Genomic DNA, 56,002 nt, shown 5'->3' with positions numbered 1-56,002 from the left:
CAGCAACAACCCTATTCTTTTATGATCGACTCGCGCGAACCGCACGATCCGTTGAATTCGACTGTGGCATCCTTGCACCAATTTGGGCCGAATGACGTCTTTGCGTTTATGCCAAGCTTGCGCAACGGGGGCAAAAAAAGCGAAACGGTGTCCGTGCTGAGACGCGTGCTTTGCATGTGTCGAGTAGAAAATCTTTGAAACCGAGGGAAACAAGATGAAAAAAGTTCTCTTCGCAACGACCGCACTGATTGCAACCGCAAGTGTTGCAGCGGCCGAAGTAAAGTTCAGCGGTTACGGCCGCTTTGGTCTGGGATACCTGGAAGACCGTACAGGTACCGTTGACGCAATTGGTGGTGGTGAAGCGACCGGCGTAGAAACCGACGAAACCATCCTGGTCTCGCGCTTCCGTCTGAACATCGACGGAATCGTTGAAACTGACGGTGGCGTTCGCTTTGAAGGCCGTGTTCGTCTGCAGGCAGACGAAGATGCCGGCAACGGCGAAGCAAACTCCGCTGGCCTGAACGGCGCACGCTTCTCGGTCATCTTCGGTGGTCTGCGTGTTGACGCCGGCAACGTAGCCGGTTCGTTCGACAACTTGGCAAACTACTACGGTAACGAGCCTGGCCTGGAAAGCTTCATTGGTCAGTACTCGGGCGTCGACTATGACTTCCTGGCGTACTCGTCGACCGGTTCGGGCGCAAACGCTGTGTTCTTCCAGTACGCAGTTGGCGACTTCGCCTTTGGCGCGTCGTATGACCAGCGCACATTTGCTGACGAAGCTGTTGCGGGTGCGGACACTGATGATGCAGACCGCTGGGACATCAGCGCGACCTACACCTTCGGTAACGTGACTGCCGCTCTGGCCTACGGTCAGACCAGCGGTCTGGGCGACGCCGACAAGCAGAGCCTGACCGTTCTGACCCTGGGTGCAGAATTCGGTGACTTCTCCGGTACTCTGTTCGTCGCAGACGATGACGTCGCAAACGATGACCGCAACGGCACCGCATACGGTCTGTCGGCAGCCTACAACTTGGGCGCGGCAACCACTCTGACCTTCGCTTACGGTGACGGTTCGGCAGACGACGATCTGCAGCAGTACGGCATCGGTGCCATCTACGACCTGGGTGGCGGTGCATCGCTGCGCGGTGGTATCGGCAACCAGAAGCGTGGCGACGGCGACAGCCAGCTGCGTGCCGACTTTGGTGCTCAGTTCAACTTCTAAGTTGATCTGAACCACAAGGTTCAAGGGCAGGTCTTCGGACCTGCCCTTTTCTTTTGCCGCCACATGGTGTTTTGCTGCTGCAAACGCAGAATGAGGGACCCATGTCGCTGCAAGAAATCACCGATCGAATAGCCAAAGCTGAATCTGCGGCAGGACGCGCCGAAGGCTCGGTGCAATTAATTGCGGTTTCCAAGGTGCAACCTAACGACCGGGTCGAAGCCGTGTTGAAGCAGGGCCACCGGTGTTTCGGAGAAAACCGCGTGCAGGAAGCCGCTGGCAAATGGCCTGCATTTCGCGAGAGTTTTCCGGACATCGATCTGCATCTGATCGGTCCATTGCAAACAAACAAGGCACGGCAGGCGATTGATCTTTGCAATGCCATCCATTCAGTTGATCGACCAAAGCTCGCCAAAACATTGGCGCGATTGGCACAAGAAATGGGTAAGTGCCCCGATCTATTTATACAGATCAACACAGGCGAAGAGGATCAGAAGGCCGGTACTCTTCCACAAGATGCTGATGCGTTCATTGCAGAATGCCGCGGCATGGACCTGCCCGTCCGAGGTTTGATGTGCATTCCACCGGTTGAAGAGGAGCCCGCGCTGCACTTCGCGCTATTAGCAAAAATCGCAGAGCGGAATGGGCTGGAGGGTTTGTCGATGGGAATGAGCAGTGATTTTGAATCGGCAATCGCCTTGGGTGCCACACACGTCCGTATTGGGTCTGCCATATTCGGGGCGCGGGTTAAGCCTCAGGGATGATCAGCCGTGTGCCCGGCGTGATTTTTTGGGCAATCCAACGTAGGTGGTCGCGCCTGAATGCGATGCAGCCTTCGGTCGGAAACCGTGGGCGTCGCCATTGATGCAGGAAGATGGCCGATCCCCGGCTGGGTTCTGAATTGGGATAGTTCCAATCGGTTATCAAGATCAGGTCATAAAGCGGATCTGGGCGACGCAGTTTCTCGTGACTGAAATCATGAGGCGCCCGCACCAAATGGTTATACGCATCGTCCTCTACGTCGTCTGACCATAAATCGCGCGGTCCGATCGGTCGTGCCCAATGCGCCGGCCGTGGCATTCGGTCTGCGCGATAGAGCATACCCACAATGTGATGCACACCTGATGGTGTTGTTCCGTCACCTTCCTGCTTGGTTGGGCTCAAGCCACCTTTGCCTATAGCGCAGGGGAACAGCTGCCCGATAAACCGAATGCCACGTGGTGTAAGAACCAGATCGCTTGGTGTCACAGCAGGTGGCCTGACTTTGCCGCTTTGGTCGCCAGATACGCGCGGTTGAAATCTGTTTCACCTACTTTCAACGGAACCCGTTCGGTGACGGCGATACCTGTGCGTTCCATCATCGCGATTTTTGCAGGGTTGTTGGTCAGTAGACGGACCGAATTGAAGCCCAGCGATTTCAGGATATCCGAGCCGAGCCTGAAATCCCGTTCATCGTCTTCGAATCCAAGCCGGTGATTGGCCTCGACTGTGTCAAATCCCTGATCCTGAAGAAAATAGGCGCGCATTTTGTTGGCGAGCCCGATCCCACGCCCTTCCTGATTCAGATAAAGCAGGACACCCGCACCCTCGTCCCCCATCTGGGCCAAGGCCCCGCGCAGTTGCGGGCCACAGTCACATTTCAGGCTGCCCATGAGATCGCCTGTGAAACAGGCCGAATGCAGCCGCGCGAGGACGGGCTTGTCGCGGTCAGGGCGACCGATTTCAACCGCATAGTGTTCCTCTCCGCCATCTTCGGGGCGGAATACATGCAGGCGCCCAGCCTCGGACACTTCCATCGGCAGGCGTGCGGCGACGACAGGGTGCAGAGCGCTGCGATCTGTCAAATGTGGCGCGGCGCGGGCATGGTCAATGCAGGTTAGGCCATGGTCTGCCGCAAATTCGCGCCCGTCTTGAATTGGTGTCACGACGGCGGCCGGAAGCAATTGCGCCGACTTGGCCAACGCAATAGCGATCCGGTGCAGATTTGCGCTGCCTTGCCGTTCGGTCATCAGCGGGCCCTTCATCGGGGCGTTCAGATCATCGGACGGGTCGGCCACCGCCTGCACCCAGCTCAGCCCAGCATCCGCCGGGATCATGACGCGAGCAAGATCGCCGTCATATGCACGCGCTTTAAGTGTTTCAGCGCGCCGAACCGTGATGGCGACAACGGGATCCCCGCCCAAGCCGCGCAAATCGGCCAACCTTTGCGGGCTCAGGGTCTCGGTGGCGAATGCGAGTACTCCAAATCCCAGTTCGTCGGTCAGAACAACGGGAACACCCATACGCAGGTCAGCCCGCGCCCGTGCCAGCAATTCGGTGATGTCGGGAGTGAGACTCATGCAGTTCACCTTGAAACGATCAGACCCTGTCCTACCCCGATCACTGGAAAATGTGAAACATTTCCTCGGCGTCAGACACGAGGGCGTGAGACGACTGCAGTAAATCTTGCTGATTGCATTCTTCATACGCAAGTGATGGAAAAGGCTTAGGAGGACCGTACATGGCTCAGCTCAAGAAAATCCTGCTGGTGGATGACGACGAAGACCTGCGCGAAGCGCTCAGCGAGCAACTTGTCATGACCGAAGACTTTGACGTGTTCGAGGCGTCCGATGGCGCGTCGGCAATGGAGCGCGCGCGCGAAGCAATATACGATCTGGTGATTCTGGATGTCGGCCTGCCGGATACCGATGGCCGTGAGCTGTGTCGCCTGATGCGCAAGCAGGGCGTCAAAAGCCCGGTGCTGATGCTGACCGGGCACGACAGCGATGCTGACACGATCCTGGGTCTTGATGCTGGCGCAAATGATTATGTCAGCAAGCCTTTTAAATTTCCGGTTCTTCTGGCCCGGATTCGGGCCCAACTGCGCCAGCATGAACAATCCGAGGATGCGGTCTTTGTTCTGGGGCCCTACACCTTCAAACCGGCCATGAAGATGCTGATGACCGAAGATGATCGCAAGATCCGCCTGACCGAGAAAGAGACTAACATTCTCAAGTTCCTCTATCGATCAACTGACGGCGTTGTTGCACGTGATGTTCTTTTGCATGAGGTCTGGGGTTACAACGCAGGCGTTACAACGCACACGCTTGAAACCCATATCTATCGTCTGCGTCAGAAGATTGAACCCGACCCGTCGAATGCGCGCCTTTTGGTCACAGAATCGGGCGGATATCGCCTTGTTGCTTGACTAATGGTGGATTGACTTGGATCAAAGTGATACTCTGTAGGTATCTTTAGATTACTCCCAACCCGCGCATGTCCGGGTTATGACATGCACCTCCCTGTTGGACTGCCGGGCCTGATGGCCCGGCTTTTTTTGTAGGGTGCAACTGTATCGTGCAGGGCGATATCGGCACCGGGCATCCGATTTCATTCAATGAAATCGGACCGGAAACTTTGCAAGTTTCCGTCACCGCCGGGTCAGGCAACATTGCTTTGTTTTTCGATGGCACCACGCTTGGCGCCGCGCTAACCTGCGGCAACTTCGACAAAGGAACCCCCGGATATGCCCTTTACCCTTGCCACATGGAACATCAATTCGGTCCGCCTGCGCGAGCCTATCGTTCTGAAATTGCTGCAGGAAGAGGCACCGGATGTGCTGTGTCTACAGGAATGCAAATCGCCGGTCGACAAAATCCCGACCGAAGGGTTCGCCGAGCTGGGCTATACGCATATGATTGCGCGGGGCCAGAAGGGGTATAACGGCGTCGCCATACTGTCGCGCCTTCCGCTTGAGGAAGTAGGGGATAAGGATTTCGCGGGTCTGGGTCATGCGCGACACATTGCGGGGCGGTTGGAGAATGGCGTGACCATTCATAATTTCTATGTCCCCGCTGGGGGCGACGTACCGGATCGCGAAGTGAACGAGAAGTTTGGCCAAAAGCTGGATTACCTCGCTGACATGCGCGATTGGTTCCGTGCGGAAAAGCCGAAAAAGTCCATTCTGGTGGGCGATCTGAATATTGCGCCCCGCGAAGATGATGTCTGGTCGCACAAGCAGTTGCTGAAGGTGGTTTCACATACGCCGATCGAGGTTGAAACGCTGGCCGAAACGCAGGATGCAGGTGGCTGGGTCGATATCACCCGGCAGGATATTCCCGAGGGCCAGCTATACAGCTGGTGGTCTTATCGGGCACGAGATTGGGATGCCGCCGACAAGGGACGCAGGCTGGATCATGTCTGGGCTACGCCCGATATCTCGAACGCGGGTCATTCCAGCCGCATTCTGCGCGACGCGCGCGGATGGGAAAAACCCAGTGATCATGCCCCGGTATTTGCCACGTTTGACGTCTGACCGAAGCAAATTCGCCGAACTCCCCCCTTGGTTTCTGCCGCATTGGACTGCATATAGGGCGCAAGTTCGAACCAGAGAGTATAAGCCATGGACCTTCTGAACGGCGCAGGCAGCCCCCAAGCCACTGATCTGATTAAAGACGGGACCGAGGCCACCTTCATGGCCGATGTGGTCGAAGCCTCACAAGAGACGCCGATCATCGTTGACTTCTGGGCGCCTTGGTGCGGCCCCTGCAAAACGCTGGGCCCGGCGTTGGAAGAGGCCGTGACCGCTGCCAAGGGTGCGGTCAAGATGGTCAAGATCAACGTGGACGAAGCGCAGATGATTGCAGGACAACTGCGCATCCAGTCGATTCCGATGGTCTATGCATTTCATAAAGGCCAACCGATCGACGGGTTTCAGGGCGCTTTGCCAGGGTCCGAGATCAAGGCCTTCATAGATCGTGTGATCGAAGCCGCGGGCGGTGAAAGCCCGGGTGGTCAACTAGATGATGCTGTGCAAGCTGCCGAAGAAATGTTGACCGAGGGGGCCGCTGTAGACGCGGCACAGACTTTTGCCGCCATACTGGGTGAAGACCCCAATCACGCTGCCGCTTATGGCGGGTTGGTGCGCGCGCATATTGCATCGGGGGATCTGGATCAGGCTGAGGCGATCCTCAATGGCGCTCCTGCCGAGATTTCCACTTCACCCGAGGTTGAAGCGGCCCATGCGCAACTGGAATTGGCCAAGCAGGCTGCAGATGCTGGTCCGGTAGGTGAGTTGACTGCAACAGTTGAGGCCGAGCCAGACAACCATCAAGCCCGTTTCGATCTGGCGCAGGCCCTGCATGCCAATGGCGATGTCGAAGAGGCAGTGGCTCAACTGTTGGAATTGTTCCGCCGCGATCGCGAGTGGAATGATGGGGCAGCAAAGGCGCAGCTCTTCACAATTTTCGATGCGCTCAAGCCCAATGACCCGATTGTTCTGAACGGGCGGCGCAAGCTCAGCTCGATGATATTTGCCTAATCCCCGATCAGAACTAAACTCGGGTACATGATGCATCCTGCCGATTTGCCGGAAACGGTATCCGTTTTCCCTTTGCCCGGAGCGCTGCTGCTGCCACGGTCTCGCCTGCCGCTGCATATTTTTGAGCCGCGCTACCTACAGATGCTGGACGACGCGCTGAAAACGCAAGAACGCCTGATCGGGATGGTGCAACCGAATACCTGTCAGGGGGACGAAACTAAGTTGCACCAGATTGGATGCGCTGGACGGGTCACCCAGTTTTCCGAGACCGAAGACGGCAGGTATCTGATTACGCTGACGGGAATCTCTCGGTTCAGGGTCAAATCAGAGTTGGACAGTTTCACCCCGTATCGCCGGGTTTCGGTGTCTTGGGACGGGTTTGACCGTGATCTGGGCAAGGCCGAGGTAGATGACGGTTTTGATCGGAACAGGTTCCTGCGGCTGTTGGAACGATTTTTTTCGTCCCGTCAGTTTTCCACCGATTGGGACACAATGAAAGATGCCGATGATGAGCTTTTGGTCAATTCCCTGTCGATGATGCTAGAGTTTGACCCCGAGGAAAAGCAAGCCCTGCTTGAGGCCCCCTGCCTGCGCACCCGGCGCGAGACATTGGTGACATTAATTGAATTCGCCATGCGCGGCGGATCGAATGAGGAAAAACTGCAATGAGCGATACCGAACACGCCTTTGACCGCCATATGCTTGAGGCGTTGATTTGTCCGCAGACCCACACGACGCTGCACTATGATGCCGAACGGCAAGAGCTGGTGTCAAAAGCCGCCGCTCTGGCCTTTCCAATCCGCAACGGTATTCCAGTGATGCTAGTGGATGAGGCCCGAGAGCTGGACTAGATCGGGTGTCCCTGCAGCAGTTTCGGCAGGTCTCCGGTCAGACCTGCAGCCTCGCGCACGAAACCTCGGCGCAGCCCGGGCAGCGATCCGACGATACCCATTCCAATATCCCGACCTATGCGGAGTAGGGGATTATCGTTCGAAAACAGCTTGTTGAACATATCAGTCGCCATCGCAAGCGAGGCTGTGTCGAACCGGCGCCACTCTTGATAGCGCTCCAGCACAAGCGTTGATCCGATATCCTCGCCACGTCGTCCCGCAAGGGTCAGAACCTCGGCCAATGCACCGACATCACGCAGACCTGCGTTCAGGCCTTGCCCGGCGATGGGGTGCATGCCATGGGCGGCGTCTCCGACCAAAGCCAACCGGTCCGAGATGAAGGAATTGGCGATGGTCAGGTTCAACGGGTATGTGAACCGGTCACCCTGCAGGCGGATATCCCCCAGGAAATCGCCAAAGCGCGGGCGCAGAACTTGTAGGTAATCTGCCTCGGGCAGCGCATTGATCTGCGCGGAGGTCTCAGTGCGTTCGCTCCAGACGATGGAACTGCGGTTCCCGGTCAGCGGCAGAATCGCCAACGGGCCGGGGGGCATGAAGAACTGATGGGCGATACCGTGATGCGGTAGCTCGTGTTCAATGGCGCAGACCAGAGCGGTCTGTCCATAGTCCCAGCCGGTTCGCTTGATTCCGGCGCGCATAGCGGTCCCGCTGCGGCGGCCATCGCAACCCACCAGAAGGCTGCCGGACAAGGTGGACCCGTCATCCAGTGTAAGTGTTGCCCCGTTTGCCGAGATGTCCTGAGACACGACCGTTTTTCCGCTGAATTCGGTAACCCCGTCTTGTTCGGTCATGGTCTCCAGAAAAGCCCGCCGCAGGTGGCGATCTTCGACCATATAGCCCATCGGGCCTTCTTCGATCTCGGCATGATCAAAATGCATGAAGAACGGGGAAGGTCCGGCACCGGCATGGCCATCCGTTACCTTGATCTCCAGCATCGGCTGGGCGTGCTCTTCCACCTTTTCCCAAACGCCTATTGCGTCGAGCAGACGTTGCGACGCCAATGCCAGCGCATAAGCGCGCCCGTCGAAGGTCGCATTCTTGCGCACTTTCTCTGCCAGAGCGTCAACAACCACGACTGAATGCCCGGTCTGGGCCAGCGCCAGCGCAAGGGCAGGGCCGTTCAGGCCACCACCAACGATCAGGATATCGGATCTGTGTTCCATGTGCTGCAATATGCGCGCCCTTTCGGGATTGTCCATGTGCGGTCCTGTCGCTACCGTCCGATCACGGAATTACTCGGGAGGGGACCGGATGCAAGACTGGCTGACCATGACGGCATGTGATTTGGGCCGTGGTATCGGAATGGGGCAGATCGATCCGGTTGAACTGACAGAAACTTATCTCAGCGCGATTGACGCCCATCCACATCGCGATCGGATCTATGCCCGGGTGACCCACGATCGCGCCCGCGCCGAGGCCCTTGCGGCGCAAGAGCGGGCCAAGCTTGGCCTGCGTCGGTCTTTGTTGGATGGCGTCCCGATCAGCTGGAAAGACCTGTTTGACACGGCAGACGTAGGGACCGAGGCCGGTTCAGCCCTGTTGGAAGGCCGCGTGCCCGAATCCGATGCGCAGGTGGTGCGGAACGCGACCGCGATGGGTACGGTCTGTCTGGGTAAAACGCATATGAGCGAATTGGCGTTCTCGGGTTTGGGTCTAAACCCTGTGACGGCTACGCCTCCATGCGTGAATGACGAAGACGCAGTGCCGGGCGGCTCATCTTCAGGTGCAGGAGCTTCGGTGGCTTGGGGGCTTGCTGCAGGCGGCGTTGGCTCGGACACGGGTGGATCGGTGCGGATTCCCTCGGCCTGGAACGATCTGGTGGGGCTGAAAACCACGGCGGGGCGCATTAGCCTTGAGGGCGTCGTGCCGCTGTGTCTGAAATTCGATACCGTTGGGCCTCTGGCGCGATCAGTTGAGGACGCCGCACATATGCTTGCTGTGCTTGAGGGCACCGCCCCGGCTGATCTGCGCGGGGCGTCATTGATCGGTCGCCGCTTTGCTGATTTGCAGAACGTGGCCAAGGACGATCTGCGCGAAGCTCCAGCCAACGCCTATGAAGATGCGCTGGCGCGCCTGAAAGAGGCCGGGGCCGAGATCGTTCCGCTTGACGTGCCTGAGCTGAACGAAGCGATGAGCCTGTCGGGTGTGCTCTATACAACCGAAGCCTACGGCTTGTGGCGAGATGTGATAGAAGCGAACCCCGAGGCGATGTATCCCGAAATCCTTGAACGGTTCCGAATGGGCAAGGCCTATTCCGGCCCCGATTACGTGGCCGCTTGGTCGAAACTAACCGCTTGTCGACAGGCTTGGGATGCGGCCTCTGCGGGCTTTGACGCCGTGCTTGCGCCGACGGCCCCGATCCTACCGCCCAATCTCGACCGGTTGATGAATGATCATGACTACTATGTTACCGAAAATCTCTTGGCTCTCCGCAACACCCGGATCGGCAATCTGATGGGGCTTGCGGCACTGACTTTGCCCACGGGAACACCCGGTTGCGGGCTGATGATGTTGGGCTATCCGGGGTCGGAAGAGGCCTTGTTACGGCTCGGCTCAGCAGCCGAAAGGGCTTTGACCTGAATGCCACAATCCCCTGATTCGGCACCTCTTTGTCTGGACGAAGCCCGGGTCGATCTGTAATCTGCCATAAAACGGGGCGCAAAATGACCCCGAAATTGAGGCAGTATCATGAATTTCCCCGAGCGGTTTTCGAACCTACCGGAATACGCATTTCCGCGTCTACGCGCCCTGTTGGATCATCATCAGCCGGGTGGTGAAGTCGTTCACATGACCATTGGCGAGCCCAAGCATGATTTCCCTTCTTGGGTGACTGACGTGATCATGGAAAACGCCGCCGGGTTTCAGGGCTATCCCCCGAACGAAGGCTCACCTGAATTGCGCGCAGCGATCACGGGTTGGATCAACCGCCGCTATGGTGTGTCGATGGATGCAGATGCCAATGTGATGGCACTGAACGGTACGCGCGAGGGTCTTTATAACGCTGCAATGGCGCTCTGCCCTGAGCAGAAAAATGGGCAGCAACCGATCATTCTGTGCCCGAACCCCTTCTATCAGGTCTACATGGTTGCCTCGATTTCGGTCGGTGCGCAGCCATATTTCGTGCCGGCAACCGCTGCCACTGGCCATTTGCCAGACTATGCAGGCCTGCCCGAAGAGGTTCTGAACCGTACTGCTGTAGCCTATATCTGCTCGCCCGCGAACCCTCAGGGGGCGGTCGCCTCGCGCGATTACTGGGTTGAGCTGATTCAATTGGCTGAAAAGTACGATTTCCGCATCTTTGCCGATGAATGCTATTCCGAAATCTACCGCGACGCCGCGCCGGTTGGCGCGCTGACCGTTGCGCAGGAACTGGGTGCTGACCCCGAACGTGTCACGCTGTTCAACTCTCTGTCCAAGCGGTCGAACTTGGCCGGGTTGCGGTCGGGGCTGATCGCAGGTGGACCTGAAACAATCAGCCGTGTCAAACTGTTGCGCAGCTATGCGGGTGCCCCTTTGCCCGCCCCGCTGCAGGCCGCCGCCGCCAAGGTTTGGGCGGATGAAGCGCATGTGCAGGAAAACCGCGCGCTGTATCAGGAGAAATACGCCGTCGCGGATGAGGTTTTCGCAGGCGTACAAGGCTACATGCCGCCCGAGGCCGGGTTCTTCCTGTGGCTGCCGGTCGAAAACGGTGAAGAAACCGCATTGAAGCTTTGGCAGGAAACCGGTGTTCGGGTTCTGCCGGGCGCATATCTTTCTCAAGGTGATCCGGGGCAAAACCCGGGCGAGCAATTTATCCGGGTCGCGATGGTGGCCCCAAAAACAGAGATGAAGCGCGGGCTGATTACACTCCGCGACTGCATCTATTCGTGAGGTACGAGGGCAAAATGGCATCATATAACGCGCGAAACCGTGACCCGCTGCTGGACAGCAACACGCAAGCCGCCATTGAACGGCGTAGCAAAGAACTGATCGGGATCGCTTTGATCCTGTTGGGGTTGGCCGCTGCAGCGATGATCTGGTCCTATACGCCCGATGATCCAAACTGGATGGTTTCGACCGATGCGCCCGTGCAAAACTGGATGGGGCGCATTGGGGCCTCGATTGCCGCGCCGTTATTTATGATCGTGGGTTGGGGCAGCTTGGGTGTCGCCTTGGTGCTGATCACTTGGGGCGTTCGATTTGCAGGTCATTTAGGTGAAGACCGTGCCATTGCCCGCCTGATTTTTGCGCCGATCTGGATCGCCGTTCTGGCTGTCTATGCAGCGACTCTGGTACCGGGTGCCGAATGGCGGGCGACGCACAGCTATGGCTTGGGCGGTCTATTCGGCGATACAGTGATGGGCGCGATTTTGACGTTGTTGCCGATCTCATCGCATTTCCTGGTCAAGCTGATGTCGCTGGCGATGGCGGTCGGTATGCTGGCTCTGGGTGTATTTGTGTTGGGTTTCGGCAAAGCGGACGTTCGCAATGGCTTCCGGGCGTTTCTGTTGGGACTGGTCATGGCCTATGATCTGTTGATGAACGCGCTGGGACGCGGGGCATCGGCGACAGCGCGGGCAGCACGGGACCGGAAGGCCCAATGGGCCGAGCGCAAGGCCGAACGTGCAGTTCCGGTTCAGGCGGATTTTGACGACGACCTGGCCTACGCTGATCCGGTCTTTGAAGACCCTGAGATTGAAGCGCAGGAACCTGTCGCCAAGACAGGCCTTCTGGCTCGGATGCCTTCCCTGATCCGTCGTCCTGACCCAATGCCCGAGCCTGAGTTGGTCGAAAACGTTGCGGTCGAAGGGTATTACGACATGCCGGGTGAGGATCGCATCCGGTCCAAGATTTCCGCCGCTGTGCGCAATCGTAAAGTGGCCGCTGGTGTGCTAACGCCCGAACCCGATCCCAACTTGCCATTGACCAAAGGGCGGGGCAGGGGACCGGACCCGTTGATTTTGAACTCTGGCGCGGCAGACGAGTTGCCGCCCGAACCCCCGATGACCTCGGCAGGTTTGCCACCCGAACCACCGCTGACAGCAGGATCTGATGTTGAGACGCTGGCGGCTGACTCCGAGGCTGATAATTGGATGCAGCAGGACTATGTTTCCGAACCGGACTATGATGATGAGGCCGTGTTTGATGATGCCTCCGAACCCGCGCTCCAACCGCGACAGGCTGTCAAGATTCCCGTTGCTGAGCCGCGTAAACCTGTAGTAGCTCAACCGGTCCGACGCACTCCTCCGCCTTCGCGCAGGGCGCAAGCCGAAGCACAGCCGACACTTTCTTTCGAGGAACGGCATTCCGATTTCGAACTGCCACCGCTGGGCCTTCTGTCCAACCCTGCAAGCATCCAACGCCATCACCTAAGCGATGAGGCGCTCGAGGAAAATGCGCGGATGCTGGAAAACGTGCTGGATGACTACGGCGTCAAGGGTGAGATCGTCAGCGTCCGCCCCGGTCCGGTTGTGACCATGTACGAACTGGAGCCTGCACCGGGTTTAAAAGCCAGCCGTGTGATCGGTTTGGCCGACGATATCGCACGCTCAATGTCGGCTTTGTCCGCGCGGGTTTCAACTCTACCGGGGCGCTCGGTTATTGGCATTGAACTGCCCAATGAAAACCGTGAGATGGTGGTGCTGCGCGAAATCCTCGCCAGTCGCGATTTCGGCGATGGTAACCATGCGCTGCCCTTGGCGTTGGGCAAGGATATCGGCGGTGAGTCCGTGGTGGCGAACTTGGCAAAAATGCCTCACCTATTGATCGCAGGTACGACCGGTTCCGGTAAGTCGGTGGCAATCAATACGATGATCCTGTCGCTGCTTTATAAGCTAACGCCGGATGAGTGCCGCCTGATCATGATCGACCCCAAGATGCTGGAACTGTCGGTCTATGACGGTATCCCGCACCTGCTCTCGCCCGTTGTGACCGACCCGAAAAAGGCGGTTGTGGCCCTGAAATGGGTCGTGGGCGAGATGGAGGATCGCTATCGCAAAATGTCCAAAATGGGCGTGCGCAATATCGCGGGCTACAATGGCCGCGTGAAGGATGCGCTATCCAAGGGCGAGATGTTCAGCCGCACGGTCCAGACCGGCTTTGACGATGAAACCGGCGAGCCAATGTTCGAGACCGAAGAATTCGCGCCCGAAGCAATGCCTTATATCGTTGTGATCGTCGACGAAATGGCCGACCTGATGATGGTCGCGGGCAAGGAGATCGAGGCCTGCATCCAGCGTCTGGCGCAGATGGCGCGGGCTTCGGGCATTCACCTGATCATGGCCACTCAGCGCCCCTCTGTTGATGTGATCACCGGGACGATCAAGGCGAACTTCCCGACCCGGATTTCGTTCCAGGTGACTTCGAAAGTCGACAGTCGCACCATTTTGGGCGAGATGGGTGCCGAACAACTTCTGGGGCAGGGCGACATGCTGTATATGGCGGGCGGGGCGAAGATCACCCGTTGTCACGGTCCGTTTGTCTCGGATGAAGAGGTCGAAGAAATCGTCAACCACTTGAAACAGTTCGGTCCGCCGACCTACATGAGCGGCGTGGTCGATGGCCCGGCTGAGGAAAAGGCTGACAATATCGACGCTGTTCTGGGCCTGAACACGGGTGGCAACACGAACGGAGAAGACGCCCTTTACGACCAGGCAGTGGCGATTGTGATCAAAGATCGCAAATGCTCGACGTCCTACATTCAGCGAAAACTTGCCATTGGCTACAACAAAGCTGCGCGGCTTGTTGAGCAGATGGAGGACGAAGGCGTTGTTTCCGGGGCAAATCACGTTGGAAAACGCGAAATCCTCGTCCCCGAGCAGTAAGATATTTAATAACAAGGGCAGAACGCCTATCTGGGTCCTATGAAACAGATTGCTTTTGCCCTTGCTCTGACACTGGCTGCGCCCGCCGCGTGGGCGGCTGAAAAGCTGCCACTGTCGCAAATCTCTAACTACCTGAACCAGATGAAGACGGTTCAGACCACATTCACGCAGGTGAATGATGACGGATCGCTTAGCACCGGTAAGCTGTGGCTCGAGCGGCCCGGAAAAATGCGGTTCGAATATGATCCGCCCAACAGCGCGGTAGTTTTGGCGCGGTCAGGGACGGTGCAGATCTTTGACCCCAAATCCAATCAGCCGCCCGAACAGTACCCGCTGAAACGCACACCGCTGTCACTGGTGTTGGCGCGGAATGTCAATCTGGGGCAAGCCAATATGGTTGTTGGGCACGATTTTGACGGTACCGCCACGGTTGTGACGGCTCAGGACCCCAAGAATCCGGAAAGCGGGCGGATCGAGTTAATGTTCACATCCAATCCGGTTGAGCTGCGCAAATGGGTGATCCACGATAACGCTGGAAGTCAAACGACCGTACTGCTGGGGCCGTTGACTGAAGGCGGAAATCTCGATTCCAGCGTGTTTTCAAGCAAAACCCGTATCAGGTCAGACGATCGCTGACCTGACAGGGTTTGTTTAGTAACGGCAGTTCGCCAGCTGCGCCTGATACAGTTGCGCTCGGGCGTCTACATCATTCGCAACGTTCAACAGCCAAGATTTGCCGTTGTAGCTGCCGCGCGCGTAGCCGGTTTGCCCTTCGTGATAGGCCAGGTATTGGTTACGCGCGTCGGTGGGATGAATCCCGTTCCGCTCATAGCTTTTGTTCATGTACCAGCCAATGAAATCTGACGCATCACGGATGCGATCCCGCTTGGCGCGGCGTTTGCCGGTTTCGCGCTGATACTGCTCCCACGTGCCATCAAGTGCCTGACCATAGCCGTAAGCACTGCTTTGGCGACCCATCGGGATGACGCCCAGCACGTATTTGTGCGGTGTGCGCGCATCTGCGCGATAACGGCTTTCTTGGTAAATCGTGGCCATCTGAACGTGAACGGGGACACCCCATTTGCGCTCGGTGCTTTTGAAAGCCTTGATATAATCGGGTTTTTCGCGCGCAATGCTGCACGCGTCATTCAGTCTGCTCGGTGGCTGTTTGGACCCGCCACCACAGGATGCCAAAAGCAGCACCCCGAAGAGTACGAAAAGAATTCTGCTCATGTGCCTCGTGCCTTTTTTCTTTATTCTAGCGCAGATTGAGCTCTGAGGAAATCACAATCGTTACAGAATAATAGCGAGAATTATAGGCAGTGCGGCAACCGATAGCACGGTCGAGACCATGACCATGCCTGCAACCGCATCTGAATCCGCCTCAAACCGCTCTGCCAGCAGGTATGAGGTGACAGCGACTGGGGTACACATCTGCAAAACTAAAACTCCGAAAGCCACAGGGCCCAGTTCAAAACTGATGGCAAGAACCCAGCCCAACCCGAAGCACACCGCGAGTTTCAGCAAGGACAACCATATAGCCTGTTGCAGCTTCTGTGTTGTCAGGCGTGCAATCGCGACCCCAAGGGTGATCAGCATCATAGGCACCGCCATCTGGCCCAACAGTTCCAGTGTGTTGGTTAGAAACAGTGGCGTCTGCCATCCACGCCACAGAAACAATGCCCCCAGCAGCGTGGCCCAGACCATCGGCTCGCGCAGAACCTTGCCAAAGGCGCCGCGCCCCGCGACCAGATAGATACCGTAGGTAAAAGAAAACAGAGCGGTAACGGCCAAAAAGATCACCGCGAAACCCAATCCAGCCTGCCCAAAGGCAAAGATGCACAAAGGCAGGCCCAGATTCCCAGTGTTACCGAAGATAAGAGGTGACAGATAGGTCCGCTGCTCAAGCCCTGAGGCACGTACAAAGACCCAGAAAACCACCGCCAAAGCAACATGTGATGCAATCGCAGCGAGCGTGAAAACGGTCAATTCATCGCCAGGAATGTCGGTTTGCATCAAAGCTACGAAGATCAGGCTGGGCACTGCAAGCGTCACCGCAAACCGCGTGACAAATTGCAGCCGATACTCGAACCCGAGCTTGACCCACGCAAACCCGATCCCGGCCAGAAGGAACACTGGGGCAACGATTTCGAACACTGTTAGGAGTAGGTTCACAGACTGTTTCCCCGAATTTCAGCTCATTGGTTGGCTTTTCTGCCCGAAAAGATGTACTAAATGCTTTGGGGGCCGAAACAATGCTAAAGACACAAGCCAAGTACCGCCTGGGACAGGTGGTTCGACACCGTAGACACCCTTTTCGAGGGGTTATTTTTGATGTCGATCCGGAATTCTCGAACTCGGAGGAATGGTATCAGGCCATTCCCGAAGATAGTCGCCCGCTGAAGGACCAGCCGTTCTATCATTTGCTGGCTGAGAATGATCAATCCTTCTATGTCGCTTATGTTTCAGAACAAAATCTGGTTGAGGATCAATCGGGTGAGCCGGTAGACCATCCCGATATCCCCAACATGTTCGGCCCGTTTCAGGATGGATCTTATCCGCTGCACTTTCAGTTGAACTGAATATGTCCGTCATAATGGCGTGTGTCAGTAGCCTAATGCGCAACCATCTTTACGGGGATCGCTAGCACCTTCCAGAACTCCGTTTGAACAGATTCGAATGGCTTGCGCACCACCCAGAGACGTTTCCGGTATTTGGACAGTGTGCCCCATATCGGATAATTGTTGCAGAACGGCATCGGAATAGCCTCGCTCAATTTTCAGAACACCCCCATCTGCAAATGCCCGAGGCGCATCGATGGCTTCCTGCAGCTCTATGTCGAAATCCGTGAGATTTGACACTAGCCGAGCGTGTCCGGTTGGTTGATAGGCACCTCCCATGACACCAAAGGGCATCGCGATGCGGCCTTGGGCGCGCAACATTCCCGGTATGATTGTGTGCATTGGTCGCTTTCCACCGGCAAGCTCATTTGGATGACCGGGTTCGAGGTTGAAACCAGCACCCCGATTCTGCAGCAAAATGCCGAACTTTTCCGAAGCGATGCCCGACCCGAACCCGTGGTAGATCGAATAAATAAGTGAAACGGCCATGCGATCCCGGTCAACCACGGTGATATAGACGGTGTCTTTGTGAACAGATTCGGTCAAGGGAGCGGCGGCAGCCATGGCGCGTTTCGGATTGATCAGCGCGGCAAGTTGGGCGGCTGTCTCAGGTGCAAGAAAATGAGCCATCCGCGTGCTGTGGTCGGGATCGGCGATGAAACGATTGCGTGCGTCGTAGGCCAGTTTGCTAGCCTCGGCTTCGATATGTATGCGTTCAGCCCCCCAAGGGTCCATTGCGGCCAGATCGAAGTGCTTCAAGATATTCAGCAACAGGATTGCCGTCGCGCCCTGACCATTCGGTGGGTGCTCGACCAGTTCGACACCGCCATAATCTCCGCTGACGGGCACAGTTTCATCGCTTTGCACGGCCGCGAAATCCTGCGCAGTCTGTACTCCACCCAGATCGGACAGGGCCGCAAGCATGTCATCGGCAATCTCACCAGAATAAAATGCCTTTTGACCGTGTTGGGCCACGCGCCGAAGAACTTCTGCCTGACCGGGTGCGCGAAAAACCTGCCCGGTTTGCAGGGGTTTGCCGTCAATCAGGTAATGATCACGGGCCGCGCCTTGCAGGGTGGATGCGCTGTTCATCCAATCAAAGGCAACGCGAGGAGCCACCGGAACACCTGACTCGGCATAATGGATTGCGGGTTGCAGGATTGCTTCCAGGCCCAGCCGACCTTCGGTTTTTGCTAGACGGCAGAATGCCTCAACCGCTCCGGGAATTGTCACGGCATCCGGGCTGGTCTCGGGAACCGAATTTGAACCGCGATCCCGCAATGCCTGTGCATCCGCTGCTGCCGCGGCTCGACCCGAACCGTTTAGTGCGCGAACAGTCTGCTCGCCTGCGCGATTGTACAGAACAAAGCAATCTCCACCCAAGCCGGTCATTTGCGGCTCGCAAATTCCCAGAAGCACTGCGCCTGCAATGGCTGCGTCCATGGCATTGCCGCCCTGCTGCAGAATATCCAGCGCGATTTTGGCGGCCAACGGATGGGACGTTGCGCACATCCCTTCGGTTGCCAAAACTTCAGAACGGCCTGTCTTGTGAAAATCGCGCATGGGTCTTTCCTTCTGCAAACACGCAGACACTAAGCCGCAGCTGGGAATTGTCCAATGCTATCAGAGGAAGGAGGTCCTCGGCGCCGCTCACTGGGTGGGGGCTGTGACGCTAGGCGCCGAGGGAAGCTATCTGAGCTACCCCTTACTTATGACCTTTGTTTGCGGCGCGACAATGGTTCGATCTAGGCCTTATTGTGGCCATTTGATGCCTGCTAGGACATCTCGTCAAAGTCGAACCGCAAGCAGAGCAGGTTCCCGCCGCTTTTGCGTTCATATTGTATGTCGCTGGCAAGTTGATGAATCAGGTGCCAGCCAAAGCCGCCCTCGGGCAGGTCCTGCAAAGCAGTGTCGACAGATGGTGGAGTGCCGCTCGGTATCCGCAATTTAGGCATCGGGTCGCCGGTATCGGTGATCTGAATCACCAGCTTCTTTGCACATAATGAGCAATCGATTTGAACGTCAGCGGCGGCCACCCCGGCATAGGCATGTTCGACCACGTTGTTGATCGCTTCCGTCAGCGCGATTCTTACGTCATCTGCTTTGCTTTCCGGCAATCCCTGCGCCGCAAGCCGTGCGCTTAACGCCGCGATCCCTGCGCTGGCCTGCACTTGTGTCGCGGGAAAGCTCACCTCCAGGCAGTTTTGTTTGCAATTCGAGCACACGCTGTTCCACCTCTGCCGATCGTCAGTCTGTACCAGCGCCGATCGCCTCATCCAGCGATTTGAACAGTCTGAACACGGTGTCCATGCGGGTCAGGCGGAACACTTTTTCAACGATCGGGCGCAAGCCGGCCAGATCCAATCTGCGCCCTTTTTCCAATTGTTTCATCGAGGCGACAATGGCGCCCAGACCGCTGGAGTCGATGAATTCGACAGAAGACAAATCCAACACCACCCGTTTGGCATGGGTTTGGGTTTCCGCGCGCATATCTTCCTTGAATTGAATCGCCATCGCGGCATCAATTCGATCACAATGAACGGATATTATCTGTGTCTCGCCGGTGATCTCGCTGCTGAGCCCCATGTTCGTCCGCCTTTGGCAATGCAAAATGATGGTAGAAATACGCTAGACGGTAATTCTTACCATTCGGTATCCATAGGCTGGAAAGTTCAAGGAGATTTCGGATGAACGAGGTTGTGATAGCAGGTGCCGCGCGTACACCAATGGGCGGCTTTCAGGGCATGTTTGACGGCGTCGCCGCTGCTGATCTGGGCGGTGCTGCTATCCGCGCAGCGCTGGAGGGTGCTGGCATTCGGACCGTGGATGAGGTGCTGATGGGCTGCGTCCTGCCTGCCGGCCAGGGACAGGCCCCGGCGCGTCAGGCTGGGTTTGCCGCCGGTCTGGGAGAAGATGTACCTGCCACAACGCTCAACAAAATGTGCGGTTCAGGCATGAAGGCCGCAATGATCGCGTTTGATCAGATCGCTTTGGGCCATACTCAAACCATGGTCGCTGGCGGGATGGAGAGCATGACCAACGCGCCTTATCTGCTGCCCAAGATGCGCGGTGGCGCTCGGATCGGACATGGGCAGGTCGTCGATCACATGTTTCTGGACGGGCTCGAAGACGCCTATGACAAAGGTCGGCTTATGGGCACGTTTGCCGAGGACTGTGCCGAATCCTATCAGTTCACGCGCGAGGCGCAGGACGAATACGCCCTGCGATCGCTTTCGAACGCGCTGTCCGCGCAGGAAAATAATGCGTTCGACCAGGAAATTACACAGGTCAAGATTCAGACTCGTAAAGGCGAGGTTGTGCTGGACGCGGATGAGCAACCAAAATCGGCGCGGCCCGAGAAGATACCCACGCTGAAACCAGCCTTTCGCAAGGATGGAACGGTAACGGCGGCCAATTCTTCTTCGATCTCGGATGGCGCAGCCGCCCTTGTGCTTGCCTCGGCAGAGGCGGCAGAACAGCAGGGCCTGACCGTGCGCGCACGAATTCTTGGCCACGCCAGTCACGCGCAGGCACCGAGGCTGTTCACAACTGCTCCGGTTCCGGCAGCGCAGAAATTGTTGGACCGTATCGGTTGGAAAAAAGAGGATGTCGATTTGTGGGAGGTTAACGAAGCCTTCGCCGTGGTACCGATGGCCTTCATGCACGAAATGGGCTTGTCCCGTGAGATCGTGAATGTGAATGGCGGCGCATGTGCGCTTGGCCACCCGATAGGTGCCTCGGGGGCTCGGATTATGGTCACGCTGCTCAATGCGCTGGAAAAGCGAAATCTCAAGCGCGGTGTCGCTGCAATCTGCATTGGCGGCGGAGAAGGGACGGCCATCGCAATAGAACGCGTTTGACGCTTTGTCTTTTTGCAAATACTCGGGGAATTGGCGGCAGCGCCCGCAGTTCCCCGGATGCAAGGTCTACCAACATGAAAGCCGACTACGACACACTCGCCAAAACCATAGCCGCCTTGACCGACGGTGAAACCGACGAGGTTGCATTGATGGCTACGGTGGCATGCGAAGTGCATCACTCGGACGACCGATTCGACTGGACGGGATTTTACCGCGTAACTGAGCCCGAAGTGCTAAAGATCGGGCCTTATCAGGGGGGGCATGGCTGCCTGGTAATCCCTTTTGAACGCGGTGTGTGTGGTGCGGCTGCCCGTACAGGGCAAGTGCAATTGGTTTCGGATGTAGATGCTTTCCCCGGCCATATCGCTTGTGCGTCATCCACTCGGTCCGAGTTGGTTCTACCAGTGCGGGATGCGAATGGTAACGTGATCGCTGTCTTTGATATCGACAGCGACCAGCCCGACGCGTTTACCAAAGATGATGCGACCGCACTTGGTGCTATTCTAACGGATGTATTTGCGCGTTAGAGGGTTCCGAGCTATCGCAAAAATGCGCCAAGATCTCGGGACATAATCAGATAGCAAAGCCCGGCCTGAAACGCTGTGATCGTGTATAGCCAAGCCGAGAAACCGCGCTTGCGGGTCTTGTGCCCGAAGATCCAGCGCCCCAGTAGCGCGGCCAAGCTGCCACCTAGTGCCGCCAACCATAACAAGCGCCGCTCGGGGATGCGTCGCCTTCTACGGCGCGCGCGCAGCTTATCCCAGCCAAACGCCATCAAAGTCAGGGCATTAATGGCCCAAAGATAGATTACGGCAATCCACATGGACCGTGCATAGCCAACTAAATTTGCAGACCCAAGTGAAAAAATGCTTGGAAATTTCACCGATTCGAGGCACCGTGAAAAAGTAACAGAAAATTTCACGCAGACTCGGAGCGCAACTTGAATTCGCAAGCCCCTCATAGCGCATCCCTCGGTGCCGATCTGCGCGCACTGCGCAAGGCGCGTGGGCTGACTCTGACTGAGCTCGCCAACCGATTGGATCGGTCCGTTGGCTGGCTCAGCCAGGTCGAGCGTGACATGTCCGAGCCGTCGATTTCGGATCTACGCCAGATTGCCGAATGTCTGGGTGTGCCGATGTCGATGCTGTTTGCCCATTCCGCTGCGCCGGCGGATGAGCAAGGGTATATTGTGCGGGCAGGGTCCCGTCGCCCGATGGGCTCTGGTGAAGAAGGGTTGATCGAAGAACTGCTTTCGCCTGACCTGACCGATGATTTCGAGATGGTGCATTCGACCTTTGAGCCGCATTCGCAGATGCAGACCCCGGCAAACCGGCCGACGCAGGAAGTCGGCTATATGGTTTCAGGCCGTCTGGAACTGACGATCGGCTCGCGCAGCTTTCAGGTCGGCCCCGGCGATAGCTTCCGGATCAAGCACGAGCCCTACACTTGGTCCAACCCCTTTGATGAGCCCGCTGTGGCCATCTGGGTTATCGCCCCACCGGTGTACTGATGAGTTTCGAGGCCTGGACCATATTCGCCCTGTTCTGGGTGGTGTTCGTTACCACCCCGGGGCCTAATGCGGTCAATTGCATCTCAAATGGGATGAGCCTGCCGTTCTCCAAGGCTATGTTGGGTGTCTTGGCTATTTTGACTCAGGCGAGTGTGTTCCTGATCCTCTCGGCTGTGGGAATCACAGCGTTGATTGCCGCGTCGCCAACAGGTTTCTTTGTCGCCAAGCTGATCGGGGCCGGGTTTCTGATCTGGATGGGCATTCGCGGTTGGATGAACGCAGCGAAACCCGCTCCGGCGTCAGAGCGTCCGGCGCGACATGTTTACTTTCACGCGTTGGCTGTTGCCACGATCAACCCCAAAAGCGTCGCCGGATACCTTGCGGCGTTTTCGCAATTTGTGCAGCCGAATGTACCCATCTGGCAGCAGATGGCGGTGATCATGCCGACGGCACTGGTCATCACGACGCTCAGCTATACCGGGTTCACCTCGCTGGGGGCGCTGATGGGCAAGGCTGCGTTGGGGGCGGTGTTCAATATCTGGGTACGCCGCGTGATGGCGACCTGTTTCATCATTTATGGCGTTTTGCTGGGTGCCAGTTCGACGCCGACAGCGAGGGGATAAAGACATGCATACCGGTTCCTGCCTGTGCGGCGCGGTCGCTTTTATTGTTGACGGAGACCTCACGCCACCAAATGCCTGCCATTGCGGGCAGTGTCGCAAACAGTCGGGTCACCTGTGGGCCTCGACCGTTACGCAACAGGACAATCTCAGCTTTACCACCAGCGAAACGCTGGGCTGGTATCGCGCCTCTGACATTGCCAAGCGCGGATTTTGCCGCGCTTGTGGCTCGTTCCTCTTCTGGCAGCACAATGACGAGGACACGATCGCAATTTCCGTGGGCTCATTGGATGAGCCGACCGGGTTGAAACTCGCCCAGCACATCTTCGTTGCGGACAAGGGCGATTACTATGACATCAAAGACGACCTGCCCCAGCGGGCACACTAATAGGGAACCAAACACATGAGTGATTTTCCAACCAAGGCCCGTGTGGTCATCATCGGCGGCGGCGTTGTGGGCTGTTCATCGCTGTATCATCTGGCCAAGAAGGGCTGGACGGATTGTGTTCTGCTGGAAAAGAACGAACTGACCGCAGGCTCGACATGGCACGCGGCGGGTAACGTTCCGACGTTTTCGACTTCGTGGGCGATCATGAACATGCAGCGCTATTCGACCGAACTGTATTCGCGCCTCGCGGACGAGGTCGACTATCCGATGAACTACCACGTTTCCGGGTCAATTCGTCTGGCGCACAGCAAGGAGCGGATGCAGGAATTCGAACGGGCCATGTCCATGGGCCGATATCAAGGCATCCCGATGGAGATGTGGACTCCGGAAGAGGCCAAGGAACGCTATCCTTTCCTGGAGACCCATGATCTTGAAGGCGTTCTGTATGACCCGACCGATGGTGACATTGACCCGGCGCAGCTGACTCAGGCTCTGGCCAAGGGAGCGCGGGATATGGGGCAAAAGATTATCCGGTTCTGCCCGGCAACCGGTGTGACACAGCAGGACGACGGCACATGGACCGTGCATACCGAAAAGGGTGATATTGCCTGCGATTATGTGGTGAACGCCGCCGGTTACTATGCGCAGCGCGTAGGGGAATGGTTCAAACCCTTTGGCGGCCGAACCGTCCCGGCCATGGTCATGAGCCATCAGTATCTGCTGACTGACGAAGTTCCCGAAATCGAAGCGTGGTCGAAAGAAAATGGTGGCAAGAAGCTGCCGCTGCTGCGCGATGTCGATATCTCGTACTACCTGCGGCAGGAGAAGAACGGCTTCAACCTCGGCCCTTATGAGCCCAATTGCAAGGGCCACTGGATGACCGAGGATGACCCGATGCCCGAGGATTTCAGCTTCCAACTGTGGAACGATGATCTGGACCGGATCGAGGATATCGTCACCGATGCGATGGAACGGGTTCCGCTGATGGCAACCTCGGGCGTTGGTCGCGTCATCAATGGCCCGATCCCCTATGCGCCAGATGGTCTGCCGTTGATTGGCCCGATGCCGGGTGTGACAAACGCGTTCGAGGCTCATACCTTTACTTTCGGTATCGCCCAAGGTGGTGGTGCAGGCAAAGTTCTGGCCGAATGGATCGTCGATGGTCACACCGAATGGGATATGTGGGCCGTCGATCCGCGTCGTTACACTGACTACACCGATCAGGACTACTGCAATCAGAAAGGGATGGAAGTCTACGGCAACGAATACGCCATGCATTTCCCACATCACGAATGGCCTGCCGCACGCGACAAGAAGGTCTCGCCTGTGCACGCCAAGGTCAAGGAATTGGGCGGTGTCATGGGCGCGTACAACGGCTGGGAACGCGCAAACTGGTTTGCGCAAACCGGCGATGACACGTCACTGGTAGCCACCCATACCTGGGGACGTTCGGGCCCTTGGGAGCAACGGGTCAAAGAAGAATGCGAAGCCGTGCGCGATCACTGCGGGGTGCTGGATCTGCCGGGCTTCTCGCGGTTCTGGATACAAGGCGAGGGGGCGGATGACTGGCTGCGTGGCTTCTGTACCGGAGGTATCCCTAAAGCAGGGCGCATGAATCTGATCTATGTCTCGGATGAAAGAGGGCGCATTCTGACCGAGCTGTCCTGTATCCGTCTGGCTGAGAACAATTTCGTCCTAATCACTGCTGCCACGGCACAGTGGCACGATGGTGATTTGATCCGCAATTCGGTGCCCGAAGGTGTGACCGTTCGGGAAACCACAACCGAGCGCGACACACTGATCGTGACCGGACCCATGACGCGGAATGTATTGTCTGGCATCACCGATGCAGATTTGCAGCAAGGGTGGCTGACCCACCAATTCGCCAAAGTGGCCGGGCAGGATGCCTTCCTGATCCGTGTATCTTTCGCGGGTGAGTTGGGTTGGGAAATCCATGCTGAAAATGATGCGATGCCCGCCATCTACGAAGCTGTGCTGGCCGCTGGAGCGAAACCCTTTGGCATGTATGCATTGAATTCGCTGCGGATCGAGAAAGGCTATCGCGCGTGGAAAGGCGACCTAAGCACGGATTACTCTCTGCTGGAAGGTGGTTTGGGGCGCTTTGTCAAGCTCGATAAACCGCAGGATTTTGTTGGCAAAGCAGCCATTCAGAACGAAAAACAGCAAGGCGTTAAAAAGTCCTTTGTCACTCTGATCGTGGACGCAGGTGAGGTCGATGCGCCTTACATGTCCTGCATCTGGAGCGGTGATGAGATCGTGGGTGAAACCACATCGGGTGCGTGGGGGTATCGCATTGGTGCCTCGGTCGCGCTGGGCATGGTGCGCGCAGACCAGGCTGTCCCGGGAACTGAGCTAGAGGTTGAAATCTACGGTCAGAAATGTCGTGCTGTTGTTCAGGAGGATCAGCCGCTCTGGGATCCTGCAAATGAACGGTTGAGGGCCTGACCCCTACGACAGAAAGGCGCTGATATGACCCGGCAGATGGAAGGCGTATATCTGACTGGCCATGGAGGTCCTGAGGTGTTGGAATGGCGGGAAAGCGTCCCCGTTCCGACCCCCGGTCCAGGGCAGGTTCTGGTGCGCGTCGCCGCTGCCGGGGTGAACAACACCGACATCAACACGCGGATCGGCTGGTACTCGCCGGATGTTACAGAAGCGACGGATGCGGTAGATCAGCAGGTTGAGGCCGGCGGGTGGGGAGGTGCGCTGCACTTTCCCCGCATCCAAGGCGGTGATCTGTGTGGGATTGTTGAAGAGGCTGGACCGGGGGCAGCGTTCAAGCCCGACCAACGCGTGACCTGTCCTATCAACTTGCCACGCCCGGGGCCGGGTAGACCGCATGGTTTTATCGCGCTTGGTTCAGAAATCGACGGAGCGTTTGCCCAATACTGTCTGGTCGATAGCAATGATCTCTATGATGTGACCGCCTCGCCCCTATCAGACGTGGAAATCGCCGCTATTCCCTGCGCGTTTGGGACCGCAGAAAACCTGCTGACTCGCGCTGGTGTGTCGGCAGGCCACACAGTGCTGATCACAGGGGCTTCAGGCGGTGTGGGCCTCGCCGCGGTCCAGCTCGCGGCGCTACGAGGAGCGACGGTCTGGGGGGTGACAAGTGCTGCCAAGGCGGATGTGGTCAAAGCGCAGGGGGCGTCGGCAACCTTTGACCGGGATGCGCAACTGCCGAAGGATTTGTTCGATGTCGTCATCGATGTGGTGGGCGGCTCGGCTTGGCCCGATCTCATACTGGCGCTGAAACCCGGCGGGCACTATGCGGTGTCAGGTGCAATCGCTGGCCCCATCGTCAGCGCCGATTTGCGAGACATCTATCTGCGCGACATCACAATCCATGGCTGCACCCATCAGCCTCCCGAAGTCTTTGGCCGACTTGTTGTGCTGATGAATGCAGGTCAGATCAGGCCTTTGATCTCAAAAACCTACCCGTTGCGTGACATTGTTCAGGCGCAAGAGGATTTTATGTCCAAGACCTTGCCCGGGAAACTGGTATTAATACCGTGAAAGGGGGGTAGATGGCTGACATTACGCTTTTAGATGGCTCGATCGGGCAGGAACTGGTGAAACGCAGCGGTGACCAGCCCACGCCTTTGTGGTCAACGCGGGTGATGATCGACAAACCTGACTTGCTGACCGAAGTTCACGCGGCCTATTTCCGCAGTGGCGCGACGATTGCCACCACCAATACCTATGCCATTCACCGCTCGCGGTTGGTGCGTGAGGGGATCGAAGACCAGATGCCACTTCTGATCGAGGTTGCTCTTTCGCGGGCCGAGCAGGCTTGCGAGGGAACTGACGGTCGTATCGCTGGTGCGCTTGGTCCGCTTTTGGCCAGCTACCGGCCCGATCTGAACCCCGACCCAGACGATGCGGCTGAAAAATTTGCCGAGCTGGCTCAACTGATGGCAGACCGGGTTGATCTGTTCCTGATCGAAACCGTGTCCTCGGTTCTGGAAGCCGAAGGTGCGCTTCGCGGTACCGAGAATTGCGGCAAACCCGTCTGGCTGGCAATGTCGGTTATGGATGATGACGGCACGCGATTGCGGTCAGGCGAAGCGCTGGAGGACATCGCCCCGCTTGTTGCGCGTTACGCCCCCGAGGCCGTTTTGATCAACTGCGCGCGCCCGGAAGCGATTCCGGCTGCACTGGAGATCATCGCAAAGCTGGGTCGCCCGTTCGGCGCTTATGCCAATGGCTTTACTGGTATCAAAGACGGTTTTTTGAAGGATGCCCCGACGGTTGACTCTCTGGAAAGCCGTCATGACCTAGACCCTGACGCCTATGCGCAGCATGCCATGGGCTGGGTGGCACAGGGCGCGACGATTGTTGGCGGTTGCTGCGAAGTTGGGCCAGATCACATCGAAACCCTTGCCGACAGTTTACGCGCGGCTGGGCACACAATTGTTTGAGTGTGCCTCATGTCGATCCGCAACAAACCTGAACGGCGAAAAGAACGGGATCAGCAGCATTTCGATATTCTGGTTGCACCCGGTTTCGTGTTGCTTGAATTGGCCTCGTTGGTCGATGTGTTGCGCCTGGCCAACCGGGTATGCGCGCATCCTCCGTTCACATTCACATACCGGTCCCGAAAGGGGGGACCTGTTGAAAGCAGCAGTTGCGCGACGGTGTCGACCGAAACCATACCTGCGCAGCCCGATGCGGATTATCTGTTTGTGATCGGAAACTCGGATCCGGATCAGCCAGAGCTTTCTTTAGGTCGCGTCGTGCCCGACTATACGTACCGGGGAGCCCAGGTCTTTTTGCTGGCCGAAGCGGCAAGCAGGTACATCGACGAAAACGGCGCTGATCATATGGCAACCCATTGGGAAAACGCCTCTTTCTTACGCGAACGTGGCGCGCGGTTTGAGGCCAAGCTTTCAATTGCGACCGAACAGGGTTCGGTGGTCACCTGCGCGGGAATGGAGGCAACGACGGATGTGGCACTGGCGGTGATTGGGCGGCACATTTCGGGTGCCGCCAAGATGACAGTTGCGGACATCATGCTGCACGAGAACATCCGCGATTTCTCATCCATGCAGCCGTTTTCGGGCGCTAGGAATACAGCCACGGGTGATGCAAAGCTGGATCAGTGTATCAAGCTGATGCAGGCAAATATTGAAGAACCGCTACCGATCAATCAGATCGTTGACATGTTACACGTGTCGAACAGATCGCTTGAGCGCAAGTTCAAGGCAACTTTCGCAACCACTCCAAACGGATTCTACCGAGAAATGCGCTTGGCCAAAGCCAACAACCTGCTTTTGAACACAACGATGAGCGTGCGGGAAATCGGCTTGGTGTGCGGCTTTCCAAACGGATTCTCATCCGTTTACAAAAGCGTCTTTGGCGTCACTCCGTTTGTTCTGAGACGTCAAAAAAGACGTGCAGAATATAGGTGATTTTCGCGATTGAGATGACGTTTTTGATGCTTTTTTTGTCGATCCTTCATGGCATTTTGCAAAAAACCTGAGACAGCGGAGACATCAGGATGGTTGATCTTCCCACCAAGGCCCGTGTGGTCATCATCGGCGGCGGCGTCATCGGATGCTCGGTCGCGTATCACCTTACCAAGAAAGGGTGGACCGATGTTGTGTTGCTTGAGCGCAAGCAACTGACCAGCGGCACCACATGGCATGCTGCAGGTCTGATTGCGCAACTGCGCGCGACCGCAAACATGACCAAGCTGGCCAAGTACAGTCAGGAACTCTATGGCGCACTTGAGGAAGAAACTGGCGTTGCCACAGGGTTCAAGCGTTGCGGATCGATCACGGTGGCGCTGACTGAAGAGCGGAAGGAAGAGATCTATCGTCAGGCCGCCATGGCACGTGCTTTCGGGGTTGAGGTCGAAGAGATCGGCAATGATCGTGTGCAAGAGCTGTATCCCCATCTGAACCTCGAAGGGGTCAAAGGCGCGGTCTACCTGCCGCTCGATGGGCAGGGTGATCCGGCAAACATTGCACTGGCTTTGGCCAAAGGTGCGCGCCAACGCGGTGGCATCGTCAAGGAACGTGTGAAAGTTACCGATGTCGTCAAGCAGGGCCGTCAGGTCACCGGCGTGGATTGGGTTGCAGATGATGGCAGTGCCTCGGGCCATATCGAATGCGACATGGTGGTGAACTGTGCGGGCATGTGGGGCCACGAGGTTGGTAAGATGGCAGGAGTGAACGTGCCGCTTCACGCCTGCGAACATTTCTATATCGTGACCGAAGGGATCGACGGGCTGACCCAACTGCCGGTGCTGCGCGTACCGGATGAATGTGCCTACTACAAAGAGGATGCCGGAAAAATCCTGCTGGGCGCGTTTGAGCCAAATGCAAAACCCTGGGCGATGAACGGCATCCCCGACAGTTTCGAATTCGACCAGTTGCCAGAGGATTTCGATCACTTTGAACCAATACTCGAAGCGGCCTGCAATCGGATGCCGATGTTGGCCGAGGCGGGGATTCACACCTTCTTTAACGGCCCCGAATCCTTTACGCCGGATGATGCCTATCACTTGGGACTCGCCCCCGAGGTGGATAACGTTTGGGTCGCTGCAGGGTTCAATTCGATTGGTATTCAGTCGGCGGGTGGTGCCGGTATGGCACTGGCCGAGTGGATGGACTCGGGCGAGAAACCGTTCGATCTGGGCGATGTTGACATCAGTCGCATGCAGCCGTTTCAGGGCAACAAGCAGTACCTCTTTGAACGTTCGAAAGAGACGCTCGGCCTGCTTTATGCCGACCACTATCCCTATCGCCAAAAGGCCACCGCGCGCGGTGTGCGCCGGACACCGTTTCACCACCACCTGATCGAGCAGGGTGCCGTGATGGGCGAATTGGCTGGGTGGGAGCGCGCCAATTGGTTTGCCAACGAAGGGCAGGAACGGGAGTATCAATACAGCTGGAAACGGCAGAACTGGTTCGAGAATTCGGCTGCCGAACACCGTGCCGTGCGCGAAAATGTAGGCATGTATGACATGTCGTCCTTCGGCAAAATCCGCGTCGAAGGGCCGGATGCCGAGAAATTCATGAACTATATCGGCGGCGGCGATTATTCAGTGCCCAATGGCAAGATCGTCTACACCCAATTTCTGAACCGTAGCGGTGGGATCGAAGCAGATGTCACGGTCACACGGTTGACTGAGACCGCCTACCTGGTCGTCACCCCCGCGGCGACCCGGTTGGCGGATCAGACCTGGATGATGCGTCATGCAGGCGGCTTCAGTGTTGTTATCACCGATGTCACCGCTGGCGAGGGCGTTTTGGCCGTCATGGGGCCGAATGCGCGTGCATTGCTTGAAAAGGTTTCGCCCGCTGATTTCTCGAACAGGACTAACCCCTTTGGCACAGCACAACAGATTGAGATCGGTATGGGTCTCGCTCGCGCCCACAGGGTGACCTATGTGGGTGAGCTAGGGTGGGAGATCTATGTGTCGTCCGACATGGCAGGTCATGTTTTTGAGGCGCTGCACGAAGCCGGACAAGATATGGGCCTGAAACTCTGCGGCATGCACATGATGGACAGTTGCCGGATCGAGAAGGGTTTTCGCCATTTCGGTCATGACATCACCTGCGAGGATCACGTGGTCGACGCGGGATTGGGATTTGCCGTCAAAGTGGACAAAGGCAGCGATTTCATCGGTCGCGAGGCGGTGATGGCCCGAAAGGAAAGCGGGCCCAAGAACCGGCTTGTCCAGTTTAGACTGACTGATCCCGAACCACTGTTGTTCCACAACGAACCAATCGTGCGCGATGGTGAATATGTAGGTTACCTTAGCTCGGGCAATTATGGTCACACGCTGGGTGGTGCCATTGGTCTGGGCTATGTGCCCTGCGAGGGCGAAAAGCCTGCAGACGTGCTGGCCTCGACCTATGAGATCGATGTCTGTGGTGTGAAAGTCCAGGCAGAGGCGTCGTTGAAACCGATGTATGATGCGAAATCCGAGCGGGTCAAAGTCTAGAAAATATCGACAGGGGTAGGCTCTGCCCCACCGTCCGTACCGGGCGACGCTCGCGAGAGTATTTGTGGCCAGATGAACAAGGGATCACCTGCTCATCTGGCCAACAATATCCATGAGCGTGAGACAGCGCTTCGCATGTAGGTTGGCTGCAGAACGCGCGACCTATCAGAAACTTTGATGCCCTGCTTCACAGTTTTGATAGTTCCCAAGCCCATCTGATTTGCCGTAGAGAAACACGGTATCAGTCGGAGACTCTCTGTGGCAGACACCCGCGTACCACCAAACAATACCGATACGCCCAAAGGGCTGGCGTTGGCTGTGATGGCCTATGTGCTTTGGGGCTTTCTGCCGCTTTACATGAAAGCGATGGAACATATTGGCCCGATCGAAGTTGTCGCGCATCGGGTGATCTGGTCGGTGCCGGTGGCCGGGCTGATGCTGATAGCGCTCGGGCGGACCGGCGAGCTGAAAACTGCACTTCGCAATCCCAAAATGTTGGGTATGGCGGCAATTACAGCGGCGCTGATCTCAGTCAACTGGGCGATTTATGTCTGGGCGATTTCATCGGGGCATGCGCTGGACGCGGCTTTGGGCTATTACATCAACCCTTTGTTCAGCATTGCGTTGGGTGCGATATTGCTGCGTGAACCTCTGAACCGAACACAGTTGGTTGCGGTCGGGTTGGCCGCTTTGGGGGTGTTGGTACTAGTGTTTCAGGCGGGAAGCTTACCCTGGGCGGCTTTGGGCTTAATGTTCAGCTGGGGGTTTTATGCGTTCTTCAAGCGCTCACTCCCAATTGGGCCCAACCAAGGGTTTTTGTTGGAAGTCCTGATTCTACTGATACCCGCCCTGGCCTACGTCACCTGGCTTGGAACAAGTGGTGCCGGGCATTTTGGAGCAGCCGTGTCAGACACTGCGCTGCTTGCGGGCGCGGGGCTGGTGACTGCAATTCCGTTGCTGCTTTATGCCAATGGGGCCAAACTGGTGCGTCTGTCGACGATGGGTATCCTGCAGTACATCGCGCCCACGATGATTTTTATCACCGCGATCACGTTGTTCGGAGAGCGTATTGATCAGGCAAGATTGATCGCGTTTCCCCTGATCTGGGCCGGGTTGATTGTGTATTCGATCCCGATGATCCGGCAAATACGGTCTCAGGCCTAGCGAATGAGCTGGGCAAGCTGCTCCGCCCAGATTGCATAGGTCTTGGGACTTGGATGATATCCGTCCGGCGCGGCGAGCGCCGGGCCATCGGGCAGGTTCAGCGCCAGATGTGAAACTTGCGGATATGCTGCAGCCACCTTCTGCAAGCCGTGATCCAGCCTTGCAGCCTGTTGCCCCAAAAACCAGGCGAGCGGCTGAGGCAGAGCGGGAAAACGCGCCATCTGAGGAACCGCAGACACGATCACCTGCCGGGCTTTCATCGGCCCGGTCAGAAGGTCCAATAGGCGTGCTTGGTGGTCCTCAAAGCTTTGTCTGCTTACCGCTCGGGTCACGTCGTTCACACCCAGCGCCGTTATGGCTACATCAAACTGTTCGGAAAGCCCTTGCAGCTGCTCAATTGTGTTTTGAGTGGTATGCCCGGTGGCCGCCTCAAGCCGCCATTCCACGGTATAACGCTTTGCCAATTGGCCGACCAGTTGCCCGGATAGCGCCTGGCCTTGTGTGCCCGCCCCAACGCCAGCGGCCGAGCTGTCCCCGGTGATCAACAAGCGCAGTTTGGGCCCACGCCCTGCACGCCCTTGGCGGGGACCAGTCGGTTCTGGCAGAAATTGCGCATTGCGTCTTACCGCGATCCCCTGAATGGCCAGAATAGGCAAAAGCGGAATTCTGAGAATTTGATCGGCGGCAACAGGCAAAGGAACCGTTAGCTCAGCGCATCTTTGAACTTTAGAAAGCGCGCATCTTTCATGACTCGTGCCATCATGGCTTCGCGCAAGGCTCCGACGGTCTTGTAAGGACGCATGACGACCTCAAATTCCTGAATAAGTCCGTCTGCGTTCAGCGTGATCAAGTCTACACCCACGGCGTCCAAGGCACCGACTTTGCATTGAAACTCCAATGCCCAATCGTCGCCGTCGCCCATGATCCGACGATACTGAAATTCGGAAAACACCTGACCCACATGACCCAGAACCGCTGCAACAGGTTCACGCCCGGTCCAGGTGCTGTAGTAAGTGGGTGGTGAAAACCGCACATCTTCGGCCAGCAACTCTTGGATCAGGCCTTCATCGCCTTTGGCCACCACTTCTTGCATTCGTTTGATCGTCGGGTGCATACCGTCTTCCCTCTTGTTGACCAAAGAGTTGCTGAACCTTTTCACTCACGCAAGGACGACGTTGCGGGAGGGGGCCGCCTGAGATAGGCAAGCGCGCATGAGCGAAACCTATGATCCCCCAAACTCCCCTCTGGATGTGCTGTTTGAAGACACGCAATTGATCGTGGTGAACAAGCCGGCGGGTTTGTTATCGGTGCCGGGGCGGGGCGCGCATCTTGCTGATTGTCTGCTAACCCGCGTGCAAGTTGCGTTTCCACAAGCGTTGCTGGTGCATCGGTTGGATCGGGATACATCCGGTGTAATGGTGTTTGCACAGACGCCGCATGCCCAGCGGCATCTGGGGCTACAGTTCGAAAATCGCCAGACCCGCAAAACTTATGTCGCGCGCGTATGGGGGCGGGTAGAACCAAAAACGGGAACGGTTGACCTGCCGCTGATCGTCGATTGGCCCAATCGCCCCCGTCAGATGGTTTGTCACGACACCGGCAAGCCTGCTGTTACGGATTGGCGCGTGGTTAAATACGAGGGCGAGACAACGCGTGTTCGCCTGTCTCCCAAGACCGGACGATCGCACCAGTTGCGGGTTCATATGCGGGCGCTGGGGCATCCTATCTTGGGTGATCCGTTTTATGCCGATGGCGCGGCGCGCGACTTCCCGCGGTTGATGCTTCATTCGGAAGAACTGCGCCTCAAAAATCCCGAAGGCGGGGTGTCGATGAAATTTCGCGCGCCAGCCGAGTTCTGATTCTAAGCGTTACTGGTCCAAAGCATCTTCAGGTTTCCCAGCGAAAACCGCCTGGTGCGTTTGACCGGGCGTATAACTTGGCGTTCCCGTGCGGCGGCAATTTCACGTTCGATTTCGAATCCGCGCAAAACGTGATCTTGGGACCAGCGATCCAGTTTCAAGGTCATCATGACGTGATTGTCGAGGTAGGGCATGGTCACTCTCCTGAGTTGCAATTGCCCAATCTTCGCCCAACACTCCTGACACCACCTTGTCAGGGGGGTGTGCTAAGTTGTCAGCAGATCTTTAGGAGACCCGGATGCGCCGATCGACACGTCTGTTCGAAATCATTCAGATCTTGCGTGCTGCTGAAGCGCCCGTGACGGCCGATGCGTTGGCCGCCAAGCTCGAGGTTTCGGTGCGCACCGTCTACCGCGATATTGCCGCGTTGCAGGCCCAGCGTACGCCAATCGAAGGCGAAGCGGGTGTTGGCTACTTGATGCGGCGCGGCTATGATCTGCCGCCATTGAATTTCGATGCGGAAGAGGTTGAGGCCCTCTGGGTGGGCCTGTCGATGCTGGCCCGCACGGGTGACAGCACCTTGCAACAGGCCGCTGACCGAGTTTGTCGGAAGATCGAGGCCCTGCGCGCGCCAGCCGACTGGCTACAGGTTGCGCCCTGGGGTGCACCGATGGATGATCCGGAAAAGGGATGTGTGCCCGTCGTGAACTATCGCGAAGCGATCCGGGCTGAACGTAAAATTCGCATCACCTACGTGAATTCGGAAGATGAGCGTACCGAGCGCACGATACGGCCCGTCGCCCTGATCTACCATATTGAATGCACCATGCTGGCCGCGTGGTGCGAGCTGCGAAACGGGTTTCGCCATTTCCGCACAGATCGGATCTGGGCATGCGAACTGACCGAGGATCATTTCTGCGGGCAAGGGGAACCTCTGCGCGCGATCTGGCAGGAGCAGAACAGCTGGGATAGCTCCAAAGGGGTCGCCTGAATGGCAGGTATTCGCCGATTTCACTCAATTGTTGCTTGAGGCTCTTTGTTCTCACTGTGTTATACTAAGCGGAACGAAACAAACCCGGTGAACGGGTACGTGAGCAGAAGGTGATTCAATGACGATTTCCAAATGTGTACTGACGGTTGGACTGTGTTCAGCCCTGTTTTTGGGGGCGTGTACCGACCCGGGCACTCTCAGCGTGCAGAACGATCCCAACCAGAATGCCAAGCAAGGCGCGTTGCTGGGTGGTCTGATCGGCGCTGGTGTGGGCGCAATTGCCAATGACTCTGATCCACTGTTGGGGGCGTTGGCCGGTGGTGCCATCGGTGCCGCAGGCGGTGGCGTGATCGGCAACCAACTTGACCGGCAGGCTGCAGAGCTGCGGCAGCAGTTGGCAAATGACGGCATCACGATCGTCAACGCGGGTGATCGCCTGATCGTCACGGTTCCGAATGACATCACCTTTGACACCGACAGTTCCACCGTGCGCCCGGCCTTGCGTGCCGATTTGGTGAAGGTGGGGCAGAATTTGGTTAACTACCCGAATTCGAATGTCCAGATTATCGGTCATACTGACAGTGACGGAGAGGCGTCCTACAACCTCGGACTGTCTGAACGCCGCGCCAATGCGGTGGCTGATATTCTGCAGGCCAATGGTGTCAGCTACGCCCGTATCACTACTGTCGGGCAAGGTGAAAACAACCCGATCGCATCGAACCTGACACCCGAGGGAAAAGCCCAGAACCGGCGGGTCGAGATTGTGGTGGTTCCCAGCGACAACACCTGATCACGCGTCTCGCGCACAATGACTGCGCGTCATCGGGCCTTTGGTTCGATGGTGTCTCGGGATAACTAAGGGGAAACACCAAAGCGGAGTTTCCCCATGTCCCAACCGATCCTTCTTGGCCTTTCCGGCTCGCTACGGCAGGATGCGACCAACCGTAAATTGCTGCGCGAAGCTGCACGCCTGTTCGAACCCGGCACGTTCATTGAAGCTGATCTCAATCTGCCGCTTTATGACGGCGATCTCGAAGTTGGCGAAGGCATACCTGAAGCCGTGCAGGTTTTGGCCGATCAGATTGCCCAAGCCCACGCGGTGATCATATCAACCCCGGAATACAACAAAGGGCCTTCGGGTGTTCTAAAAAACGCGCTGGACTGGGTCAGCCGGACGAAGGGCAAGCCTTGGATAGATAAACCGCTCGCCGTCATGTCTGCGGCTGCGGGCCGGGCCGGGGGGGAGCGGGCGCAAATGATCTTGCGGTCCTTCATGGTCCCCTTTCAGCCACGCATTCTGCAAGGTCCCGAGCTTCACTTGGCGGACAGTTCGAATGAATTTGATGCAGACGGGCGGCTGTCTAACGACCGCTACGAGCATACGCTGCATAACCTGATGCAGAAGCTGCGGGCAGAGGCCGGGTTTTAATCCCCTTTGCTTGCCGGTCTGTACCGCAACTTCTAGGTTATGCTGATGAAGGATCAAGACCAGATCGAGACTCAGGCCGATGTCATAGATCCTGCCCGAGCGGCTGCACTGCAGGTAGCATTGGGGCAGGAACCGACGATTGAGGCAGGCTCAGTACTACCTCCCTTCTTTCATCAGCTCTATTTCTGGTCGCCGCATGTGCCGAGCGATCTGGGGCGTGATGGACATCCTCGGGTAGGCCAAGGTCTGATCCCCGATATGGGACTACCAAGGCGCATGTGGGCAGGTGGGCGACTGCAGTTTCATCAGCCCTTTGTGGCAGGGGTCGCAGCCGAGCGTCGGACGGTCAGAGAAAGCGCCGTGGCAAAGACAGGACGTAGCGGACCGTTGGCATTTGTCACACTGCGTCACGAGATTTGGCAAAAGGGCGCGCTGAGCGTGACCGAATGGCAGGATCTGGTTTATCGTGAAGATCCCTCATCAGACGCACCGGCTCCAAAAGTTCCGATGGCTCGAACGGATGAGTTGGATCACCGCATTGTTGAATTTGATACAACCCTGTTGTTCCGCTATTCGGCGCTGACGTTCAACGGTCACCGGATCCATTACGATCTTGACTATGCACGCGACGTGGAAGGCTATGCCGGGCTGGTTGTCCATGGGCCTCTGCTGGCCCAATTCCTCATGTTGTTCGCAACCGATCTGATGGGGCCTCTGGCGGAGTTTACGTTTCGCGCATCGTCGCCGCTGATGCATTTCGAAACGGCGACCCTGTGTCGGAACGGTCAGGAGTTTTGGGTGCGTGGACCCGGAGGCCGACAATGCATGTCAGCCAAGGCAATACCGCAATCAGAGTGAAGCTTCGGGCAGAAAATCCTGCGGGATTCTATCGCGCCCTTCCAGCATCAAGTCGGCTATGACCTCGGCCATCTTCGGTGCCATACCAAAACCGATCTTGAATCCCCCATTGGCGATAAACTGCCCTTTGTGCAGGGGATGCGCGCCCAGCATCGGCGCGCGGCTTTTGCTGCGGGGGCGGACACCGGCCCAGCGTTCGATTACTTCCGCCCCGTGCAGGACCGGCACGGCACGCATGGCGCGGTCCAGTACATCGTCCAGAGCGGCATCTGTGCTGGTCGGATCGTCGTATTCGCGTTCTGATGTCGAGCCAATGGCCAACGTTCCATCGGCATGAGGCACGATATGAACAGCATCGGCAAACAACTGTGGTACGTCGCCCGCATCAAATCGCAGCAACGCCGCCTGTCCTTTCACGCCGTTACCGATTGTCTTGCCAAACGCCTTGCTGAGCTCTTGCAGACCCGCAAGTCCAGTGGCGTGTACGACTTGTCCCTTGTCGGGCGCTTCGGCGGTAACTTCTACTCCCATTACGGCAAGCGCGGCCACCAGCGCTGCGCAGGCACGCCTTGGGTGCATGCGCGCGCTTAGCGTATCGTGGACGACATATCCCGTCGGGCTGGGTGGGCACCAGGCACCAATCTGATCTATAAACCGGACGCGCCAATTAGCCTGACCCTGCCAGAGTGTTGCAGCTGTTTGTTCACGCGCTTGGGCCAGCTCCAAACCGCGTGCGTCTGGTATGGGTTGCAGACGCCCAAGACGTGCGTAGCCGGGCGACACACCACCGGTGGCCTCGACCTGTTTCCAGAACGGTTCAGCCATGATTAAACTTTCAAACTGGAACGCCTTTTTGGTGTTCCAGTTTTCGGGCACATGTGGGGCCAGCGCGCCAACAAGCCCTCCACTGGACCCCGCGCCCGGACCAAATGGGTCGACGATCTGAACCTTCGCGCCGCGCCGTGCGCAGGTCCAGGCGATGGAGAGGCCAAATATTCCTGCGCCCCGCACCGTCACATCGACCATTGCCAATCCCCTTTTCGTTGTTCAGTGTCGCGCCGCTTAGCTACAGGATTCCCCGATGGCAGACCAGCGTGCCGAACTTACTTGGACGGAAGACCAGATCCCGGTCTCGGATCGGTTCGATGACCCCTATTACTCGTTGCAGAACGGGTTAGAGGAAACGCGTCATGTGTTTCTGGCAGGCAACGATCTGCCAACGCGCTTTGTACCGGGGTTTCACATCGCTGAACTAGGCTTTGGCACCGGCCTGAATCTGTTGACCGCGTGGTCGGCGTGGGAAGCAGCAGGGCAGACTACACCTTTACGGTTCACCAGCTTCGAGGCCTTTCCGATGGCGCCTGACGATATGGCGCGTGCTTTAGCCGCCTTCCCCGAGATGACACCGTGGGCCGATCGCTTTCTGAAAACATGGAATGGGCAGAAATGCGTGCTGGACACGTTGCATCTTGAGGTCATGGTCGGAGACGCGCGCCAGACCTTGCCCACATGGGCAGGTGAGGCAGATGCGTGGTTTCTGGATGGCTTCTCACCCGCAAAAAACCCCGAGCTGTGGGAGGCTGAACTGATGCAGCAGGTGGCGGAGCACACGATTCAAGGCGGTACAGCGGCAACCTATACTGCCGCGGGTTTCGTGCGTCGGGGCCTATCCGACGCAGGTTTTGATGTTACCCGCAGCCCCGGCTTTGGCCGTAAACGGCACATGACCCGGGCGGTGAAGCAATGAGCCAGAAGAACAACGTCAACGCCGGTATAGCGCTTATGGTCAGCGCGACGATCGTGTTTGCTTTGCAGGATGGGATTTCGCGCCATCTGGCCGGTACCTACAATACGTATATGGTGGTGATGATCCGGTACTGGTTCTTTGCCGCATTCGTGATTGCTCTGGCTGCGAGATCTAGCGGAGGTTTGCGGGCGGCGGCGCAAACCAGCCAGTTGGGACTCCAGATATTCCGGGGTGTGTTACTGGCCGCAGAAATTTGTGTCGCCGTTTTCAGCTTTACCATTCTGGGCTTGATTGAAAGCCAGGCCGTTTTCATCAGCTATCCGCTGCTGATCGCTGCCCTCAGCGGGCCGGTTCTGGGTGAGAAAGTCGGCTGGCGTCGCTGGGCCGCCATCGGGGTCGGCTGCATCGGGGTGTTGATCATCCTGCAGCCCGGTGCCGGTGTGTTCAACCCTTGGGCTGTGATCCCGCTGATCTCGGCGTTTATGTTCGCGATTTATGGCCTACTGACACGGTATGCGGCTCGGCGGGACAGTACTGCGACCAGTTTTTTCTGGACTGGGGTGGCTGGTGCAGTCGCAATGACTGCTGTTGGTGTCTGGTTTTGGGAACCCATGGCCAGCAGCGATTGGTTTTGGATGGGGTTGCTTTGCATCGCAGGCGCTCTGGGACACTGGCTATTGATTAAGTGCTACGAAATGGCAGAGGCCAGCGCCGTGCAACCCTTTGCCTATTTCCATCTGATGTGGAGCGCAATTCTGGGCATCACGATCTTCCACGAGACGCTGCGCCCCGAGGTTGTTCTGGGCGCAGCTTTGGTGATCGCGGCGGGCCTGTTCACCTTATGGCGCGAACGACGAAAGGGTCGAACCGGTTAGTTCCTTTGAGAATGGCACTGGTAAAGCTGGCTGCCCAAGCCGAGCGCGATAGACCGGCAGGCTTTCGGCGACACGCATGACATAGTTGCGCGTCTCCTTGAAAGGAATGGTCTCGATCCAGTCGATCACGTCCACCTGGCCCCGGCGCGGGTCGCCATAGCGTTCCATCCACGAAATCGGCCGTCTTGGCCCCGCGTTATATCCAGCGGCCATCATCACGACATTGCCGTTGAAGTCCTCTGCAAGCGTTGCAAGATAATTCGCCCCCAGCTTTGCGTTATATTGCCAGTCCGAGGTTAGGCGCGCGGTTTTATGGCCACCCAGAATACCCAAATCCTGAGCCACAAGTTTGGCGGTAGCGGGCATGACCTGCATCAAACCGCGCGCGCCTGCGCCACTGATGACTACCGGATCGAACTCACTTTCGCGTCGGGCAATTGCCAGCGTCATTTCCTTCGCCATGGGAAGTCCCATATCTGCGACCGGGTGCACTGGGTAATAAGCGGCAGGCAAAACAACACCGGTTGTTGCCGCGCGCTTGGCGATCATGACGGCCAGATGCGGTTCGTTCAGTTCGATCACCAGGTCACCCAGCTGAGCGGCCTGGGTTTGATCGAGACCTTCCACCAAATGGGTAAGAAACCGTTCTGAAAGGTTTCCCTCTCCTGCGCGCTGCAACAGCAATCCAGCCTCCAACACGCTTGAGTCAGCGAATGCGGCTTGTTTCCAATGCGGCGCGCGGCGTGGGTTGGCCAATTCGCTGTCAAACGGACGGCCGATTTGTTCCGCGGCCAGCAACCCGTAGAACGAGGTCTGATAGTTCGCGCCTTCGGCATAAGCCTCGTGCGCCTTGTCAGCATCCCCCTGCGCCGCATAGGCGCGGCCCAGCCAATATCCACCTCGACCCTTCGAAATCGGCGATTGCACCGCCTCCGAGAAATTCTGGAAATGCCGCACCGCCGTGGCCGGATCATTCAGCTTGCGCAGCGCCAGAAATCCCGAGAGCCACTCTAAATCAGCGTAGCCATAGCCCATTTCGGGGGTCATGTGGTGATTGGCGGCAATCGCATAGGCGCGTTCGGCATCTCCCGTGCGCATCTCAAGACGTGCCAGTCTGCGTCGCCCTTCCGCCCATTTGTCGGGTTCACCCAGCGATTTTGGTCCGGTCGAGCGTGCCAACATCAGATCAATGGCGCTGTCGTCCAGTTCTTTGCGATCCCGCCACACGAAACGATCAAATGCCAGGCCAGGGTCTTTGGCCAGTGATTCCGGCACTGCGGCGACTTTGCCGTCCACTCCGTTTTCGCGCTTTTGCAGGGCAATGCGCGCCTCGGCCAGTTTGCGCTGATCAGAGTTGATCAGGGGCAGCATCCGCCCGGCGCTGACCAGATGCCCATCCCACAACATCCGATCCAACCTGGCCTCGTGATGTGGTCTCAGAAGTTTCCCGAAGTTCTCAAGATAATCCTTTTGCAGGCCCGACCCCATCGGCATGGTCCGCCAAGCGGTTACGACGTCGGCTTCTGCTTCACCATTGCGGCCTTGGCTTTTCAAAGCCACGGCATAATTCAAAGCACCTTCTGCTGTTTGCGGAGGCATCCCTTCGTAGAATTTCAGAACTCGATTCGGATCGGCCCCGGTGAATGATGGCTCGCTTTTACGGCGCAGCCAGGCCAAACCGGGCCAATCCGGGCGCCGCTCAAGAAACACCAGCACATCGCCCGAGCTGCCAAAACCTTCGCGTAGCCAATGCCAGACAATAATGTCACGCGCCACCGATCCACGCTGGCCTGCAACGCGCAGCGCGGTATTCCAATCGCCCTTGCGCATCTCATAGAGCCCCGCGCGCAAATCCTGCGTCGCGTCCGCACGAGTGGCATGCGGCTGTAGCATCAGCGCCAGAATCATCGCTATTCCAAGCGACAGAATACGTCTCATCCCTTGCATTCCCCAACAAACCAAGGATACAGCCATGCAGGATAAACCTTGCGCCGCCGGGATCAACTCACAAACCCTTAATCGTGACAGACCGGTGCGCAAAAAACACCTAAGGAGCGTTCCATGTTTAAAGGCTCAATGCCAGCCCTGGTCACCCCGTTCAGCAACGGCGCGTTGGACCTGGAAACGCTCAAACACCTGGTGGAATGGCAAATACAGCAAGGTTCGACCGGTCTGGTTCCGGTTGGTACGACCGGCGAAAGCCCGACCCTCAGCCATGAAGAACATGAAACGGTTATCGCCGAAGTGGTGAAGGCTGCAGCAGGTCGCGTGCCTGTCATCGCAGGCGCGGGCTCCAACAATACTGTCGAGGCAATTCGGTTTGTTCAGTTTGCGCAAAAAATCGGTGCGGATGCGGCGCTGGTCGTAACCCCCTATTACAACAAGCCGACCCAGAAGGGGCTGCTGGCGCATTTCCAAACTCTGCATGACAGTGCCGATATCCCGATCATCATCTACAATATCCCGGGTCGTTCGGTCATCGACATGACTCCTGCAACGATGGGTGAGTTGGCGAAACTGCCGCGCATCATCGGAGTCAAGGACGCGACCGGAGATCTGGCGCGCGTCAGCCAGCAGCGTGCAAGCTGTGGTGCGGATTTCTGCCAGCTATCCGGGGAAGACGCGACTGCACTGGGCTTCAATGCTCATGGCGGAGTGGGCTGCATCTCGGTCACCGCAAACGTGGCTCCGAAGCTCTGTGCTGAATTCCAGCAGGCAACGCTGAATGGCGACTACGAAATGGCGCTGGAGTATCAGGACCGCCTGATGCCCCTGCACGAAGCGATCTTCATCGAGCCCGGTCTGGTTGGCGCAAAATACGCGCTCAGTAAACTTGGCCTGTGTAGCACCGAAGTGCGCTCGCCTCTGACCGAGCTGGAAGACAGCACCAAAGCCGCTATCGAAGCAGCAATGGCGCATGCTGGATTAATCTGAAATCAATATACGGACTCGTAAGGGCGGCCTCGAAGATCGAGCGCCGCCCTTTCTAATTCGGGATCCAAACTTCATCTGGCTAGAAATACCTCGGTGAGGCGCGGCTTGCCGCGACAGGGGCAGAGCCCCCATCAACGCTTGCCGTAGTACAACCCAACCACATGCTCTGCTTGCGCGAAGAACAACCAGCGTGAAACAGCAACGCCGGTGACATGCGACAACACCGCCACAAGCGCAAAGACATGCTTGATCAGAACGCCGCCAAAAGGGATCAGAAGCAGCAGTAAAGGCAGCACAAAAGCCAGACCAAAAGATATCATCCGTAGTTTCTGCGCATGCTTCCGACCGACCACATGCACAAACTCACGCAGCAGATAGTTTGTACCTGTATGAGGTGGTTCGAATGCGCGGACAGCGCCTCGCTCACCAAGCCCTGTCGCGGTTGCCAGCGTGGTTCCCGATCGGGACAACGCATCGTCGCCCTTGGCCCAATAGGCAAGCTGTACAGCGCCGGCAATAGCCAGCAACCAAGGGGCAAGCGCTTCCGCTCCGGCCAACAAAGCACCGCCTGCAATGCTGAACGACAAGAACATGGCCGGTGTCAGGTTCATGTTCCAGCGAGGGATGGTCTTGAGCTGCGTGTAGATCATCGATGTGGTGAAGACCGTGGCCAGCGAGAATGCCGCCCCGATCCAGCCCAGCACACCCCAGCGTTGGCCTAGAAAGACCGCACCAATTGCATAGAGCCCCATGACGAGCAGCGCGATGACCGCGCACCAGCCTTCGCGGCTGAGCCAGCTTGAGCGCCATTGGGTGAAGGCTTTCCAAGCGCGCTCTGGGTGGCCGAGGTGGAATGTCGACGCGAGCAAACCGCCGACGGACAAGCCATAGGCAATTGCGAAAAACACAAACGCGACCCAGCCCGAGACGTCAGGTATGCCGAGCCCCAGGAAGAACAAGAGTCCAAATCCGAGGCCGGACAGGGTGGTAAAGATGATAACGGAAGGTGCCGGGTGCATCAGAGCTTCTCCAGGGTCTTGTCGAGCCAGCCGAGGAAACCCTTGGGCTCTTCGGCGACCGGGGCCAGCAGAGGGGCCAGGATGTCAATCTGCTCCTCAATTTTGTCCTTGGGTCGGGGCGGCAGGTACTTGTTGACGGGCTTGGTGCCCATTTCAGGCATCAGATCCATGCCGTCACGTTCGGCGACCAACCTGCTGACATCACTGCCAGGGTCGCCGAGATCGCCAAAATGCCGGGCACCTGCCGGGCAGGTGCGCACACAAGAGGGCACACGATCCACCTCGGGTAGGTTCTCGTTGTAAATCCGATCGACGCAAAGCGTGCATTTCTTCATAACGCCTTCGGCCTGATCCAGCTCACGTGCGCCATAGGGGCAGGACCACGCGCACAGGCCGCAGCCGATGCAGTCACTTTCGTTGACCAGAACGATTCCGTCCTCGACCCGCTTGTAGCTGGCACCGGTGGGGCAGACGGTCACGCAGGGTGCGTCTTCACAATGCAGGCAGGATTTTGGGAAGTGGATCAATTGGGCATGCCCTTCGGCGGGTTGCACCTCGTAAGAGTGCACCCGGTTCAGGAAGGTGCCTGAAGGGTCAGCACCATAAGCATCCTGATCCGACAGTGGCGCGCCGTAGTTTTCGGTGTTCCAGCCTTTGCATGAAATGACGCAGGCATGGCAGCCAACGCAGGTGTCCAGATCAATGACCAGACCCATCTTGCGTTCGGTTGATTGGGGGAGCTGGGTCATGACTGCCTTGCCTCTGCGATTGTGGTCAGGGCGGGCTGGGGCTCTGCCCCAGACCCCGAGATATTTGTAGCCAGATGAAGAACGGATCGGGTCATTTGCCCACCTTCCAGGCCAAATCCTTTGGCCCCTGCCCGACCGGCGATTTGATTGGTGCGAATTCAGGCTGGCTTTCAGCATCGCTTGGAGCTGCGGCCTTTTCGATTTTCACCTTCAGATCGAACCAGGCGGCCTGACCGGTGATCGGATCAGAGTTTGCCCAGCGCAGGCCGTCACCTTTGGGGGGCAGCAGCTCATGGATCAGGTGGTTGAGCAGGAAACCCTTGGTGGCCTCGGGGGCGTCTTCCTGCAAAGCCCAGGCCCCTTTGCGCTTGCCGATGGCATTCCAAGTCCACACGGTATTGTCGTTCAGCGCGGCCATCTCCATGACGGGTACCGTGATCTCGCCATGTGGAGAGCTGACTTTGGCCCAATCGCCGTCTTGCAGCCCGTGTTCACGCATCAGCTTGGTCGGGACGTATAGCGGGTTGCGCCCATGCAGCTGACGCAACCAGGCGTTTTGTGTGCCCCAACTATGATACATCGCCATTGGCCGCTGGGTCAGAGCGTTGACGGTGAAGCCTTCATTGCCGGTCTGATCGGTTTCGTACCAAATGGGCAGGGGGTCCATTGTATCTTGGATCTGCGCGCGCAGGTGATCTGGGGGCTGGCGTTCCCCGTAGCCTTCGGCGGCCAGTTGGAATTTACGCATCGGCTCGGAATAGAGCTGGAATAGATAGGGCTGTGGGCTGTCATAGATACCCATGCCCACAGCCCAGTCTTGATAGGCAGTGTTCCAAGGTTTGTAGTAATCCGCACCTTCGGGAATATGCGCGACAAAGAAGCCACCATTCTCGATGTATTGGTTCAATTGGTCGGGGTTAACCTCGCCACGACCTTCCTTGTCGCCGTTTTCGCCCCGGAAACCGGCAAGCGGTCCAATGCCCGGCTTGCGTTCGTGGTTGACGATATAGTCGGCGTAATCCGTCCACTTGGCGCTGCCATCATCGTTGGTAAAGCCGGGCAGATCCATGCGGTTGGCCAGATCGATCAGAACCGACTGGAAGCCGCGTACGTCGCGGTCGGGTTCAATCACCGGCCAGCGGATCGCGTCTGCCGCTGCCTCGGCCTCGCAGATCGGGCGGTCCAGTAGCGAGATACAGTCGTGTCGTTCCAGATAGGTTGTATCGGGCAGGATAAGGTCGGCATAGGCCACCATTTCCGAGGAATAAGCATCGGAATAGATGATATGCGGGATCACGTAGTCGCCGTTCTCATCCTTGTCCGTCAGCATGTCCATGACACCCTTGGTGTTCATCGTCGAATTCCAGGACATGTTGGCCATGTACATGAACAACGTATCGATCTTGTAGGGATCGCCTGCATGGGCATTCGAGATCACCATGTGCATCAGCCCGTGGCTGGACATCGGGTTTTCCCATGTAAACGCTTTGTCAATCCGCGCCGGGCTGCCGTCTTCCTTCAGCGCCAGATGCTCGGGGCCGCGAACAAACCCCAGATGCGGCCCGTCCAGAGGTGTATTCGGCGTCACCTTACAATGCGGAGTCGGATGCGCCTCAACTGGCTTGGGGTAGGGCGGCTTGAAGCGGAAGCCGCCGGGGACTTCGACCGTTCCAAGCAGGATCTGCAACACATGCAGGGCGCGGCAGGTCTGGAAACCGTTCGCGTGGGCCGAAACGCCGCGCATCGAGTGCATCGCGACGGGGCGACCAATCATCTTCGAGTGTTTCTCGCCCCGGAAATCGATCCATTCATGGTCCAGTTCGAACGCTTCATCAAAGGCCACACGGGCGAGCTCGCCAGCAATCGCGCGAATGCGGGTCGCTGGTACGCCGCATTTTTCTGCGATTGCCTCGGGGGCGTATTCATCCGCCAGATACCGTTCTGCCATGTAGTGGAAGACGGGGCGGTGGGTGACACCGTCCTTTTCGTAGGTCGCTGATAGGTCAGGGCGGACGCCGGGGGTGTCGAAAGCAGTCAGCTTGCCGGTATTGCGGTCGATGACCAATGGCTTGCCGTCATCGTCTTTCAGGAACAGACCCTTTTCCGGACCGTCGGATGCGTTGATCAGGACCGGCGCGTTGGTGTAGCGACTTAGGTAATCCAGATCGATTTTGCCTGCCTTCATCAGCACATGGATCATCGACAAGATGAACAGGCCATCGGTACCGGGGGTGATGCCGACCCAATCATCTGCCACGGCGTTATAGCCCGAGCGGATCGGATTTACCCCAATCACCCGGGCACCGCGCGCCTTGATCTTGCCGATGCCCATTTTAATCGGGTTGCTGTCGTGGTCTTCTGCCACGCCGAACAGCATGAACAGCTTGGTGTGATCCCAGTCGGGCTGACCGAATTCCCAGAATGCACCGCCCATCGTGTAGATGCCACCGGCTGCCATGTTGACCGAACAGAACCCGCCATGGGCCGCATAGTTACAGGTGCCGAAATTCTGTGCCCAGAAACTGGTGAAGCTCTGGCTCTGATCACGGCCGGTGAAAAAGGCCAGTTTCTCAGGGTTGTCTTCGCGGATCGGTTTTAGCCAACCGACAGCGATCTCGAGCGCCTCGTCCCAACTGATCTCTTCGAACTCGCCAGACCCACGCGGGCCGACGCGTTTGAGCGGTGCGCGTAGGCGCGACGGGGCGTTCACCTGCATGATTCCTGCGCTGCCTTTGGCGCAGAGAACGCCCTTGTTTACCGGATGATCCCGATTGCCTTCGATATAGGCGACCTTCCCATCCTTCATGTGCACGTTGATACCGCAGCGGCAGGCACACATGTAGCATGTAGTCCGGCGGATCTCGTCTGACACGGGTGGGGATAGGTTGAGGTTCGGTTGTTGATTCACGCTGTCTCTCCCTGTGGCGGATCGCCTTGGTACCTGTACGTGTTGAACACACTGGAGCGTAAGCACACCGGGCTCAACCATATAGAGGAAGAGAGTGCAGGCACCCCCTTCCTCTGCTTTTCTTTAAGCAGACCGGTTGAACCCGGTCCGACTTATGTTTTTGACAGCAATCAAACCTGCTGCAGACGCATGTCGCTTGCGTCGATACCTGCAACCTCAACCGGCTTCTTCATCGCGTCGCGACGGAAGGGTTCACCCAGTTCCTGGTTGATCATTGCTTCGATCAGGGTGGTGATGCCGTTCTTCTGATCCTCGATCGCCTGGCTCAGCGCCGCAGTCAGCTCATCCTGAGTGCGTGCGATGACGCCTTTCAAGCCACAGGCGTTGGCGATGCCGGCATAGGACACTTTGGTGTCCAACTCGGTGCCGACGAAGTTGTCATCGAACCACAGGGTCGAGTTGCGCTTTTCCGCACCCCACTGGTAGTTGCGGAACACAACCTGAGTGATGGCGGGCCATTCTTCGCGACCGATGGCGGTCAGTTCGGTGACTGCAATGCCGAAGGCACCGTCGCCAGAGAAGCCGACAACCGGTACATCCGGGCAGCCGATCTTCGCGCCAATGACCGAAGGCAGACCATAGCCACAGGGGCCGAACAGGCCGGGGGCCAGATACTTGCGGCCTTCTTCAAACGAAGGATAGGCGTTGCCGATGGCGCAGTTGTTGCCGATGTCGGACGAGATGATCGCCTCTTTCGGCAGCGCGGACTGGATCGCGCGCCATGCTTTGCGCGGGCTCAGCCAGTCCGGCTTGGCAGCGCGAGCGCGCTCGTTCCAGGTGGTGCCCGGATCGTCCTGCTCGTGGTCCATCGAGGTCAGCTCTTGCGCCCAACGCGATTTGGTTTCGGCGATTTTCGCCTTGCGCGCGTCGCGGCCTTCGTCACCGGCTGTGTCGGACAGTTGGTTCAGGATGCTCGTGGCAACGCTCGCCGCATCGCCCACGATACCAACCGAAACCTTCTTGGTCAGGCCGATGCGGTCGGGGTTGATGTCGACCTGAATGATCTTTGCATCTGCAGGCCAGTACTCCATGCCGTAGCCTGGAAGGGTCGAGAACGGGTTCAGGCGGGTGCCGAGGCACAGAACAACGTCTGCTTCCTTGATCAGCTGCATACCGGCTTTTGAGCCGTTGTAGCCCAGCGGGCCAGCGAACAGTGGGTGCGAACCGGGGAAAGCGTCATTGTGCTGGTAGCCAACGCAGACCGGAGCGTCCAGACGCTCGGCCAGTGCTTTCGACGCTTCGATGCCGCCTTTCGACAGAACGGTGCCTGCACCGTTCAGAATAACGGGGTTCTTTGCGTTCGACAGCAGAGCGGCAGCTTCGGATACGGCCGATGCACCACCCGAAGGCAGTTCAAACTCAACAACAGCAGGCAGCTCGATGTCGATCACCTGAGTGAAGAAGTCGCGCGGAACGTTGATCTGCGCAGGTGCCGACGCGCGCTTGGCGTTCATGATCACCCGGCTCAGAACCTCTGCCATGCGGCTGGGGTCACGCACCTCTTCCTGATAGCAAACGCAGTCTGCGAACATGCGCATCTGCTCCATTTCCTGGAAACCACCTTGACCCATGGTCTTGTTTGCGGCCTGCGGAGTGACCAGCAGCAGCGGAGTGTGGTTCCAATAGGCAGTTTTGACTGCGGTCACAAAATTGGTGATGCCGGGGCCGTTCTGGGCGATCATCATCGACATCTTGCCGGTTGCGCGGGTGTAGCCGTCAGCCATCATGCCGCCGGACCCTTCGTGGGCACAATCCCAGAAAGTGATGCCTGCTTTGCCAAAAATGTCGGAGATCGGCATCATGGCCGAGCCGATGATACCGAACGCATGTTCGATGCCATGCATCTGCAGGGTTTTTACAAAGGCTTCTTCAGTGGTCATCTTCATCTGCGTAATCTCCGATCATAGAAGGATGGAACGGGGGTTTTGCACCCAGTTTTCTGATCGGTTTTGGCGTACGGGTGTCTGTGGCGTTAGGGCCAGAACCGGTAGCGGTTTAAGTCCAGAGTGCTTAAGAACGCCGGATCGCTTCAGCAATCTGTTGGATTCCCGGTTCGATACGATCCGACGAGATTGAAGAGTAGCCCAGCCGATAAAAGTTCTTTGGCCTGTTCTGGCTTGAAAAAAATGCCTCACCCGGTTCGATATGGACGCTTTGGCGCTGCAGGTCTCGGGCCAGTTTGCTGGTGTCTACATGCAGCGGCGCTTGCATCCAGATCGATGATCCGCCCAACATCCCGCGCCCAGCAACAGTCAGACCATATTGTCCAATTGCCTCCTCAATCGCTTCGCGACGGCGTTGCAGCGTTTTAGACATGCGCCGGATCTGAGCATCATAGTGGCCGAGCGATAGGAAGTAGGCTGCAGTTCGCTGCATGTGGCCAGGAGGGTGACGCAAGACCAGAGATCGCAGGGCGCGCGCTTCACGGATAAAGGGTTCGGACCCGACCATGTAGCCCAATCGAAGCCCCGGAAACAGCGACTTGGAAAAGCTGCCCACGTAGATCACCCGCCCATCGCGATCCATTGACCTGAGCGCCGGTGACGGGGCCCCGAGAAATGACATTTCAAATTCATAGTCATCCTCGACGATAATGGCATCCAATTCGCGGGCACGACGCAGCAGTGCATGTCGGCGGTCCACCGGCATGGTCGCGGTTGTCGGGCTCTGGTGGCTGGGGGTGGTGAATATGACGTCGGTATCGTCAGGGATTGTTTCCGGCGGCAACCCGTCCCGGTCGACCTTCAGATAAGACAGCTTGCATTCCGAGTGAATCAGAAGATCGCGCAGGGCGTAATAGCAGGGGTCCTCGATCGCTGCCCTACGGTTCCGGTTCAGCAATATGCGAGACGCCAGCCAAAGGGCGTTCTGAGCGCCCAGGGTGATCAAGATTTCTTCGGGCCGGGCTACAATTCCACGGCGGGGAAGAGTATGCCGGGCGATGAATTCAAGCAGCAGCGGGTCGTCCTGATCGACATAGTCCCCGGTCAGAGAATCAAAGTCCTTATGTCCCAACGCCCGAACCGCGCAGAGACGCCAGTTTGCATGATCGAACAGCTTTCTGTCGACTTGGCCATAAATGAAGGGATAGCGGTAGTCACGCCAGTTGCTGGGTTTTGTCAGCACATCACCGCCCGAGAAACGGCGAGCAAACGCCTGATCCCAGTCAACCACTTCGGTGTCGCGCCGCACTGGCGTGTAGGTCGGCGGCACTGGCGCATTTTCTGAAACATAGTATCCCGACCGGCCTTTGGCGGTCAGGTAATCATTGGCCAGCAGTTCAGTATAGGCAAGCGTGACCGTAATCCGGCTGACACCCAAATGGGCAGCAAGTTTACGGGACGAGGGCAGCTTTTCCCCGACGTGGAAGCGTCCTGACAGAATGCCTTCGGCAATCAGCTGTTGCAGCTGCGCCTGTAAGGTGCCTTGCCCATTGCGTTCCAAAAAGAATGTGTCGACCGAAATACCCATTGCATCGTTATACGTTGGACCTAAGGCGGTGGCAATCTGGACTTATGGCCCTGCGAACCATGTGGAGAGTTTTACGCACACGTGTGGTTGACGCAGGATACGAATTAAACTAAATAACCATAAATCTAGTTTAATGGAGATAAAGGATGTGGGAAGAAGCTGCCGCAGGTTTCTCTGCCATGGGCTCGGAGGCCCGATTGAAGGTTCTTAAGACCTTGGTTCGTGCTGGGGAAGCAGGCCTGACCGTTGGAGAAATTCAAACGAGGACAGGAATCGCGCCCTCGACTCTGGCGCATCATCTGCGGTTTCTGGCTGCTGGCGGAGTAGTTGAGCAAGAGAAGATCGGGCGTAGCACGATCAACCGCGCGTGCTTTGACGAATTGAGAAACCTGGCGCAGTTCATCCTTAGTGAATGCTGCGCAGACGAAATCGGAAAGGCCGCAAACGATGGCTGAACTAACCCAAAACCCCAAGCCACTATCCAGAAACCTGATCGACCTGATCAAAACGCCCTGGGCTCTGATCGTGGTCATACTGGCACTGGTGGCCATTCTTGATCCGGGCAACTGGACCGAGGTTGTGAGTTTTGCAGCCAAAGCGCTTGTGCATACGGGCCAGTACATCCTGTTTGCTGTTCTGCTGCTATCATACCTGAAGGCAACCGGGGCCGAAGTCATGGTCGCCCGTGCATTTGAGGGTCGCGAGACACGGATGATCTTTCTGGCTGCGTTGTTTGGCGGGCTGGCCCCATTTTGTTCCTGCGAAGTGATCCCGTTCATCGCGGGATTGCTGGCTCTGGGTGCGCCATTGTCGGCCGTGATGGCATTCTGGCTCAGTTCACCGTTGATCGACCCCCCGACGTTGCTGATTACTGCGGGTGCGCTGGGTTGGCCGTTTGCAATTGGTAAAGCGGTTGCCGCTGTCGCGTTGGGTTTGTTTGGCGGGTTTGCCGTGCGCACCCTGATGCGGGGAGGTGCCTTTGCGCAGCCGTTGCGTGAATACAAACCCGCTGGTTGCTGCGGTTGCGGACCAAAGCAAGATGACAAACCCGTCTGGAAGTTCTGGCAAGACCCTGACCGTCGGACGCGCTTTCGGGTTGAGTTCGTTCACAATGGCCTGTTCCTGCTCAAATGGCTGGCATTTGCCTACGTGCTCGAAGCATTGCTGGTCAGCTATGTTCCGGCAGACCTGATCGCCCGCGTTGTTGGTGGTGAGGGTGTTGTGCCAATTGTCATCGCTGCCTTGGTCGGAATGCCTGCCTATCTGAACTCTTACGTCGCACCACCGCTTCTTGCGGGTCTGATGGAGCAGGGTATGAGTGCGGGTGCTGCGATGTCATTCATGGTGGCCGGTGCCGTCAGTTCGATACCTGCGATGGCGGCCGTGTGGTCACTGGTGAAACCGCGCGTCTTTGCCACCTATCTGGGATTGGGCATCAGCGGCGCTATCGTAGCAGGCATCCTGTTTCAGATGATCTGAACAAAAAACCGCCCGGTTGAGCCATCGGGCGGTTTTGCTTTTCTAGCTCGCTTCGCAATATCGTGGCAGTTTGAACCGATACCTTGGCTCTCCACTTTCAACGAAAACCCGTTTCTCGATACAGGCTTGGGTTCCAACTGTCTGAGCAATCGGCCCTTCGGTCGAGGTGATTGATGCTGCTGAGCCATCCGGCAAGCGCACCGAAGCAATGACCCCGTTCTTGAGATCGCCATTGATCGGTGTCGCCGACAAAACCGCGACGGTGAGAAACGCCTCGTGCTCGTGCTTGCCGTCGTCATTCAGCAACAGCAAGCCAGCGACTATCGCGATCATCACTACGGCACCTGTGATGGCCAACCACCAGGATTTCAGGAACACATAGATTGAAACGGCACGATGCGCGTCGAAGAATAAGGATAGAACCTTTAGCATCAAATCACCCAAAAAATCGGGTCCCGGCTATTCGAGGCCGGGACCATGCGCATCTCAGGGGCGCAGATCGTCTTCGTCTTCTTCATCACCACCACCCTTGGGCAGGTTGAAGAAGCTATCCGCATCGACGATGGGCTCTTCGTCTTCCTTCTCGTTGGTGTCCTCGGACAACGAGAATGTCTCGAGACCTTCGATCGCGGTTGGGATCTTGGGCGCTGAGTCCATCTCAAGAGACTGTTCGGTCGACACCAGTTTGCGACGCTCATCATCGCTCATCACGCCGCCTTCGGCTGCTTTCTTGGCCGCGGCCTTTTGCACGATGGCATCCAGTTCGGATTGTTTGCACAGTCCCAGGGCAACCGGATCGATCGGCTGCATGTTCGAGATGTTCCAGTGCGTCCGCTCGCGGATCGACTGGATGGTCGGCTTGGTGGTGCCGACCAGCTTGGCAATCTGGCCGTCGCTGAGTTCCGGGTGGAACTTGACCAGCCACAGGATCGAGTTCGGACGGTCCTGACGCTTGGACAGCGGGGTGTAGCGCGGACCACGGCGTTTCTCTTCGCCTGATGCCGCCGGATTGAATTTCAGCTTCAGCTTGTGCAGCGGGTTGTTTTGCGCGGTGTCAATTTCTTCCTGAGTCAGCTGGTTGTTGGCAATCGGGTCAAACCCTTTGACACCTGCAGCCACATCACCATCCGCAATACCCTGCACTTCCAGCTCGTGCATGCCTACGAAATCCGCGATCTGCTTGAAGCTGATCGTGGTGTTGTCCACCAGCCATACGGCGGTTGCCTTGGCCATAAGCGGTTTTGCCATCAGCCCGTCTCCTATAAATACATCTGTCCCGTCGCCGGAATTCGGCGGCCCCGAAGCTATGGGGCAGGTTTCCGTTGTCGGGGAACTTGGGGCCTATATAGTCGCGACAGCTAAAGAAGGGAAGAGGCGAATGCGCTGGGCGATTTTGTGGGTGCTGAGTGCCATGGCTGCGATGGCCGAGGGCGAAAATGCGGGCGATTTTGACTACTACGTCCTGTCGCTCAGCTGGTCGCCCAATTGGTGCGCCCGCGAAGGCGATGCGCGCGGCTCGGATCAGTGCGACACGCGACACGATCATGGGTGGATATTGCATGGGCTCTGGCCGCAATTCCATCAGGGCTGGCCTTCGTATTGTCGCACGTCCGAAGCGCCACCCACACGCCGCATGACGCGGGAAATGGAGGATATTCAAGGCTCATCCGGGTTGGCCTGGCATCAATGGAAAAAGCACGGCACCTGTTCGGGCCTCAGTGCACCCGACTATTTCGCCCTGTCGCGGCAGGCTTATGCAGGCGTTGCGCGCCCCGAGGTGTTCCGCAAGCTGGACGCGACGGTCAAACTGCCCGCTTCGGTGGTGGAAGAGGCCTTTCTCAAAGCCAATCCCACGCTCGAGCCTGACATGATCACCATCACCTGTAAGCAAGGCTATATCGAAGAAGTCCGCCTGTGCTTGTCCCGCGATCTTGACCCGGTGCCCTGTGGCCGCGACGTGATCCGTGATTGCACCGCTAAAGACGCGGTGTTTGATCCGATTCGTTAGAGCTTTTTGTTCTGGCAGTCGCGCGCATAATCCAGCGCTTTGGCGGTGCCTTTCAGATCAATCGCCATGACGGTCTGACCTTCTGGATTGTAGACGGTCATGGTCTTGTTCTGCGCAATCGAGGTGACGAAACTCCGGTCCGTAAAGAACACCGTCGCGCCGGGCACGCGATCCTGCTTGAACCCGATGGCGGTGGCATCAAAACTCTTGCCGTCCAGCTCGAACCGGATCGGATATTGTTCCCCCGGTTTAATGTCGCCCCAAGCCTTGTTGTAGACGGTGAAATACCCGCGATTATCCAGCGCGTCATAACCTAGCCGCACCACCGAGAGGTCCTGATACACGGTTTGTATCAGGCACCCATTGCCAAGATTGGGGTCCATCATGATGTTCCAGCCTTCGACAAAACCTTTGTCGATAAGTTCCTGCGACAGGGCGGCAGTGGCGGCGAAGGCGGCTAAGGTGAGTGCGAGAAGGCGGGTCATTATGTGCTCCAAGTCTTTCGCTCAGTGGAATTTAACTTAGTTCATTTTTCAAGCTAATTTGAGATTTGAATCTAAAGGACACCAAAAACACTTATCCGCCAAGATCATTGCAAACTACCCGTCTTGGTCAAGATAGTCTCGGTGCCGTTTGATAGGCGGAAAACACATCCTTGGGTCCTGGGAAGTATTAACAGATCGTTGATGCCAAGGCCCAGCCAAATCCCGCGCAATATCAGTGACGTAACCCCGTGCGTCACCACGATTGCGGATTCGTCTTGCTCGTCTAAGAACGATTGTACCCTCTCATAGATCTCGTCAAAGCTTTCGCCATCCGGGCTGCGAAAATACCAATGATAGGATTCGTATGGGCAATCGATTTGAGTCCGAATGAACTCCCGCGTCGCGCCTTCCCATTGGCCAAATGCAATTTCCGTTAGCCGGTCATCGTTTGCGAAATCAAACTGGGGTGCAATCGCCAGCCTTGCGGTGTGTTGCGCCCGCTCCTGCGGGCTGACGAACACGCGTTTAGGGTGGTTGGGGATACGGCGAAGTATCTCCCGCTGCTGCCGCGCCTGATAGATACCGGTTTCCGTTAATGGAGAGTTCTTGCGGCCTTGAAACTTGCCCAAGGTATTCCACTCGGTTTCGCCATGTCTTAGGACAAACAGATCGGGGTACTTGGTCAATGCGGTTTCCTGAATTACTCACAAGCTAATTTCTAGTCTAGATTGACACTGCATGCCGAAAACACTTTGTCAGA

General features: G+C 57.4%; 58 protein-coding genes (1 of these 58 only partly in view). 34 read left to right on the top strand and 24 right to left on the bottom strand.

What is annotated here, in order from left to right:
- Positions 1-214: 214 nt before the first annotated feature.
- Together ACR0NE_RS00545 and ACR0NE_RS00540 are read left to right on the top strand one after the other, a co-directional pair.
- Positions 215-1,222 carry a porin gene (locus ACR0NE_RS00545; protein ID WP_170398881.1) on the top strand — a complete coding sequence of 336 codons (1,008 nt, stop codon included), beginning with the start codon at positions 215-217 and terminating at the stop codon, positions 1,220-1,222.
- A gap of 101 nt (positions 1,223-1,323) precedes the next feature.
- Positions 1,324-1,983 carry a YggS family pyridoxal phosphate-dependent enzyme gene (locus tag ACR0NE_RS00540; protein ID WP_170596798.1) on the top strand — a complete coding sequence of 220 codons (660 nt, stop codon included), beginning with the start codon at positions 1,324-1,326 and terminating at the stop codon, positions 1,981-1,983.
- On the opposite strand, the gene ACR0NE_RS00535 is transcribed toward ACR0NE_RS00540, so the two are convergent.
- Positions 1,967-2,467: a L,D-transpeptidase family protein gene (locus ACR0NE_RS00535; RefSeq protein ID WP_170596799.1), complete on the bottom strand. Its 501-nt coding sequence runs from the start codon at positions 2,465-2,467 to the stop codon at positions 1,967-1,969. The genes ACR0NE_RS00540 and ACR0NE_RS00535 overlap by 17 nt on opposite strands.
- Positions 2,464-3,558 carry a GTP cyclohydrolase II gene (ribA, locus tag ACR0NE_RS00530; protein WP_170596800.1) on the bottom strand — a complete coding sequence of 365 codons (1,095 nt, stop codon included), beginning with the start codon at positions 3,556-3,558 and terminating at the stop codon, positions 2,464-2,466. Before ribA ends, ACR0NE_RS00535 begins: the two co-directional genes overlap by 4 nt.
- Before the next feature lie 161 nt (positions 3,559-3,719).
- Here ribA and ACR0NE_RS00525 point away from each other — a divergent pair, with 161 nt between their 5' ends.
- The 5 genes from ACR0NE_RS00525 to ACR0NE_RS00505 all read left to right on the top strand — a co-directional run bounded on the left by ACR0NE_RS00525 (position 3,720) and on the right by ACR0NE_RS00505 (position 7,369).
- The gene (locus ACR0NE_RS00525; protein ID WP_170398869.1) at positions 3,720-4,406 is read left to right on the top strand and encodes a response regulator transcription factor; all 687 of its coding nucleotides are present in this window, start codon (positions 3,720-3,722) and stop codon (positions 4,404-4,406) included.
- A 318-nt stretch (positions 4,407-4,724) separates the two neighbouring features.
- A complete protein-coding gene (locus ACR0NE_RS00520; RefSeq protein ID WP_170596801.1) occupies positions 4,725-5,513 on the top strand; it encodes an exodeoxyribonuclease III in 789 nt (262 codons plus the stop codon).
- 87 nt (positions 5,514-5,600) lie between these two features.
- Positions 5,601-6,518 (top strand): thioredoxin family protein, encoded by a 918-nt coding sequence (locus tag ACR0NE_RS00515; protein WP_170398864.1) that lies wholly within the window; start codon positions 5,601-5,603, stop codon positions 6,516-6,518.
- A 27-nt stretch (positions 6,519-6,545) separates the two neighbouring features.
- Positions 6,546-7,187, top strand: coding sequence for an LON peptidase substrate-binding domain-containing protein (locus ACR0NE_RS00510; RefSeq protein WP_170596802.1), 642 nt, complete (start codon positions 6,546-6,548; stop codon positions 7,185-7,187).
- Complete coding sequence (locus ACR0NE_RS00505; protein ID WP_170398842.1) at positions 7,184-7,369, top strand: Trm112 family protein; 186 nt, start codon at positions 7,184-7,186, stop codon at positions 7,367-7,369. The genes ACR0NE_RS00510 and ACR0NE_RS00505 overlap by 4 nt, the downstream gene beginning before the upstream one ends.
- On the opposite strand, the gene ACR0NE_RS00500 is transcribed toward ACR0NE_RS00505, so the two are convergent.
- On the bottom strand, positions 7,366-8,592 hold the full coding sequence (locus ACR0NE_RS00500) for an FAD-dependent monooxygenase (RefSeq protein WP_170596803.1): 1,227 nt from the start codon (positions 8,590-8,592) through the stop codon (positions 7,366-7,368). The two genes, ACR0NE_RS00505 and ACR0NE_RS00500, sit on opposite strands and share 4 nt — an antisense overlap.
- A gap of 88 nt (positions 8,593-8,680) precedes the next feature.
- Between ACR0NE_RS00500 and ACR0NE_RS00495 the strand changes: the two genes are divergently transcribed.
- From ACR0NE_RS00495 to ACR0NE_RS00480, 4 genes are all read left to right on the top strand, one after another.
- The gene (locus ACR0NE_RS00495; RefSeq protein WP_170596804.1) at positions 8,681-10,009 is read left to right on the top strand and encodes an amidase family protein; all 1,329 of its coding nucleotides are present in this window, start codon (positions 8,681-8,683) and stop codon (positions 10,007-10,009) included.
- A gap of 108 nt (positions 10,010-10,117) precedes the next feature.
- On the top strand, positions 10,118-11,299 hold the full coding sequence (locus ACR0NE_RS00490) for an aminotransferase class I/II-fold pyridoxal phosphate-dependent enzyme (RefSeq protein WP_170508890.1): 1,182 nt from the start codon (positions 10,118-10,120) through the stop codon (positions 11,297-11,299).
- 14 nt (positions 11,300-11,313) lie between these two features.
- Complete coding sequence (locus ACR0NE_RS00485; RefSeq protein WP_170596805.1) at positions 11,314-14,232, top strand: DNA translocase FtsK; 2,919 nt, start codon at positions 11,314-11,316, stop codon at positions 14,230-14,232.
- Positions 14,233-14,271: 39 nt separating this feature from the next.
- Complete coding sequence (locus ACR0NE_RS00480) at positions 14,272-14,868, top strand: LolA family protein (RefSeq protein WP_170398828.1); 597 nt, start codon at positions 14,272-14,274, stop codon at positions 14,866-14,868.
- Between the two features lie 15 nt (positions 14,869-14,883).
- On the opposite strand, the gene ACR0NE_RS00475 is transcribed toward ACR0NE_RS00480, so the two are convergent.
- Positions 14,884-15,465, bottom strand: coding sequence for a transglycosylase SLT domain-containing protein (locus tag ACR0NE_RS00475; RefSeq protein ID WP_170596806.1), 582 nt, complete (start codon positions 15,463-15,465; stop codon positions 14,884-14,886).
- A gap of 60 nt (positions 15,466-15,525) precedes the next feature.
- Positions 15,526-16,407: an AEC family transporter gene (locus ACR0NE_RS00470; RefSeq protein ID WP_170596807.1), complete on the bottom strand. Its 882-nt coding sequence runs from the start codon at positions 16,405-16,407 to the stop codon at positions 15,526-15,528.
- 80 nt (positions 16,408-16,487) lie between these two features.
- Between ACR0NE_RS00470 and hspQ the strand changes: the two genes are divergently transcribed.
- Positions 16,488-16,814 carry a heat shock protein HspQ gene (gene hspQ / locus ACR0NE_RS00465; RefSeq protein WP_170398818.1) on the top strand — a complete coding sequence of 109 codons (327 nt, stop codon included), beginning with the start codon at positions 16,488-16,490 and terminating at the stop codon, positions 16,812-16,814.
- A gap of 24 nt (positions 16,815-16,838) precedes the next feature.
- On the opposite strand, the gene ggt is transcribed toward hspQ, so the two are convergent.
- From ggt to ACR0NE_RS00450, 3 genes are all read right to left on the bottom strand, one after another.
- Positions 16,839-18,416 (bottom strand): gamma-glutamyltransferase, encoded by a 1,578-nt coding sequence (ggt, locus tag ACR0NE_RS00460; RefSeq protein ID WP_170596808.1) that lies wholly within the window; start codon positions 18,414-18,416, stop codon positions 16,839-16,841.
- Positions 18,417-18,628: 212 nt separating this feature from the next.
- On the bottom strand, positions 18,629-19,045 hold the full coding sequence (locus ACR0NE_RS00455; protein ID WP_480438887.1) for an ATP-binding protein: 417 nt from the start codon (positions 19,043-19,045) through the stop codon (positions 18,629-18,631).
- 55 nt (positions 19,046-19,100) lie between these two features.
- Positions 19,101-19,439 carry an STAS domain-containing protein gene (locus tag ACR0NE_RS00450; protein ID WP_170596810.1) on the bottom strand — a complete coding sequence of 113 codons (339 nt, stop codon included), beginning with the start codon at positions 19,437-19,439 and terminating at the stop codon, positions 19,101-19,103.
- A 101-nt stretch (positions 19,440-19,540) separates the two neighbouring features.
- Between ACR0NE_RS00450 and ACR0NE_RS00445 the strand changes: the two genes are divergently transcribed.
- Complete coding sequence (locus ACR0NE_RS00445; RefSeq protein ID WP_170596811.1) at positions 19,541-20,713, top strand: acetyl-CoA C-acyltransferase; 1,173 nt, start codon at positions 19,541-19,543, stop codon at positions 20,711-20,713.
- A gap of 74 nt (positions 20,714-20,787) precedes the next feature.
- Entirely contained in the window at positions 20,788-21,240 is a 453-nt protein-coding gene (locus ACR0NE_RS00440; RefSeq protein WP_170425832.1) for a GAF domain-containing protein, read from the top strand.
- Positions 21,241-21,251: 11 nt separating this feature from the next.
- Here the strand turns inward: ACR0NE_RS00440 and ACR0NE_RS00435 are convergent, their stop codons facing one another.
- Positions 21,252-21,536 carry a DUF1294 domain-containing protein gene (locus ACR0NE_RS00435; protein WP_170406651.1) on the bottom strand — a complete coding sequence of 95 codons (285 nt, stop codon included), beginning with the start codon at positions 21,534-21,536 and terminating at the stop codon, positions 21,252-21,254.
- Positions 21,537-21,653: 117 nt separating this feature from the next.
- Here ACR0NE_RS00435 and ACR0NE_RS00430 point away from each other — a divergent pair, with 117 nt between their 5' ends.
- From ACR0NE_RS00430 to rarD, 9 genes are all read left to right on the top strand, one after another.
- Positions 21,654-22,223, top strand: coding sequence for an XRE family transcriptional regulator (locus ACR0NE_RS00430; RefSeq protein WP_170398796.1), 570 nt, complete (start codon positions 21,654-21,656; stop codon positions 22,221-22,223).
- A complete protein-coding gene (locus ACR0NE_RS00425) occupies positions 22,223-22,846 on the top strand; it encodes a LysE family transporter (protein WP_170406646.1) in 624 nt (207 codons plus the stop codon). Before ACR0NE_RS00430 ends, ACR0NE_RS00425 begins: the two co-directional genes overlap by 1 nt.
- Before the next feature lie 4 nt (positions 22,847-22,850).
- A complete protein-coding gene (locus tag ACR0NE_RS00420) occupies positions 22,851-23,231 on the top strand; it encodes a GFA family protein (protein ID WP_170596812.1) in 381 nt (126 codons plus the stop codon).
- 15 nt (positions 23,232-23,246) lie between these two features.
- The gene (locus ACR0NE_RS00415) at positions 23,247-25,697 is read left to right on the top strand and encodes a GcvT family protein (protein WP_170596813.1); all 2,451 of its coding nucleotides are present in this window, start codon (positions 23,247-23,249) and stop codon (positions 25,695-25,697) included.
- A 24-nt stretch (positions 25,698-25,721) separates the two neighbouring features.
- Entirely contained in the window at positions 25,722-26,768 is a 1,047-nt protein-coding gene (locus ACR0NE_RS00410; protein WP_170596814.1) for an alcohol dehydrogenase family protein, read from the top strand.
- Positions 26,769-26,779: 11 nt separating this feature from the next.
- The gene (locus ACR0NE_RS00405; protein ID WP_170596815.1) at positions 26,780-27,673 is read left to right on the top strand and encodes a homocysteine S-methyltransferase family protein; all 894 of its coding nucleotides are present in this window, start codon (positions 26,780-26,782) and stop codon (positions 27,671-27,673) included.
- A gap of 9 nt (positions 27,674-27,682) precedes the next feature.
- Positions 27,683-28,663, top strand: a complete 981-nt coding sequence (locus ACR0NE_RS00400) for a helix-turn-helix domain-containing protein (RefSeq protein WP_170398776.1) — start codon at positions 27,683-27,685, stop codon at positions 28,661-28,663.
- A gap of 89 nt (positions 28,664-28,752) precedes the next feature.
- On the top strand, positions 28,753-31,206 hold the full coding sequence (locus ACR0NE_RS00395; protein ID WP_170596816.1) for a GcvT family protein: 2,454 nt from the start codon (positions 28,753-28,755) through the stop codon (positions 31,204-31,206).
- A 258-nt stretch (positions 31,207-31,464) separates the two neighbouring features.
- On the top strand, positions 31,465-32,370 hold the full coding sequence (rarD, locus tag ACR0NE_RS00390; RefSeq protein ID WP_170596817.1) for an EamA family transporter RarD: 906 nt from the start codon (positions 31,465-31,467) through the stop codon (positions 32,368-32,370).
- Here rarD and ACR0NE_RS00385 read toward each other — a convergent pair.
- Positions 32,367-33,026: an SGNH/GDSL hydrolase family protein gene (locus ACR0NE_RS00385; RefSeq protein WP_170596818.1), complete on the bottom strand. Its 660-nt coding sequence runs from the start codon at positions 33,024-33,026 to the stop codon at positions 32,367-32,369. The two genes, rarD and ACR0NE_RS00385, sit on opposite strands and share 4 nt — an antisense overlap.
- 47 nt (positions 33,027-33,073) lie before the next feature.
- Positions 33,074-33,484 carry a nuclear transport factor 2 family protein gene (locus ACR0NE_RS00380; RefSeq protein ID WP_170398766.1) on the bottom strand — a complete coding sequence of 137 codons (411 nt, stop codon included), beginning with the start codon at positions 33,482-33,484 and terminating at the stop codon, positions 33,074-33,076.
- Between the two features lie 97 nt (positions 33,485-33,581).
- Between ACR0NE_RS00380 and ACR0NE_RS00375 the strand changes: the two genes are divergently transcribed.
- Positions 33,582-34,229 (top strand): RluA family pseudouridine synthase, encoded by a 648-nt coding sequence (locus tag ACR0NE_RS00375; protein ID WP_170596819.1) that lies wholly within the window; start codon positions 33,582-33,584, stop codon positions 34,227-34,229.
- Between the two features lie 2 nt (positions 34,230-34,231).
- On the opposite strand, the gene ACR0NE_RS00370 is transcribed toward ACR0NE_RS00375, so the two are convergent.
- Complete coding sequence (locus ACR0NE_RS00370) at positions 34,232-34,423, bottom strand: hypothetical protein (RefSeq protein WP_170398761.1); 192 nt, start codon at positions 34,421-34,423, stop codon at positions 34,232-34,234.
- Positions 34,424-34,527: 104 nt separating this feature from the next.
- On the opposite strand from ACR0NE_RS00370, the gene ACR0NE_RS00365 reads away from it, so the two are divergent.
- From ACR0NE_RS00365 to ACR0NE_RS00350, 4 genes are all read left to right on the top strand, one after another.
- The gene (locus tag ACR0NE_RS00365) at positions 34,528-35,220 is read left to right on the top strand and encodes a helix-turn-helix transcriptional regulator (protein ID WP_170406614.1); all 693 of its coding nucleotides are present in this window, start codon (positions 34,528-34,530) and stop codon (positions 35,218-35,220) included.
- Positions 35,221-35,338: 118 nt separating this feature from the next.
- Complete coding sequence (locus ACR0NE_RS00360; protein WP_170398755.1) at positions 35,339-36,010, top strand: YiaD family glycine zipper/OmpA-like lipoprotein; 672 nt, start codon at positions 35,339-35,341, stop codon at positions 36,008-36,010.
- 96 nt (positions 36,011-36,106) lie between these two features.
- Positions 36,107-36,649, top strand: coding sequence for an NAD(P)H-dependent oxidoreductase (locus ACR0NE_RS00355; protein WP_170596820.1), 543 nt, complete (start codon positions 36,107-36,109; stop codon positions 36,647-36,649).
- A gap of 45 nt (positions 36,650-36,694) precedes the next feature.
- Entirely contained in the window at positions 36,695-37,507 is an 813-nt protein-coding gene (locus ACR0NE_RS00350; protein ID WP_170596821.1) for an HTD2 family dehydratase, read from the top strand.
- On the opposite strand, the gene ACR0NE_RS00345 is transcribed toward ACR0NE_RS00350, so the two are convergent.
- Positions 37,499-38,533 (bottom strand): NAD(P)/FAD-dependent oxidoreductase, encoded by a 1,035-nt coding sequence (locus tag ACR0NE_RS00345; protein WP_170596822.1) that lies wholly within the window; start codon positions 38,531-38,533, stop codon positions 37,499-37,501. The genes ACR0NE_RS00350 and ACR0NE_RS00345 overlap by 9 nt on opposite strands.
- Positions 38,534-38,588: 55 nt before the next feature.
- Here ACR0NE_RS00345 and mnmC2 point away from each other — a divergent pair, with 55 nt between their 5' ends.
- Positions 38,589-39,254: a tRNA (5-methylaminomethyl-2-thiouridine)(34)-methyltransferase MnmC2 gene (mnmC2, locus tag ACR0NE_RS00340; RefSeq protein ID WP_170596823.1), complete on the top strand. Its 666-nt coding sequence runs from the start codon at positions 38,589-38,591 to the stop codon at positions 39,252-39,254.
- On the top strand, positions 39,251-40,129 hold the full coding sequence (locus tag ACR0NE_RS00335) for a DMT family transporter (RefSeq protein WP_170596824.1): 879 nt from the start codon (positions 39,251-39,253) through the stop codon (positions 40,127-40,129). The genes mnmC2 and ACR0NE_RS00335 overlap by 4 nt, the downstream gene beginning before the upstream one ends.
- On the opposite strand, the gene ACR0NE_RS00330 is transcribed toward ACR0NE_RS00335, so the two are convergent.
- Positions 40,094-42,067 carry a transglycosylase SLT domain-containing protein gene (locus ACR0NE_RS00330; protein ID WP_170596825.1) on the bottom strand — a complete coding sequence of 658 codons (1,974 nt, stop codon included), beginning with the start codon at positions 42,065-42,067 and terminating at the stop codon, positions 40,094-40,096. The two genes, ACR0NE_RS00335 and ACR0NE_RS00330, sit on opposite strands and share 36 nt — an antisense overlap.
- A gap of 123 nt (positions 42,068-42,190) precedes the next feature.
- Here ACR0NE_RS00330 and dapA point away from each other — a divergent pair, with 123 nt between their 5' ends.
- Entirely contained in the window at positions 42,191-43,063 is an 873-nt protein-coding gene (gene dapA / locus ACR0NE_RS00325; protein WP_170406596.1) for a 4-hydroxy-tetrahydrodipicolinate synthase, read from the top strand.
- Between the two features lie 131 nt (positions 43,064-43,194).
- Here dapA and ACR0NE_RS00320 read toward each other — a convergent pair whose 3' ends face one another.
- The 5 genes from ACR0NE_RS00320 to pdxR form a co-directional block, all read right to left on the bottom strand.
- On the bottom strand, positions 43,195-44,082 hold the full coding sequence (locus ACR0NE_RS00320; protein WP_170596826.1) for a DmsC/YnfH family molybdoenzyme membrane anchor subunit: 888 nt from the start codon (positions 44,080-44,082) through the stop codon (positions 43,195-43,197).
- The gene (locus tag ACR0NE_RS00315) at positions 44,082-44,831 is read right to left on the bottom strand and encodes a 4Fe-4S dicluster domain-containing protein (RefSeq protein ID WP_170596827.1); all 750 of its coding nucleotides are present in this window, start codon (positions 44,829-44,831) and stop codon (positions 44,082-44,084) included. The genes ACR0NE_RS00320 and ACR0NE_RS00315 overlap by 1 nt, the downstream gene beginning before the upstream one ends.
- Positions 44,832-44,922: 91 nt before the next feature.
- On the bottom strand, positions 44,923-47,739 hold the full coding sequence (locus ACR0NE_RS00310) for a molybdopterin oxidoreductase family protein (protein WP_170596828.1): 2,817 nt from the start codon (positions 47,737-47,739) through the stop codon (positions 44,923-44,925).
- 170 nt (positions 47,740-47,909) lie between these two features.
- On the bottom strand, positions 47,910-49,685 hold the full coding sequence (gene xsc / locus ACR0NE_RS00305; protein ID WP_170425785.1) for a sulfoacetaldehyde acetyltransferase: 1,776 nt from the start codon (positions 49,683-49,685) through the stop codon (positions 47,910-47,912).
- A gap of 124 nt (positions 49,686-49,809) precedes the next feature.
- Positions 49,810-51,270 carry a MocR-like pyridoxine biosynthesis transcription factor PdxR gene (pdxR, locus tag ACR0NE_RS00300; protein WP_170596829.1) on the bottom strand — a complete coding sequence of 487 codons (1,461 nt, stop codon included), beginning with the start codon at positions 51,268-51,270 and terminating at the stop codon, positions 49,810-49,812.
- Positions 51,271-51,416: 146 nt separating this feature from the next.
- On the opposite strand from pdxR, the gene ACR0NE_RS00295 reads away from it, so the two are divergent.
- Both ACR0NE_RS00295 and ACR0NE_RS00290 read left to right on the top strand, forming a co-directional pair.
- The gene (locus ACR0NE_RS00295) at positions 51,417-51,725 is read left to right on the top strand and encodes an ArsR/SmtB family transcription factor (RefSeq protein WP_170398716.1); all 309 of its coding nucleotides are present in this window, start codon (positions 51,417-51,419) and stop codon (positions 51,723-51,725) included.
- On the top strand, positions 51,718-52,749 hold the full coding sequence (locus ACR0NE_RS00290) for a permease (protein ID WP_170596830.1): 1,032 nt from the start codon (positions 51,718-51,720) through the stop codon (positions 52,747-52,749). Before ACR0NE_RS00295 ends, ACR0NE_RS00290 begins: the two co-directional genes overlap by 8 nt.
- Positions 52,750-52,791: 42 nt before the next feature.
- Here the strand turns inward: ACR0NE_RS00290 and ACR0NE_RS00285 are convergent, their stop codons facing one another.
- Together ACR0NE_RS00285 and ACR0NE_RS00280 are read right to left on the bottom strand one after the other, a co-directional pair.
- Positions 52,792-53,181, bottom strand: coding sequence for a hypothetical protein (locus ACR0NE_RS00285; RefSeq protein WP_170398710.1), 390 nt, complete (start codon positions 53,179-53,181; stop codon positions 52,792-52,794).
- A gap of 54 nt (positions 53,182-53,235) precedes the next feature.
- Positions 53,236-53,997, bottom strand: coding sequence for a DUF1013 domain-containing protein (locus tag ACR0NE_RS00280; protein WP_170398707.1), 762 nt, complete (start codon positions 53,995-53,997; stop codon positions 53,236-53,238).
- Positions 53,998-54,127: 130 nt separating this feature from the next.
- On the opposite strand from ACR0NE_RS00280, the gene ACR0NE_RS00275 reads away from it, so the two are divergent.
- Positions 54,128-54,757, top strand: a complete 630-nt coding sequence (locus ACR0NE_RS00275) for a ribonuclease T2 (protein WP_170596831.1) — start codon at positions 54,128-54,130, stop codon at positions 54,755-54,757.
- On the opposite strand, the gene ACR0NE_RS00270 is transcribed toward ACR0NE_RS00275, so the two are convergent.
- From ACR0NE_RS00270 to recR, 3 genes are all read right to left on the bottom strand, one after another.
- Positions 54,754-55,242 (bottom strand): hypothetical protein, encoded by a 489-nt coding sequence (locus ACR0NE_RS00270; protein ID WP_170406567.1) that lies wholly within the window; start codon positions 55,240-55,242, stop codon positions 54,754-54,756. The two genes, ACR0NE_RS00275 and ACR0NE_RS00270, sit on opposite strands and share 4 nt — an antisense overlap.
- 104 nt (positions 55,243-55,346) lie before the next feature.
- A complete protein-coding gene (locus ACR0NE_RS00265; protein WP_170596832.1) occupies positions 55,347-55,928 on the bottom strand; it encodes a histidine phosphatase family protein in 582 nt (193 codons plus the stop codon).
- Positions 55,929-55,997: 69 nt separating this feature from the next.
- On the bottom strand, positions 55,998-56,002 hold the end of the coding sequence (gene recR, locus ACR0NE_RS00260) for a recombination mediator RecR (protein WP_170398696.1). The gene runs 589 nt beyond the window's last position; the window shows 5 of its 594 coding nt (coding positions 590-594); its start codon lies beyond the right edge, outside the window; it ends in the stop codon at positions 55,998-56,000.

The sequence above is a fragment of the Ruegeria sp. C9 genome (assembly GCF_056537585.1).
This window is presented reverse-complemented; position numbering and strand designations above follow the sequence as displayed.

Bases quoted from the DNA above. Each gene is read 5' to 3' on its own strand.
- ACR0NE_RS00545 (WP_170398881.1), top strand. From the start codon at position 215: ATGAAAAAAGTTCTCTTCGCAACGACCGCACTGATTGCAACCGCAAGT.
- ACR0NE_RS00540 (WP_170596798.1), top strand. From the start codon at position 1,324: ATGTCGCTGCAAGAAATCACCGATCGAATAGCCAAAGCTGAATCTGCG.
- ribA (WP_170596800.1), bottom strand. From the start codon at position 3,558: ATGAGTCTCACTCCCGACATCACCGAATTGCTGGCACGGGCGCGGGCT.
- ACR0NE_RS00525 (WP_170398869.1), top strand. From the start codon at position 3,720: ATGGCTCAGCTCAAGAAAATCCTGCTGGTGGATGACGACGAAGACCTG.
- ACR0NE_RS00520 (WP_170596801.1), top strand. From the start codon at position 4,725: ATGCCCTTTACCCTTGCCACATGGAACATCAATTCGGTCCGCCTGCGC.
- ACR0NE_RS00515 (WP_170398864.1), top strand. From the start codon at position 5,601: ATGGACCTTCTGAACGGCGCAGGCAGCCCCCAAGCCACTGATCTGATT.
- ACR0NE_RS00510 (WP_170596802.1), top strand. From the start codon at position 6,546: ATGATGCATCCTGCCGATTTGCCGGAAACGGTATCCGTTTTCCCTTTG.
- ACR0NE_RS00505 (WP_170398842.1), top strand. From the start codon at position 7,184: ATGAGCGATACCGAACACGCCTTTGACCGCCATATGCTTGAGGCGTTG.
- ACR0NE_RS00500 (WP_170596803.1), bottom strand. From the start codon at position 8,592: ATGGAACACAGATCCGATATCCTGATCGTTGGTGGTGGCCTGAACGGC.
- ACR0NE_RS00495 (WP_170596804.1), top strand. From the start codon at position 8,681: ATGCAAGACTGGCTGACCATGACGGCATGTGATTTGGGCCGTGGTATC.
- ACR0NE_RS00490 (WP_170508890.1), top strand. From the start codon at position 10,118: ATGAATTTCCCCGAGCGGTTTTCGAACCTACCGGAATACGCATTTCCG.
- ACR0NE_RS00485 (WP_170596805.1), top strand. From the start codon at position 11,314: ATGGCATCATATAACGCGCGAAACCGTGACCCGCTGCTGGACAGCAAC.
- ACR0NE_RS00480 (WP_170398828.1), top strand. From the start codon at position 14,272: ATGAAACAGATTGCTTTTGCCCTTGCTCTGACACTGGCTGCGCCCGCC.
- ACR0NE_RS00475 (WP_170596806.1), bottom strand. From the start codon at position 15,465: ATGAGCAGAATTCTTTTCGTACTCTTCGGGGTGCTGCTTTTGGCATCC.
- hspQ (WP_170398818.1), top strand. From the start codon at position 16,488: ATGCTAAAGACACAAGCCAAGTACCGCCTGGGACAGGTGGTTCGACAC.
- ggt (WP_170596808.1), bottom strand. From the start codon at position 18,416: ATGCGCGATTTTCACAAGACAGGCCGTTCTGAAGTTTTGGCAACCGAA.
- ACR0NE_RS00450 (WP_170596810.1), bottom strand. From the start codon at position 19,439: ATGGGGCTCAGCAGCGAGATCACCGGCGAGACACAGATAATATCCGTT.
- ACR0NE_RS00445 (WP_170596811.1), top strand. From the start codon at position 19,541: ATGAACGAGGTTGTGATAGCAGGTGCCGCGCGTACACCAATGGGCGGC.
- ACR0NE_RS00440 (WP_170425832.1), top strand. From the start codon at position 20,788: ATGAAAGCCGACTACGACACACTCGCCAAAACCATAGCCGCCTTGACC.
- ACR0NE_RS00435 (WP_170406651.1), bottom strand. From the start codon at position 21,536: ATGTGGATTGCCGTAATCTATCTTTGGGCCATTAATGCCCTGACTTTG.
- ACR0NE_RS00425 (WP_170406646.1), top strand. From the start codon at position 22,223: ATGAGTTTCGAGGCCTGGACCATATTCGCCCTGTTCTGGGTGGTGTTC.
- ACR0NE_RS00420 (WP_170596812.1), top strand. From the start codon at position 22,851: ATGCATACCGGTTCCTGCCTGTGCGGCGCGGTCGCTTTTATTGTTGAC.
- ACR0NE_RS00415 (WP_170596813.1), top strand. From the start codon at position 23,247: ATGAGTGATTTTCCAACCAAGGCCCGTGTGGTCATCATCGGCGGCGGC.
- ACR0NE_RS00410 (WP_170596814.1), top strand. From the start codon at position 25,722: ATGACCCGGCAGATGGAAGGCGTATATCTGACTGGCCATGGAGGTCCT.
- ACR0NE_RS00405 (WP_170596815.1), top strand. From the start codon at position 26,780: ATGGCTGACATTACGCTTTTAGATGGCTCGATCGGGCAGGAACTGGTG.
- ACR0NE_RS00400 (WP_170398776.1), top strand. From the start codon at position 27,683: ATGTCGATCCGCAACAAACCTGAACGGCGAAAAGAACGGGATCAGCAG.
- ACR0NE_RS00395 (WP_170596816.1), top strand. From the start codon at position 28,753: ATGGTTGATCTTCCCACCAAGGCCCGTGTGGTCATCATCGGCGGCGGC.
- ACR0NE_RS00380 (WP_170398766.1), bottom strand. From the start codon at position 33,484: ATGCACCCGACGATCAAACGAATGCAAGAAGTGGTGGCCAAAGGCGAT.
- ACR0NE_RS00375 (WP_170596819.1), top strand. From the start codon at position 33,582: ATGAGCGAAACCTATGATCCCCCAAACTCCCCTCTGGATGTGCTGTTT.
- ACR0NE_RS00370 (WP_170398761.1), bottom strand. From the start codon at position 34,423: ATGCCCTACCTCGACAATCACGTCATGATGACCTTGAAACTGGATCGC.
- ACR0NE_RS00365 (WP_170406614.1), top strand. From the start codon at position 34,528: ATGCGCCGATCGACACGTCTGTTCGAAATCATTCAGATCTTGCGTGCT.
- ACR0NE_RS00360 (WP_170398755.1), top strand. From the start codon at position 35,339: ATGACGATTTCCAAATGTGTACTGACGGTTGGACTGTGTTCAGCCCTG.
- ACR0NE_RS00355 (WP_170596820.1), top strand. From the start codon at position 36,107: ATGTCCCAACCGATCCTTCTTGGCCTTTCCGGCTCGCTACGGCAGGAT.
- ACR0NE_RS00350 (WP_170596821.1), top strand. From the start codon at position 36,695: ATGAAGGATCAAGACCAGATCGAGACTCAGGCCGATGTCATAGATCCT.
- ACR0NE_RS00345 (WP_170596822.1), bottom strand. From the start codon at position 38,533: ATGGTCGATGTGACGGTGCGGGGCGCAGGAATATTTGGCCTCTCCATC.
- mnmC2 (WP_170596823.1), top strand. From the start codon at position 38,589: ATGGCAGACCAGCGTGCCGAACTTACTTGGACGGAAGACCAGATCCCG.
- ACR0NE_RS00335 (WP_170596824.1), top strand. From the start codon at position 39,251: ATGAGCCAGAAGAACAACGTCAACGCCGGTATAGCGCTTATGGTCAGC.
- ACR0NE_RS00330 (WP_170596825.1), bottom strand. From the start codon at position 42,067: ATGAGACGTATTCTGTCGCTTGGAATAGCGATGATTCTGGCGCTGATG.
- dapA (WP_170406596.1), top strand. From the start codon at position 42,191: ATGTTTAAAGGCTCAATGCCAGCCCTGGTCACCCCGTTCAGCAACGGC.
- ACR0NE_RS00320 (WP_170596826.1), bottom strand. From the start codon at position 44,082: ATGCACCCGGCACCTTCCGTTATCATCTTTACCACCCTGTCCGGCCTC.
- ACR0NE_RS00315 (WP_170596827.1), bottom strand. From the start codon at position 44,831: ATGACCCAGCTCCCCCAATCAACCGAACGCAAGATGGGTCTGGTCATT.
- xsc (WP_170425785.1), bottom strand. From the start codon at position 49,685: ATGAAGATGACCACTGAAGAAGCCTTTGTAAAAACCCTGCAGATGCAT.
- pdxR (WP_170596829.1), bottom strand. From the start codon at position 51,270: ATGGGTATTTCGGTCGACACATTCTTTTTGGAACGCAATGGGCAAGGC.
- ACR0NE_RS00295 (WP_170398716.1), top strand. From the start codon at position 51,417: ATGTGGGAAGAAGCTGCCGCAGGTTTCTCTGCCATGGGCTCGGAGGCC.
- ACR0NE_RS00290 (WP_170596830.1), top strand. From the start codon at position 51,718: ATGGCTGAACTAACCCAAAACCCCAAGCCACTATCCAGAAACCTGATC.
- ACR0NE_RS00285 (WP_170398710.1), bottom strand. From the start codon at position 53,181: ATGCTAAAGGTTCTATCCTTATTCTTCGACGCGCATCGTGCCGTTTCA.
- ACR0NE_RS00280 (WP_170398707.1), bottom strand. From the start codon at position 53,997: ATGGCAAAACCGCTTATGGCCAAGGCAACCGCCGTATGGCTGGTGGAC.
- ACR0NE_RS00275 (WP_170596831.1), top strand. From the start codon at position 54,128: ATGCGCTGGGCGATTTTGTGGGTGCTGAGTGCCATGGCTGCGATGGCC.
- ACR0NE_RS00270 (WP_170406567.1), bottom strand. From the start codon at position 55,242: ATGACCCGCCTTCTCGCACTCACCTTAGCCGCCTTCGCCGCCACTGCC.